The organism is Pseudoalteromonas sp. NEC-BIFX-2020_002, from assembly GCF_013002825.1.
GTDB lineage: Bacteria > Pseudomonadota > Gammaproteobacteria > Enterobacterales > Alteromonadaceae > Pseudoalteromonas > Pseudoalteromonas neustonica.
Genome location: NZ_JABEPJ010000002.1, coordinates 288,358 through 346,028, shown reverse-complemented (window position 1 = coordinate 346,028; position 57,671 = coordinate 288,358). Strand labels below are relative to the sequence as shown.

Here is a 57,671-nt window from a genome sequence, read left to right as displayed (position 1 = left end):
TGAATCTGTTTTTTGCTTAGTGAATGCGACGCGTACTGCATGGTCATCCGCTAAGGCTGTTGAAGCATCAAGCTCAAAACGTTTGTTATTCCACGAACCATAAGAAGCTGAAGCGCTAACTTTTGTTTGATAAGTCGGCTTTTTAAGCACCATATTAACAGTTGCTGATGGATTACCAGCACCGGTCATTAAACCGTTGGCACCGCGAACAACCTCAATACTTTCAAAAATTGATGTATCAAGCGTACCTTGAATAGAACCTAAATCTTGAGGCAAGCCCATACCATTTATTTGAAAATTCGTAATTTCAAAACCACGGGCTTTAAAATACGTACGATCTGTCTCTATTTGTTCAACGGTTACGCCTGGTGTGCTCTCTAACACTGCGTTTAAATTATCAAGCGAGAAGTCATCCATGAGTGCGCGCGAGATCACTGAAATAGACTGCGGCGTTTCTTTTATTGTTAAGCCAAGTTTGGTCGCTGATTGTGCATCTTCCGTTATATAGTTTTTGTGGTGTTGTCCATACACCGCGATTTTTTCAATATTCTCATCATTGTCTTTATTTTCAGTGGCTTGGCTGTAACTGCTGAGGGCTAAAGAGGTTAGTACGGCTAACTTAGATAAACGTAAAAATTGCGGGGCAGACATGTAAAGTTCCAAATAGTTCAAAGAAGCGAGTAATTTAATCTAAATGATAGTTATTTGCAATACTTGTTCTATTTAAGTGGATAGTTAGAGTGGTATGGTTGGCAATAAAAAAGCGGCTAAAGCCGCTTAAAAGGAAGTAACAGGAAATAAATAATATTAAAATGCATATTTAACAGAAAATTGTAAGCGTTCCATATCACCATCAGAGCCGCTTTCTAGTTCGCGTTCGGCAACTTTTAACTCAGCACCAAATGTTAGCTTTTTAACTGGAGAATAAAGAATATTAGCGCTATAGCTTTGACTTGTTTTTGTTGGATCGCCAGTTATCGCTAGTAAATCTGAGTTATTATCGGCTGAGAAGAATGAGTATAAGAATGTTGAACGCCATTGGTTATTCCATTGCTGTTGATAAGCAATAAAACCAGATGTTGAATCAATCTCATCGAGATCATCGCCATTAAGTACCGCACTATTAGCAACATTTAAACCAATATAGCGCCCTAAACCTTGGCCTTGGGTAAGCATAAATTTAAGATTGTTTTTACCAAAATTAACTTTACCAGAGGCGCTTACACCAAATGATGTTTCGTCTGCGTCAATGCCGTTTTGTTTGTAGCTAAGTTGACGTGCAAGCCCCGCAACCACAATCTCACCCCATTTTGCCTTGTGCGCATAGCGAGCTGTAAAATCAGGTAAAGATGCATCATCAATTGACGCTCTTGAACCACCTTGCATTGTTACTGTGGTTTCAGGGTTTTCTATAGAGAAAGACCAGCTACCCGTTGTGTATTTAACTTGAGCTTGACGAACAAATACAGTGCCCTCTGCTGGGCCTACAAAATCGAGTGTTTCAGGTAATGCCCCTACGTTCTGGAAGTTTGACCATGTTTGGCCAAATAACCAACCATCATAAGTAATAAATGCTTGGCGAACACGCGGGGCGTATGAGTTACTCACGCGTTCATTTCCGCCGACAGCTGATGCAATAAAATCGATTTCAATTTTAGTTTTTATTTCTTTACCGTCATCTAGCGTTGTTGCAGTACCAAAGAAAAAGCGTGATTGGCGAGCATGCATATCAAATACTGGATCACTATCTACATCAGCACCCACAGGTGTCGTGCCTGGTACGTAAAAGTCACGACCAATGCTTCCGCCAGCTTGTACACCTGATGAGTAGTCACTCCACATAGCATCTAGCTTTACATAACCACCGTAAGTTACATCAGTATTACCAATGGTTGCAGCATGCGCGCTTGCTGATAGTGCGCATAGAACGGCTGTCGCGGTGAGGGTTTTTAATGCTGTTGTTTTTGTTGTCATAGTCAATGTCCTATTCGAGGCTGCTTGTTGCATTTTTGTAATACCACTTTTGATTAAGTACGCTTTTTACTCAATTACCTATTGGTCTATTAGACTAAGGTGGCATTATTACAGAGCATAAAAAGTACAAATTATTAACACACTGTATTAATGGTGTAAAAAGTGCGATAGTTTAGTATCTTTTTAGGTACATATAAACAATTAAAAGGCTCTACAACTAAGGTCTAATACTTTCACCTACGATGCTGGGTGATCCTTGGGGTAGGCCGATGGCAAGTAATTAAAAATGGAGACGACTATGTCACAAAGTATCTATCCAGTTCCTGCACATATCAAGAATGCAGCATTAGTTGATAACGATAAATATAATACACTTTACAAGCAATCTATTGATGACCCAGAAAGCTTCTGGGGTGAACACGGCAAACGCCTTGATTGGTCTACACCTTTCACTAAAGTAAAAAATACTTCTTTTGATAAAGGCCATATCAGTATTAAATGGTATGAAGATGGCGAACTAAATGCGTCATATAATTGTATAGATCGCCATTTGGCGACTAAAGCAGATAAAACAGCACTCATTTGGGAAGGTGATGACCCTTCACAAAGCGAACATATTTCTTATCAGCAACTGCATGATGAAGTTGCTAAGTTTGCCAATGGCTTAAAAAAATTAGGTGTACAAAAAGGCGATCGAATCGCTATATATATGCCAATGTCACCGCAAGCGGTTTACGCAATGCAAGCATGTGCGCGCTTAGGTGCAATTCATTCAGTGGTATTTGGTGGCTTTTCACCTTCAGCCATCGCTGATCGCATTAAAGATTCTGGCGCTAAAATAGTTATTACATCTGATGAAGGCCGCCGAGCAGGTAACACCGTACCGCTTAAAGCAAACGTAGATGAAGCCGTTTCACAACCATCAGTGACGACAATCGAGCACGTCGTCGTGCATCAGCTTACTGGTGGGGAAGTGCAGTGGAATGAACATGATGTTTGGTGGCATGACTTAGTTGCTGATGTACCTGCAGTGTGCGCGCCAGAGCCTATGAACGCAGAAGACCCGCTCTTTATTCTTTACACGTCGGGTTCTACAGGGCAACCAAAAGGCGTGGTTCATACCACCGGTGGTTACTTAGTTTATTCATCGATGACCCACGAATACGTATTTGATTTAAAAGAAGATGATGTTTTTTGGTGTAGCGCTGATGTAGGCTGGATCACCGGCCATAGCTATATTGCTTACGGGCCATTAGTAAACGGTTGTACGCAAGTATTGTTTGAAGGTGTGCCTACTTACCCAACAGCTGGCCGTATGGGTGAAGTCGTTGATAAGCATGGTGTAACAATTTTATATACTGCACCTACGGCAATTCGTGCATTGATGGCTAAAGGCGATGAACCTACAGCCACATCAAATCGCGATACTTTACGTATTCTTGGTTCTGTTGGTGAGCCAATTAACCCAGAAGCATGGACATGGTATTACGAAAGTATTGGTAAGAGTAATTGTCCGATTGTTGACACTTGGTGGCAAACTGAAACCGGCGGCATCATGATCACACCATTACCAGGTGCGATTGACATGAAACCGGGTTCTGCAACGCGTCCATTCTTTGGTATCGCCCCAGCATTATTTGATGCCGAAGGTAATACACTTGAGGGCGCTACTGATGGCAATTTAGTTATTCTTGATAGCTGGCCATCACAGGCTCGTACAGTTTATGGCGACCATGAGCGCTTTGAACAAACGTATTTCTCAGCGTATCCGGGTGTGTACTTTACCGGTGACGGTTGTCGTCGTGATGAAGACGGTTACTACTGGATCACAGGTCGCGTTGATGACGTGCTAAATGTATCAGGACATCGCCTAGGTACAGCAGAGATAGAAAGCGCGTTAGTTGCCCATGCCGCAGTCGCAGAGGCTGCTGTTGTTGGTTACCCGCATGATATTAAAGGCCAAGGTATTTATGTATATCTTACGCCAAACGAAGGCGTTACTGTTAGCGATGAACTGACCAAAGAGGTGCGTAACTGGGTGCGTAAAGAGCTAAGCCCAATTGCATCGCCAGATATGATTCAATGGTCACCTGGTCTACCTAAAACACGCTCAGGCAAGATTATGCGTCGTATTTTACGTAAGATCGCTGCAAATGAGCATCAACAACTTGGTGATACCTCAACACTTGCAGATCCGGGCGTTGTTGATGAATTAATCGAGAACCGATTAAATCGTTAAATTTGCGTTAAAAACTTGATTAGAAGTTGATTCTAAACGTAGTATATCGGCTGTTGTCTACTTGATAGATAGCAGCCGAATTTATTAGGAGTGAACCATGAGTCAGTTTTTAATAGCGGATGACCACCCGTTATTTCGTGAAGCACTAAAAGGAGCATTAAGTTCAAAGTTTGATGATTTAGACGTTTTTGAATCAGATAGTTTTGATAGCACTTTGCAGGTACTTAGCGAACAAGAAGATTTAGACATCTTACTACTTGACCTACATATGCCAGGAAGCGGCGATTTATACGGCTTAATTCGCATTCGTGAAGACTACCCAAGCTTACCAATTGCAGTTGTATCAGGCAGTGAAGATATACATATTGTTTCAAAAGTCATGAGTTATGGTGCAATGGGATTTATTCCTAAATCATCATCATCGGATGATATTGCCAGTGCAATTAACCAAATTTTGGATGGTGACGTGTGGTTACCGCTCGAACTAAAAGACAAAGTTGCAACCGTTGAAGGCGAAGATAAAGAGATCGCAGCGCAAGTTGCGTCGTTAACGCCCCAGCAGTACAAAGTATTACAATATCTACACGAAGGTTTACTGAATAAGCAAATTGCCTACGAACTTCATATTTCAGAAGCGACAGTAAAAGCCCACATTACTGCAATTTTCAGAAAACTAGGCGTTTATAACCGTACGCAAGCGGTATTGATTGCAGCAAAATTACAACTAGAACCGATTGAACCTGCACAATAAGTACACATTAATAATAACAAAAATAAAGAGGCGAACAGCCTCTTCATTTTCATTGGCATGCTATTTCCACAAACCAAGAGCTTAACTAAACACCACAGTACGATTACCATTAATAAACAGCTTGTGCTCAGACGCTAATTGTAGTGCCTTACAAAACACGGTTTTCTCAACATCTTTACCCATTTTAGCCATCATTTCAGCGGTATTCGCATGATTTACATGAGTCACGTCTTGCATGATGATTGGCCCTTCATCAAGCTCATTATTAACAAAATGCGCGGTAGCTCCAATAATTTTAACGCCACGTTCAAATGCTTGATGATACGGTTTTGCACCAATAAATGCAGGCAAAAATGAATGGTGAATATTAATGATTTTACCGTCAAAACGACCAACAAACTCAGGGCTTAAGATTCGCATATATTTGGCAAGGCCAATAATGTCAGGGTTATAGCTGGCAATGAGATCACCCACTTGTTGGTCGTGCTCTAAGCGGCTTAATCCTTCATGGGACACAACATGAAAAGGGACATCAAAGCCCTTAGCCAGTGGTGCTAAATCCGGGTAGTTTGCAATCACAGCAAGTACCTCTATATTTAGCGCTTGCTCAAATTGCTTAAGTAAAACGCCACCTAAGCAATGCGCCTCTTTCGTAGCGAGTAAAACAACTTTGGTTTTTTCATTTGTATGTAGAGCAAGCTGCGCACCATCAGGAAGCACCCCTTGTAGCTGCGCCAAAAAATCATCATTTGGTTGCCCAGTTAACTCCGTACGCATAAAAAATCGTTTAGCATCTTTATCTACAAATTCATTATTACGTGTAATATTTAAATTATGCTCGTGACAAAGCCCTGTAATTTTGGCAATTAAGCCCACATCATCCGCACATTGCGTTGTAAGTATTGTGTTCATTTCCTTCATTCCAATCCCATGATTAGTCGTTTTATTATTTGTTAATTTATCACGAAAACAAAAGGGGTTATAGCTTGTAAATTTTAGAGTAAATACAATAAGTACGCGGGATTGACGTGGTAGCTGCAATTTTATATCGGGTTAAATGCACCGGGGTTTCGTAAATATGCGAATATTTGGATTGGTACGGGGTAACCCTCTTAAAAACGCGGGGTAAACTCGCTGCTACTTTATATAAATACAACCCCCAATGGAGTAGTCGACGATGTGGCTCACTATGTTTGATCTTAATGGATTTACGACGATATAAGGGACATTGTTTATTAAATCGTTTTCATCACTAATTAGATTATAAACCTTACGCTGCGATTAAATTGCCCCTAAATTGAACGAATTTTAATCCGCAAAGTTCAACAAGCCCTAGTTAGATTTACTTTGCAGTTCTCACTTAAGTGCTTTTTATAATTATTCACAATGACTTAAGCTGGCAACGTAAGTTACTTGGTGTCATGCCTGTCCAGCGTTTAAATGCGCGCCTAAAGTTGGTCAGATCATTAAAGTTAAGCTCTATGGCGAGCGCTTCATTGCTTTGTGCAAGAGTTATGATATTAAACACTGCGGTTTGCCGCTTGATGCAATCTTGTAAAGCGATAAAACGCGTATGATGTTGTTTAAGCTTACGTTTGAAAGTTGCGGGACTCATAGCAAAATAATGCGCTACGGCCTCGAGGTTTTGCTGTGGCTGGGCTGAAATATAGTTACGAACCAATTGCAACCAAGGTGTGGCTGGTGATGTGTGCTGCATTAAGTTTGCTAATGATTGCTGGAGTAAGCTTGGGCAACTATCAATTAAATATTTGTTATAAAGCTCGTCACTTATACTGATCATAAATAATTGCTGCGAGAACTTACACTTTGCTTGCAAATTAACTTGGTATTGCTCTATATATTTGGGCTCAGGGTAAGGGAATGAGAAGCATAAGTCACTGTTATTACCAATGCGTGATTTGCACGTTGTTGCGATAAAGCTGGCAAATAGTTCACAGCAAAATTGTTCTACGGCGGTGTTAATAGCACCAAAGCTGAGGTTAATAATGAAGTGATGACGTCTGTGATGATGTCTATGCTGCGCATTAAATAAATTTAAGCCATGCAATGGAAATTGCAGTAATAATTTTTGTAGGCATTTTAAGCTCGAAGCTTGAGAGAATGCACTGTGTAAAGGGTTGTGGTTAAGTAGCTTACGGCCAAGTAAAAAACTAAGCTCGTGTTGCCAATCTAATTGCTGACAGTTTTCTTGTAAACGATAAAATTGAGCAACACTTACATTACTTTTACCTAGCTCAAAATCTTGATAAAAAAGCTTGGTCCCTTTTAATAATTTGTCTGGATGGATCCCACGGTGTTTGGCCAAGTCGACTAATTGAGCCGCCCAAGATTGTAATCCAGTACATGGTGTATCTATGTCGATTACTTTTTTAAAATTCACGCAGTTTGCTCAAATAAGCGTTTGTTATTTAATAAGCCTTTATGCAGCTTACTGAGTAAGGCAGATGTTGAATCATCGTGTTGCGCTGTAATTAAGCTTCGGTGCACTTTTTGTTTTATGTTGGTTTTTTTTGTACTTCCTTGAAACGAAAATGACTCTAGTGCATTAATAATTGAGCGACTTAATTCATCTGCCATATTTAAAGGCGTGTCAGGCAGTAATACAATAAAGCAGTCACTGGCATAACGACAAACTAAATCATTCTTGCGTACATTTAGGGTTAATACTTGGGCAAATTCATGAAGTAATTTGTCGCCAGCTTTGGCGCCAAATTGACGGTTGAAACAGTCAAACTGAGCTATATCAAGCATCAATAATGAAAAACCATGCTCGTTATGATGCAGTAAATTGAGCTCTCTATTTATTTGACTTTTCATATAATCGGCGCTGGCTAAACCACTGATTGCATCGCTGAGCTGGTGTTCTCGGTAAAAGCGCTCTCGGTTTCGTAGTTGCAGGTTTATGCTCATTTGTTCTTGATGCCAATGATATAGAGCAATGCTCATTAAAATCATGCCAAATGGCGCAGGAATAGATTCAATGGTACTCAACCATGCTTGATTTTTATCGTAGTTGACAAATTCATCAATAAAATCAAGAGTCATTGATAGATTCATAATAGCCAAACCTGCAAATAATAGGTTGGTTACTCGCCCTTTCGGTCTACTGAGTAAAATAAAGAAAATCCATAGCAAGGTCATGATTGTAATTCCCCCTTCACCAGCAACATCAAACCAATCAATATTATTATGCCCTTTGTAGTGCCCATAACTGAGGGTGAGTGTCAGTACGCAAATCAACATGGTCGCTAAAATAAATAACAGTGAACGGTGTAATTTTAAAAAGGTTAAATTCATGATGCGCTCATTAGGTTGGGTTTGGACGACAGAGTTTAAATACCACTAGGGTCATATTAGCTCACAGTGATGACATATTTTTTACTGACAGGGTGGGTTTATGCGGTTTTTATTGCAGTTACTGCGATTACCCCACGTGGTTTGGGGGTCAAATTAGCTCATTTAACAAAAGTAACGGCGTTAAATACATCAAATAATCGCATTTAAAAGTAGTGTAACTAGCACTGACATATTTAGTTCATCTTTTACTTTTAGGGTGTTGCCGGTAGGCCACGTTGTGGCCGCTAACAACATTAAATTATAAGTCGCAATTAAGAGATCAACTATGAACCCCTTTAAATCGTCACCATTTATTAAATCGAGTATCGCTATTGCATGTTGTAGCATTTTATACGCAACACCAGTACTAGCTGATGGCAAAGTACAAGGGCGCATAACGGATGCTAGCCATAGTGTTTATTTTGGCGGGGCAAAAGTTACTGTTAAAGAGCTAAGCCTAAAAACAGTAAGTAGCCGCGATGGTACGTTTTCATTTAATAAACTCCCCGCTGGTAATTACACCTTGGTTATAAATTACATTGGAGCGGAGCGAGTTGAGCAGGCTATTACGGTTGTTAATAACAAAGTATTTGAAAAGCTGTTTGTTATCGGTGAGCAACAAGACGCGATGGATAACATTATTGTTTATGGGCAAAGCGCAGGGCAAGCGGGGGCGATTAACCGTCAAAAAAATGCAAATAATTTAAAGTCGGTGGTGAGTGCTGATTCAATTGGCCAATTTCCAGATCAAAATGCAGCAGAGTCATTACAGCGACTACCCGGTATTTTTATTGCCCGAGATCAAGGTGAAGGCCGCTTTGTTGGGATCCGTGGTATTGATCCTAATTTAAATAATGTCACAGTGAATGGTTTGAATGTCCCTTCGCCTGAGGCGGGTGTGCGTTCTGTAGCAATGGATGTGATCCCAAGTGAGCTCATTCAAAGTTTAGAAGTAAGCAAAACAGTTACGCCAGACATGGACGCCAGTGCCATTGGCGGCTCTATTGAAGTGAAAAGTTTAAGTGCTTTTGATAAAGCAAAGCAGAGCTATAGCTTTACAGCGCATGGGTCATATAACGAGTTAGAATCAAAAGCTAGCCCCAAGCTCTCCGGTAGTTATACCAATATATATGAGCTTGATGGCGGTGTTGATTTAGGTATAGCGACAGCGGTATCTTGGTTTAAACGTGATTTTGGATCACGAAATATAGAAACCGATGGCGGCTGGAGTGAATTTAAAGTTGAAGACGCAGCAACAGGAAATGATCTAACAATTATGGGTGCTGAAGAAATTGAGCAGCGCCATTATCAAATAACTCGAGAGCGTTTAGGCGCTGCGCTTAATGTTGATTTACATACGAGCGCGACGGATAAATATTACTTACGTACTTTGTACAGTGATTTTTCAGATGACGAATACCGCCAGCGAAACGAATATAAATTCAGTGATGGAAAATTACTGCAAAGTAGCGATACCACGGGGAGTTTTACTGGCGCAGAAATGGACCGCGACACGAAAGACAGATACGAAGAGCAAAGCATTTTATCAATGGTGGTAGGGGGTGAAAACCAGCTAAATAATTGGTTTGTTGAATACAATGTAGGTTATTCAAAATCTCAAGAAAAAGAACCAAACCGTCTTGATGTTACCTTTGCAGCAGAAAATATTGATATGGGTTACACCGCGCGTACTGATACGCCAATGCTAACTCAATCAGCTAATGCGCATGATTTAGCGCTGTTTGAAATGGACAAAGTTGAGGTTATTAATAATACTAGCGACGATGAAGAACTGAGCTTTAAGCTTGATTTTACGCGTGATTTTGTTTGGAAAAATAACAATGGCGAGTTTAAGTTTGGCTTTAAACAGCAGCGCCGTGAAAAACGTAACGATGTAAATGTAGCGATTTACGATGGCGATTTTTTAGATGCGATGGGCAATGATTTTGCAACTTTAGCGCCAGACTATGACTTAGGTAAGTTTGGCCCAGGGTTAAGTCGACATGCGATAGCTCAGTTTGTTAGTACAAATAAAGCGACGTTTGATTTTAACAGCAATGAATCTCGAGTTGAATCTGATGGTGAGAGCTATATAAGTAATGAAGATATTACAGCCGCCTATGCAATGATTAGCATAGATATAGATAAGTTACATATAGTGGCTGGTGTACGCTATGAAGCAACTGATTTTGATACTCAAGGTAATCAAGTGGAGTTAATTACCGATGAAATTAATGACACGGAAAGCGTCACCACAACACCGTGGCAGGTTAGCAAAGATTATGATTATTTTTTACCAAGCTTAAATTTACGTTACAACATTAATGATAAATTGGTTACTCGGTTTGCCTATACCAATACCATTGCACGGCCTACATTTAGCGACTCCGCTGCTTATCAACTTATCGAGAGCGAAACCACCGAAGACGATGGCGTTATTGAAACGCAACGTAAAGCACAAGTTGGGAACCCCGATTTAAACCCATACGAATCAATGAATTTAGATGCATCAATAGAATACTATCCGGGCACGATTGGCGTGCTATCTGCTGGGGTGTTTTATAAAGATATTGATAACTTTATTGTGCAACAAGAAGTACAAGGAAATGTCGGCTGGGATGGTTTTGATGAAGTAGTCCAAATGGTCAATGGTGGCAAAGCCTCGTTAACTGGGGTTGAACTAAACTGGAATAAAACCTTTAAATCAGGCTTTTTATTAGGGGCCAACGGCACATTTATTAATGCTGATGACAAACTACCTAACCAAGCTGATACCGTCGCAAATGTGCTCATCGGTTTTGAGAACAATACAATCAGCACTCGTTTAAGTGCATCTTATAAAAGTAAGAGCTTTCAATTTGATGATGCAGATATGGCTGTATACGAAGACAGTCATATGCAGTTAGATTTAAGTAGCAAGTATTACTTTAGCGATAATATTAATGTGTACTTTAACGCGACAAACTTAACTGATGAACCATTGTATTTATATCATTCTGATAAGCGTTATAACTATCAGTATGAGTCATACGGGCGCACCTTTGAGTTGGGCTTTACGTTTTCTTCTTTATAAAAATATTGATGAGCTTGCAATTATGCAAGCTCGCTATTGAGAATGTTATGAATAAATTAAATACAGTATGGTTGGTATTAAGTGTGTGCTTAGCCGTATCAGGTTGCACATATCAAAATGTAGATAAGCCAAAAAAGAGAAATATAGGCACCGCCGATATTGCATTCTTAGCGTTTGGTGATGGCGGGTACCATGTTGATTACCCAAAAATAAAGCACCTTAAAAATCCAAAGAACAAGCAGCAATTTATTGCAGCTGAGCTTAACGATTGGCTTGAAGATTACCGCCCCAGAGCTGAGTTTGATCATGCGCCTATTTATGTTTATCCCGGAACTGATATTGCAACAGAGCAAGGTGGGGCACAAGCGGTTGGCTTAGCTATGGCTCAGCTATGTAAAACCAAAGCGTGCCAGTTTGCTATTCAATTGGGAGATAACGTATACCCAGATGGCGCCGATGCCGATGACGGTAAAGACGATCAAAAGCGTCTGCACGATTTAGTGTATGCACCACTTAAACCGTTGTTTGATGTTGACCCCAATTTAGTTGTGTATTCAGCATTGGGTAATCATGACTGGAAAAGCTCGCGTAAAGGTGTTGCTTTACAAACACAGTGGATGGCAAAACAGGCCAATTTTTATATGGAAGAGCAAGGTTATTACAGTTATAAAAAAGGGGGTCCAGGTAATGATGTAGAGTTTTTTGTACTGGATACCAATATGCTGTTAGCAGGGCAGACATTCTATGAAGTACCACTGAATTCAGATGGCAGTGAAGGCGATGAGGGCCAAGCAATAGCAAATGGCACCGCCGAGCTTGAAGTTCATGAGCAGCATGAAGGCCCAAAAAATGGTGAAGACCTTAAACAACTCGCATGGCTAAAGCAAGGTATTGCCAACTCAACGGCGAAGTGGAAGTTAGTGTATGGCCACCATATTTTATGGTCAATAGGTGGTACAAAATACAGTGAAGGGCATGTATTAAGGCGTTTACTAATGCCTACACTATGTAAATATGCAGACGGTTATATTGCAGGACATGAGCACGATTTAGAGTTATTAACGGATGATTGTACACAGTACGACTCAGGCAATAGTCAAGGTAAGTTACCGTTGATCATCTCAGGAGCGGCTTCAAAAATGCGTGGTAAGCATACGCCGTTTGCGCAGTATCAAGCGCGTCAGTATCCTCAGTATGATTTAGTGTGGTCAAAGAGTTTTGTGTGGGGCTTTAGTCACATAAACCTTGATAATGAAGACGATCAACTTGATGTGAGTTTTTATACAACTGCGCGAGATTTAAGTGGTGAATTACAGTCAGAAGCTCAGTTTAGTTTTAATAAGCGCACGCAATAATTAAGCAATATCACTATGAGTAAATGTGCGATTTGTTTGCACATTTACACAGTTTTTAACAAGTATGTAAAGCTATGTAAGCGGGAGTAATGCTTTGTAAATCATGAGATTATTAACTTTATTAGGAGTCTAAAGCCGACTATAAACAATAAGGAATTGATTCCATGAATACCCCACTATTTAAAATTGCTTTAACAACAACGCTAATAACAACATTAACAGCTTGCTCGGGAGGAGATTCATCCACCAGCAAAAGTGGTTACATTCAACTTTACAATGGCTCATATAATAGCCCATACACACGCTTATTTATTGATGATGCTGAGCGTTCAGGTACAGACTTTGGCAATGTAACTACGCGCCATAATTACAGCACAAATAGTTATGATATTAGCCTACAGTATTTAGATGCAAACGACAGTTACATTACGATCAAAGAGCAAACCGTCGACGTAAAAGATAGCGTAACCCAATTATTAGTGATGAACAGCGACTTTGCTGAGCCAGCGATTAATGAACTCAGCGTACCCACCACAAGCGATGATGGTAAGTTAAATTTAGGTTTTTATAATATTGCAGGAGAGAACATCAGCTTTGATGTTTACTTAGCTAATGATGATGGACTGTTTGATACCGCAGAGTTAATAACGTCACCTACTTATTTAAATGAGCTAGATTTAAAAAGTATTGATGAAGGCTATTACACTTTATATCTCACGCAAAGTGGCGACACCAATGTTATTTTTGAGTCAGCTACGGTGTATTTAAACGACAATGCCAGCTATGTAATGATGATACGCCCAAGTTATGCTACGCAAGATGACGGTATCGCACTTGATATTGTGACCTCAAGTAATAGCGTGACACAGTTAAAGCATCAGGCAGCACAAGGGCAAGTTCGTTTTATTAATACCATAGATGATTATTCCCAAACTCGCTTTACTGTAACCAGAGGCGCGCAAAGTTACCCATCTGAGTTGACTGCAAACGACACCTATTCTAACTACCTTGAGCTTGCACCTAATAGCTACAGTATTGCGATGACGAATGATACAGGTGATAACATTGTTGATAATTTTTTACTCACCCTTGAACGTGAGCAAAGTAACGTTGGACTTTTTTATACCGATAAAGAGTTTGGCCCACGAATGATGACATTAAAAGAAGATTTAACGCCAAGCAGTTATAGCCATAAAGTGACTGTTGTTAACTTATTAGATAGTTATGCAGGGCAAAATATTGTTGATGTCGATGTGGTCTTTACCTTAAACGGCGAAACGGTTGATGATGCAAAAAATAGAGTGACGGGTATTGATCAATACAGCCAAGAAAGCGTCGTTGTTGATAATGAAACATACACCACCTATGTATTGTATGAAGATAACGGGCAGCAAATAGTGTTGATGCAGCAAGGTGATATGGATTTTAGCCAAGAGGGTAACTATATTTTAATACTTGAGCATGACGAAGCCAGTAGTACGGGCTATAAGATGACGTTAGAGCGCACTATTACGCAATCTGTCGAATAATTTAACGCAAATGAATTTCAGCGCTATAAAAAGTAGCGCTGATTTTTGTGTTTATATTAAATACACTTTACGTTATAACGGAGGTATTAAAGATATCCAAGGATTGAAAAATGGACGATGGTATAGCGCTAATTGTATTAGCGATACTAATTATATTGGCAGGTTCAATAGCAGGCTTAGTTGCTTTTTTTCAGCTCGGTGGGCTGAAAAATGAAATTACGGTATTAAAAAAGCAACTGGCTTATGTATTAAATCAGCAGAAAGATAGCGCGTTAGGTTCTAAAGATCAGAGTTTACAGCAGGATTCATCGCAGCTTAATAAGCAAAACACGGATATGCAAAGCGCTTATGCACACAGTATTTACCCGCATGATCCTGAGACAGACAATCCGGATATAACCAACACAGATGCAGCAGCCCATCAAACTCGCTCAGTGCAATCATTTGCAGTAGAGCCGCCGCAGAGTCCAGATACCTTCAAGCCAGTATCGCATGAACAAGCGTCTCCCTCATGCGTTAAAAAACAACCGTCTTTTTTCAACACCTTTTTAAGTCAATTTAAAACTCAGCTACAAGAAAATTGGATGACTTGGATAGGGGGGGTTGCGTTAGCCTTCGGTGGAATATTTTTAGCTAAATACAGTTTAGAAGCGGGCTTATTGTCGCCTTCATTACGCATTACATTTGGCGCTTTATTTGGCGTGACACTCATTGGCCTTGCTGAATATTTACATAGGAAAGGCATTGTCTTTGAAGGGTTTAATAACTACGTGCCTGCGGCGCTAGCGGGAGGCGGTTTTATTAGCTGCTTTGCGTTAACTCTACTTGCGTATTCAAGTTACGCAATGTTAAGCCCTACTGCAGCCTTTGTTATGTTAGCAGTTATAGCATTAGCGGCAAGTGTAATGGCGTTGCGTTTAGGGCCGTTATTAGCCGTGCTTGGCATTGTTGGCGCTTACAGTGTACCAATATGGGTTAATACAGGCAGTGGCAACCTTATAGCACTGCTTATGTATATTGGTTTTGTTACTTTATCGGCGGTACTGGTTGCGCAAAAAGTAAAACGCAATTGGTTGTGGTATTTACTTTGGACATGCCACATTGGTTGGTATTGGGTCGCATTGAGCATAATGAATACTCAGCAATATTACCTTGTAGGTGGGTTTGCGTTGTTATCTATTATTGGCCTGATTGCGATGGCGCGCTTAGGGTTAATGCTACGCTTACTCGAATACCGCCCGCATAGCCTTAAGCGATTACTTAAGTTATTGCCTGACAACCCATTATTATTGGCAATTGTAGTGCCGTTACTGCTTGCAATCGTGATGTCATTGGCCAGCATGCAGTGGCAAATTATAGGGCTGTGTACAATTGTTATGTTACTGTTTTTGGTTTTGCAAAATAGCCGATGGGATCTCTGGCAGGGGCTTGCATTAGTGGTTGCTGTGGTTTTAGTGATCACCCAACAGAGGCACTTTAATGGTGATGATCACTTATTTATATTTAAAGGTATTTATGGCTTAGGATTAATACTGGGCATTGGTTTTTGCTGCTATGGGCTTTATTTTGGTGCTCGTTATAGAAAACGCCTAACCTTTCATTTGCTGGCATCGTTTGGTGTGTTTGTTATGTTAGCAACTCTTTACACGATTACCCCTGAGCAGGATTTAAATGTTGCATACCCAGTGTGGACAGTTATTTTATTACTGACCAGTGGCGTGCTAATTAAGCGCTCACAAGCCGCCAGTACTCAATGGCAACAATTTAGCTATTGGATTGGCGCGAATGCCAATATAACACTGTGTTTAACCATGCTATTAGCTGATAGTGGATTAACACTTGCTCTAGCCATTCAAGTGCTCGTTATTAGTTATTTAGTAAAACGCCATAATGTGCCAATGCCGCATTGGCCAATTAAAGCGCTGGTGGCTGTGTTGCTTGCCCGTTTAACCTTTGCACCATGGATTGCAAGTTACTCTGACTTAACCTTGTTATCGTTACATTGGAGCGCGGTGGTTTATCCGTTATGCGTTGGGCTATTTTGGTTTGCGGCAAAACAGTGGCAACAAACCGATATGAAAATCTGGCTCGAAGGCGCAACACTGCATTGTTTAGCACTGTTTATTACAACAGAGACCAGCTATCAGCTTGTTGGCCACTACCCACAGTTATCTTCATTAAGTTTTTATGAGCAAGTATTACTAAGCTGTAATTGGCTCGCTTTAGGTTGTGTTTATTTATATCGTTCACAAAGCGCAGGGCAGTTAGGGAAGCTTTATAAAGTGGCAGGCTTATCGCTTGCGGGATTAGCGGCTTTGTTGTTATTAAATACATCACTTGATAACAACCCTTTATTTGAGCGCCTATATATTGGCGAAACCCCAGTGTTTAACTGGGTGTTATTAACTTGGTTTGTACCAGGCTTACTTGCACTTTGGCTGGCTAAATTAGTTAAACCACTTAATACAACACTCAGTGCTATAGTCGTAGGTGTATCGGGGCTACTCGCGTTTTTAGCAATTAATGCGCTTATTCGTCAGTATTGGCAAGGTGCGTTTATTCACCTAGGAAAAGGTGCTAGTGATGCCGAGCTATACAGCTATTCTGTGATTTGGTTAGCCCTTGGCGCGCTAGTCGTTATTAGTGGTCATTTAAAACACCAATTGTTACTGCAAAAACTGGGATTGGGTATTCTAGGTGCAGTCATTGTTAAAGTATTCTTAATTGATATGGCAAACCTAACGGGTTTACTAAAAGCAATTTCATTTATTGGTTTAGGGCTGTCTCTGGTGGCGTTGAGCTGGCTGTTTCAAAAGCTCAGAAGTAAAGCAGAAGTACATTAGCATGTACTTCTGCTACCACAACATAGAGACTTCAGCGTTTCACAGGGGGTTAATATCAAGGCGTTACTTTACAATAATGCCTTGCCTAAATAGCTTTTAACGTCAACTGAAATAGCATCTTGAACTGGCTTGGGTATACATGACGGATTATCGCTCAGCATCATTACTGAGCGATAAGTTTCAACAATAGAACTCGTTTTAAGGGTTTGCTTTTAATCGCTGTTCAAAACGCCTATATCTTTTCAGAGTGACTCGATTTATAGCGTGTAAATAAATATAAAACACAGCAAAATCGAATAAAAAATAGAATACAGCAATCCCCGTTGGTGGGTTACCGCTACTAGGTAAGCTTGCAATACTTGATAGGTTATTAGGCCACCACCAAGTACCCGTATATGTACCGACTAACTCTATATACAGCACCACATAAAACATCAGTAAGAAAAACAGTTGTGATTTTTTAGCCACTATTAAAAAGGCTAAAAATACCAAAGTGCATATAAATCCAAATGCATCATTCTCAGCAAAAAACCAAAAAGTAGAGAATAGTATGATGCCAATTAACAAAATGATTTTTAGTTTTTTCGTATTTCTTAATATTAACGGTTTTCTAGAAGCGCGATACACAAGACCAAATATCATCCCATGACCAAATGCGACCCACAGTGGTATATTATCAAACCGATAGTGATACATATTTAAAACTAACGAAAATAAGCACTCCCCTAAAAACCCAACTAAAATTCCAATTAACATGGCAGTACGAGTTCGGCTATTACAATGCAAAACCCCCACCATAAAAATAGTGAATACGGCTATGTTTGCTGTTAATTGACCATTACCAAACGTTACATCGCCAGCAGGGCTATCCATCCAAAGAAATAACGGTATAGCCAGTAAAGCAGCAATTAATATTCTTAATTGTTGTAGTTGAACCATAATAATTGGCCGATTTAATAGATTACTTGGCATTAATAGAGCTTCTCATATGTTTTGCTTAGCGAATTAGAGGTGTCAGTGTTCGATAATTAAGAGTGCCTTAAGTTCTATTGTAAAGGCTGGGCTACTCTACCTGAGACTATGACTTTCTTATAGTGTTGCACTTAAAATAATCAGTATTACTCATATTTAACTGAAGTAATAACCGTTGATATTACTTATCGCTACAAACTGCTAAGCTCTAAAAAGGATTTAAAATCACCGTTAAGGGTACGTGAGTGAAACTCCCATTAAATTGCGATGCACATTACTATTCACAGTTTATGCCTCGTTCGCAAAGTCGTGCAATATTTGACTGGTTAAGCGTACGCTTTGATCTGAATGAGCCAGAATTCATTGAAATGCCAGATGGTAGCGAAGTAAATATTTTTCCTTGGCGAATGATTTTTTTAGAGCCAAAATTAGAAAAATCTGGGCTTTTTTCTTCACACCATGGGCGTCATGCTGCTTGGTTTCCCCTTCTAAGTCGATTGCAACAGCAAATTGCTGAGCTTACGGGTGTCGAGTTTAGTGTTGCTGTGTGCCTTTATTATCCTGATGGAAAAGAGAGTTTGAGCTTTCACAGTGATTTACCTGCTTTTGGCCCCACAGATATTATTGCTTCAATAAGTTTAGGAGCTGAGCGTGAATTTTTAATTCGAAGCCAAAATAATGACGAAGAGCAGCACTGTGTCACGCTCGAAGATGGCTCGCTATTAATAATGGGGGAAGATTTTCAAGATATGTATCAACACGCCTTGGCAAGCACGCCAAAAGCAATCGGTCCAAGGTTTAATATCTCATTTCGGCAATTTGCTTGGCCCAATGAAGTGAGCGTTTAATTTATACAAATTCTTATTAAAAACGTGATCGCTCTAGGGTATTAAACAATAGGGTTTAGGAAGACTGATGCAAGCTATCCTGATTTATATGTTTAGATGGCGCCAACTATACCCAAAACGCCAATAGGTAAAAGTAGTAACCACTGAGGTAATTTTATAAACGTATTAAGTTTGAAAAAGTACCAACCGACAGTAAAAAACACAAATGAAAAAATGATAAATGTTACAGATATTCCGATAACTACATTTTGAAATGAGTTCAAGTTAAACCAACCAACAAAAGTTAATACAAGCCCACAAATAACAAGAGTGGCAGATACCATATGCCAACAGGCCAGTAATGTTGCTTTAGGTATGTCGGGAAGATCTGATTTAAGAAAAGGTCTAATAGGATCCACTTGTCCAGCAAAAATATGCACGCAAGATGTAAATAAACCGATTATCCCTGCAATGAAAACCCAAGTATTCATACAAACTCCTTGTAATATAACAAAGTTAAAATAGCGCTAGCTTATGAGTGTGGCTCAAATAATGTACAGCCAAATAATAGACAATCAATTAAATGACAAACAATGATAAATCGCAAGGACAAAAATCAGGCAGAGCCTGATCTTTTTCCTAAAACCTTTTACATCAAGCACTGTGGTTAAGCAGTGCTTTTAACTTCCCTGGCTTGATTGGTTTAGATAAGTAATGGATGTTTGCAGCTTTAGTTGCTTGTTTTAGCTCGTCGTCGCGTACTGCGGTTATTAAAATTGCAGGTACGGGGCTTTGCCAAATCTCCCGTAAGGTTTTGATTAATGTAATGCCATCGCAGTCATGACCGAGTTGATAATCCATTAGAATGACATCGGGTGCACTATGCTGTTTGGCATACTCCAGCACGGTTTCTACTTGCTCAAATAACTGATAATTTGCCTGCCACTTTTGCAATAAACTGGCCATTGCAGTTAAGTTTTCAGGATCGTCATCAACGGCAATAATGTTCATTGCGGAGCGGTTTTCAAACAAGCTATTAGTGATGTTTTTTTGCTGTACAAATTGGCTATCACCATAGGGCACTTCAATGCTAAAGCGGCTGCCTTTATTTACGTTAGAATCCACTTCAAGGCGCAGGCTAAGTAAATCAACCATGCGTTTGACTACACCAAGCCCTAAACCAACGCCTTTGTTATCACCTGATTCAATACGGTAAAAGTCATTAAAAATCTTAGCTTGTTCTACTTTACTAATGCCGGGACCCGTGTCCCATACTTCGATGCGTAAATGGTGTTTTCGTTTACGGCACGCCACTAATACTTTACCTTTTTCGGTATATTTAACTGCGTTAGATACTAAATTTTGAATAATTCGGCGCAGATAGGTGATATCACTATGCACAATTAACTGGCCTGAACGTACATGGAGTTGTAGGCCTTTTTCACTTGCTAATATTGCGTATTCATTATGCAGCGGCGCTAAAATATCATCAATACTAAAATGACGTGGTGTGGGGGTCATGGCGCCTTGCTCTAGTTTAGCAATTTCAAGTAAAGCTGACATTAAATGCACAGTTGAATCTAAGCTAGCGCCAAGTTTTTCAAAGTTGTTGATATTGCTATCAGCAAGTGATTTTTCATCAATTGCGGCAAGGTAGAGTCGGGCGGCATTGAGTGGCTGTAAAATATCGTGACTTGCTAAGGCTAAAAAACGGGTTTTACTGTCATTAGCTTGCTCTGCTTCACGCTTTGCTAAAGTGAGTGCTTGCTCTGTTTGTACACGGCTTTCTATTTGTGCTTCTAGATCTTTGTTGATGGTGCGAATTTCTTGTGTGCGCGCTTCAATGCGGTTCTCTAAGTCCATATTGACTTCTTCGAGCGCATTTTGAGTGGCAATGTGGGTAGTGATATCTGAAAAGCTAGTAACAAAGCCGCCATCGGGCAGTGGGTTGCCAATCATCTCAAACACTTGGCCATTGCGACGGTGGCGAATAAAGTGATGTGAGCTGCCATTTTTTAAATGCTGCACGCGTTTATCAACTTGGCGGTCAATTTCGCCGGGACCACATTCACCGCGTTGCGCGTTATAGCGAATAATATCTTCAATTGGTTGGCCTACCTCTAAAAAACCATCGGGGTAGTCAAACATTTCTGCGTAGCGTTTGTTCCATGCCACTAAATTAAGTTCTTTATCAACAACTGAAATACCATGGCTAAGGTTTTCAAGCGAGGTAAACAGTAAGTTTTGATTAAATTGCAGTGCTTGTGTGGTTTCATCAAAAAAGTTAACGACTTCTTCAAACGCCATGCGTTTACCTGATGCAACAGTATGGATCAATGCTTGCGCAGAAGATGCACCTAATACACCCGTGAGGGCGCGTTCGCAGTAAGCTATAAACTCAGAGGTGGGGTGAGTATTATTTTCGCCAAGCTGGTGATTAAGTGAAAACTGAGCCAATACTTGTTGACTGCGTTGAATACCTAAAAATGTTTGTAGCAGTATTTTAAAATCGTATACGGTGGCTTTTACGTTTTTGTTTAAGCGCCTTGCAAGCACCGCTTGCTCTTTGGGGTTAACAAAAGCAGCCGCTTGAATTTTGTCAATTAAGCGCTCATCAGCACCTAATGAAAAGCTAATATAGCAACCTATGTTGGCAAATAAAGCGATTAGAGTGCCACGGGTGATCAGGGTTTGCTGTAGTTCAGAATCCAAGGTATTACCAGCGTCTAATATCGGTAACATTAAAAAAAGTATCCAGCAAATAAAGCCTGCAAGCAATCCTGCATATACGCCATAAGCATGGCCTTTGCGCCAATATAAACCGCCAACAATAGCGGGCAGTAATTGGGTTACTAATGAAAAGGCGACTAACCCCATGCTGGCAAGTGCTTTGCCGTGGCCAAACCATTGCTGATAAAAGTACGATAAGATCAAAATACCGGCAATAGTAAAGCGCCGTACGAGCAGTATTTGTGGCTTATAGCTGCTGGTAATTAGGTTGCGTTTAAATTTACGACGTAGCATTAGCGGCAATACGACGTCATTAGAGATCATGGTGCTTAGCGTTAATGTGGCAACCACTATCATGGCTGTCGCGGCGGAGATCCCTCCAATAAATACAAACGTTGTGAGCAGTACATTGTTGTGCATCAATGGCAGGGCTAGTACAAAGCTATCGGGTGAAAAGCCATTACCAATACCAGGGTGAATTGCAGCGGTGGCAATAGGTAAAATCATTGCTGCGGTGAGCAATAAATACAGTGGAAATGCCCAGCGGGCGGTAAATAAATGGCGTTTGTCTTGGTTATCAACCACGGTAACGTGAAATTGTCGTGGCAGGCATATAATTGCAGCAGCTGCCATGAGCGATTGGCCAATAAAGTTAAAACTAAAAAAGTTAAAGTTGTTCCAGTGCTGCCAAATCGATTCTTGCAGTTGCGCTTGTCTGCCTGTGGGCAAATTATACAAGGTGTAAAGTGCTAAACCTGCCACAGCTACTAATGCGAGTAGTTTTATCAATGATTCAAAGGCTACAGCTAACATTAACCCTGAGCGATATTCGGTTACATCAACTTTACGAGTGCCAAAAAAGATCGCGAACATGGCCATGATCAAAGTGGCCGACAGTGCCACCATCGAACCTGATATTTTATTGTCGCTTTGCAGTAGTAAAAAGCTGTTACTTAGGGCTTTAAGCTGCAAAGCGATATATGGAATAGTGGCCAATAAGGCAATTACAGTGACCATAATAGCCGTGGTTTGGCGTTTACCGTAACGGGCTGAGATAAAATCAGCGATGGTGGTAATATTTTGCTTTTTACTCACCAGTACCAATTTACGTAAAAACCCTTGCCCAAAAAAGAACAGCAACGCGGGGCCAAGTAAAATAGGTAAGTAACTCCAACTGCTTGTTGCAGCAGTGCCCACTGAGCCGTAATACGTCCACGAGGTACAATAAATACCCAATGAAAACGAGTAAACAAAGGGATGGTGGCTAATACGTTTTGCAAGCGGCGTGGTTTTATCACCCCAGTTAGCCAGCCAAAACAACACGCCAATGTATGCCAAAGCAACAAAAATAAGTGCAGCAGTCATGTTTTTATTCAATTTTTATTATGTTACTGCACACCATACCAGAAGTTTTTGAAGTTTTGAGCTGTCAATTCCACGCTTTAAAAAGTGATTTATTTAAGGTGTTGATATTTATAGTTAATTTCAATACTTGTAATTACATTAGACTAATGTCGCAGATCTGCCATATAGCGCTTGTGAATAATTAAAATCATTCCATAAAATAGTTAATGCTTTGATAAAAAAGCGCTTTTACTTATTTTTAACAATTGGGTATTTACAGTTTACGTAAACGTTAACTTATTGTTACGACTATGGTCTCAATTCAATGTTAAGGCTGCGTTGCTAAATTGGTTAGCGAAGAAAACAAAATACACACATCACTTTTTACAGATGTTAAAGAGGAAATAAAAATGGCTTTTAAAGATGAAGAACAAGCAAAAGCTTACTGGGCGGAAAACATTTCACTGCTGTTTAAATTATTAGCGGTTTGGTTTGTCGTGTCATTCGGGTTTGGCATATTACTGGTTGATGTACTTAATGAAGTACGCTTTTTTGGGTTTAAATTAGGCTTCTGGTTCTCCCAGCAAGGCGCGATTTACACCTTTGTGGCTTTGATTTTTGTGTACGTTTTCAAAATGAATACGTTAGATAAAAAATATGGCGTAGACGAATAGGAGCTAAGTAATGGATGTTCAAACACTCACGTTTATAATTGTCGGTTTAAGCTTCGCGCTTTATATCGGCATTGCAATTTGGGCCCGCGCAGGGTCAACAAAAGAATTTTATGTAGCAGGCGGCGGCGTACCACCACTTGCTAATGGTATGGCAACAGCGGCGGATTGGATGAGTGCTGCGTCATTTATCTCAATGGCCGGTATTATTTCTTTCGCCGGTTACGATGGCGGCGTTTACTTAATGGGTTGGACGGGTGGTTATGTACTACTTGCCATGTGTTTAGCACCTTATTTACGTAAATTCGGCAAATTTACTGTGCCAGACTTTATCGGTGACCGTTACTACTCACGCACAGCGCGCTTAGTGGCTATTTTGTGTGCCATCTTTATTTGTTTTACCTATATAGCAGGCCAAATGCGCGGTGTAGGCGTGGTGTTCTCTCGCTTCTTAGAAGTTGAAATTGAAACGGGCGTATACATTGGTATGGTTATCGTATTCTTCTATGCTGTACTTGGCGGCATGAAAGGCATTACGTATACGCAAGTAGCACAGTATTGTGTATTGGTATTTGCTTACTTAGTACCAGCCATCTTTATCTCTATGATGATGACAGGTCACTTCTTCCCACAAACAGGGTTTGGTGCAACGCTAATTGGTAGTGATGGTGTTTACGTACTTGATAAACTTGACGGCTTAAGTGCTGAGTTAGGTTTTGCACAGTATACTGAAGGCTCTAAGAGCATGATTGATGTATTTGCTATCACAGGTGCCTTAATGGTGGGTACTGCGGGTCTTCCACATGTCATTGTACGTTTTTTCACTGTGCCTCGTGTTAAAGATACGCGTATCTCTGCAGCATGGACTTTAGTATTCATTGCAATTGTTTATACAACAGCGCCAGCGGTTGCAGCATTTGCCCGCGTTAATATGGTTGATACGATTAACGGTAAAGACGGTGGCGGTACTGAATACGCAGAAGCACCGGCGTGGATCAAAAACTGGGAAAGAACAGGCCTAATTACCTTTAACGATAAAAATGGTGATGGCAAAATGTTCTACACAGCTGGTAAAATTGATGATCCAAACAGCGCTAACGAAGTTAATGTTGACCGCGACATCATGGTACTTGCTAACCCTGAAATTGCTAATTTACCAGCATGGGTTGTTGCGTTAGTGGCTGCCGGTGGTATTGCTGCTGCATTATCGACAACAGCAGGCTTACTATTGGTTATTTCGACCTCCGTATCGCATGATTTGCTCAAGCGAACTTTAAAACCAGACATCAGCGATAAACAAGAGTTACTCGCAGCGAGGTTGGCGGCTATGATCGCGATTGTAATATCCGCTTACTTTGGTATTAATCCGCCTGGATTTGTGGCGTCGGTGGTCGCATTTGCATTCGGCTTAGCTGCAGCAAGTTTCTTCCCGGCAATCATCATGGGTATTTTCTCTAAGAAGATGAATAAAGAAGGCGCTGTATTAGGCATGATCACAGGTATTACCTTTACCGCTGCTTATATAATCTTCTTTAAGTTCATCAGCCCAGAGCTTAATAGCCCAGAGCATTGGTTCTTAGGTATTTCACCGGAAGGTATTGGTTTAGTCGGTATGATCATTAACTTCGCAGTTGCTGCAATCGTTCTTAAATTTACAGCACAGACGCCGCTTGAAATTCAAGAAATGGTTGAAAGTATTCGTAACCCGAAAGGCTCTAGTGAAGCACACGATCACTAATAATTTACTTTATTAATGAGTATATTGATATACCCAAAAGCCCGACTTAAATCGGGCTTTTTATATTAAAGGGAATGCATGTGTTTACAATATACGTGTACCTGTTAATATCATATTTACATTTCACTGTTGGTACTGTTACCGGGACGTAAAGTCAGATAAATATTAAATTTATTATTTTCAGTACCGCATTCGTTAATTAATACTCAGGATATTGGGTAAAAAACGATATACAGCGTCAATTTTATTAATCAAATATAAAGGAATACAGCATGTCTAGCTCAACAACTGGGGTAGTAAAGTGGTTTAATGAAGAGAAAGGTTTTGGTTTTATTACTCAGGATAATGGCGGCGCTGATGTGTTTGTTCATTTTCGTGCTATTGCATCTGAAGGTTTCAAAACCTTAGCTGAAGGCCAAAAAGTGTCTTACGAAGTTGAGCAAGGTCAAAAAGGCCCGCAGGCATCTAACGTTTGTGCAATATAATCTTAATGCCTTTATTTGTTAGATGAAAAAGCCCGACTTAAGTCGGGCTTTTTATTTACTTCTGATAGCAGTACAGTAGTTATACGATTGTTTTTTGCGAGTACGGCTATGAATCATGAGCAACAGGAAGTCGCCCAATTTGTAATGGCGCAAACACCCTTTAATCATCTAGATGCATCGGTAACAGAATATTTTGTAAAGCACCTTGATGTGATTTACCTGACCCGTGAAAACCAATCGCAATGGTTACAGTCAGCGTCCCCTAAGTTATTTTTAATTCGTTCGGGCTTATATGATTTAGTTGATGCTAAAGGAGATGTGATCACTCGCTTAGCACAAGGCGATTATTTTGGTTTTCCTTCACTATTAACAGGGGAGGAGATTAAAAATCGCTTGGCAGTGCAAAAAGAGGGCATTGTTTATATGCTCAACCAAGACGCCTTTGATTACCTACGCCGCGAATATAAACCCTTTGAGCAGTATTTTGTGCGCGCACATGCGAACCGTTTGTTGTCATCGCATTATAAAAGTCAAAATGAGAGTTGGTCTGAGCGTAAAATTTCTGAACTAATGTCGCGCAAGGCGGTTACTTTAGCGCCTGATGCGAGCATTCGCCAAACAGCTAAAAAAATGAAAAAACATGGTGTGTCATCAATCATGATCACTGAGTTTGAACGCTTAGTTGGCGTGGTAACGGATCGTGATTTGCGTAATCGTGTGCTAGCTGATGAGGTTGATCCAAAAGATGCCGTTAGCTCAATTATGAGCGCCAAACCGAAGTTTATTTTTGAGAATAATCGGGTGTTTTCGGCACTGCATTTAATGCTTAAACATAATATTCACCATTTACCAGTACTTGATGAACATCATAAAGCATTGGGGATGATCACCAGCACCGATTTATTACGTCAGCAAAAAAGTGATCCAGTACAACTGATTGGCCGCATTTATAAAGCGCACAGTGTGGCAGATCTAAAGCGCTACGCCGCTGAAGTACCAGAGTTGCTGCGTGGATTTTCTAATAACATTGACGACATCTCATTGATTGGCAAATTACTAAGTGGTTTAACTGACGCACTCACTTCTCGTTTAATTCACTTATTTCAAGAAGACAATGGTGCAGCACCAACCAGTTTTAGTTTTATTTGTTTTGGCTCCCAAGCACGCGAAGAGCAAACGTTGCATTCAGATCAAGACAACGGCTTATTATTACCCAATGATTTAAGTGCCCAGCATCAAGATTACTTTCGCCGTATGGGGGAGTTTGTGTGCGAGCAATTAGTGGAGTGCGGTATTAAACGTTGCCCAGGAAATATTATGGCTAGCAATGAATTATGCCGTATGAGTATTTCTAATTGGTGTGAGCGTTTTTTCAAGTGGATTAAAACCCCAACACCTGAGGCGATGCTTAACTGTAAAATATTTTTTGATTTACGCTTTATTGAAGGCTCAACGGCGCTTTATGCCTCGTTTTGCGAGCAGCTTACGCGCATATCACGCAATGAATTGTTTTATGCCGCGATGGCGACGGATATCAAATCTAATTCAGTACCAATCGGTTTGTTTAATCAATTTAAACTCGAAAAAGACGCTAAACAACATAAGTACATTGATTTGAAAAAACGCGGCGTGGTGATTATTAATGACATAGTGCGTTTATATTCATTAAAAGCGGGTATTCGCCGTGCAAATACCCAAGAGCGTCTAGATGCGTTACTTAAACATACATTATTGAGTAATCACGATGTGTATAACCTTAAAGATTGCTGGCGATTTTTAACGCAACTTCGCTTACGCACACAAATTAATGAAGAGGGTTTGCCGAGTAATTGTATTAACCCAGATAAGCTAAATTCGTTGGAGCGTCACCAACTCAAAGAGGCGTTTTACTTGGTGAAGCAGGCGCAGCAAGCGGCGGCATTTAAATTTGCGCGAGGAAGTTTATAAATGCAATTTATAATAAGTAGGATCAAAAGCTAAGTGGTTAAACGTTGGTTAAATCGCTATTTGAAACGTAAACAGTTGCTTGCACAGGCTGCACTTGAGCAACGTTTTATTGTAATTGATTTAGAGTTAACGGGGCTTGATCCTAAACAACATGAAATCGTCTCGGTTGCGTGGGTAATGCTCGAGCAGCAATGTATTAAGCTAAGTCAAGCAGAGCATCATATTAATAAAGGTGTAAAGCAATTAGATCAAAGTCCTGTTTATCACGGTATTGCACAGCAAGATATCGCTAAAGGACTGAGCTTAAAAATGATTTTGACTCAGTTAAGTGCACATTTTGAAGATGCTATTTTAGTGTTTCATAATTCCACGCTCGATTGGGGGTTTTTAAAGCTCGCATATGCTGAGTTGGGTATAACGGTGCAGCCAAAGTTAATTTTAGACACTTTTCAGATCGAAAAAAAACGCTTACATCAACAAGGTCACGATATTGCTTTGGATGAATTAACCTTAAGTGCCTGTAGGGAGCGTTATGAGTTACCCCATTACACCTGTCATCATGCATTGACTGACGCTATGGCAACCGCCGAATTATTGTTAGCGCAGTGTCATCAGATTAGTCGTGGGCAGGTATTAAAATTAAGAGAATTGTTATAAATTAATCCCTTAGTCAGCAAGCATACAGTTTACTGGATTAGGTATGTTTACATTAGATGAATAGCTGGTAAATATGTGTTCAAACAAGGCTTTAAGTACTAATTTAAAAGTGTAAAAATCAGGCTTTGTTAGTGCGGTTATTCGGTTTTAAGTTTGCTATTGTAGCGCGCTGTAATTCAATCTGTTGTTAGGTTTATCCTATGAAAAATAATTTAGTGCCCTCTTTAGTTGGTGTGTTAGTCAGTTTATTTGCCGTTTGGTGGTTACACGGTTTTTTGTTGGTGGATCGTTGTTTAGACAGCGGTGGCGCGATTGATCATAAAACCAACTTATGTATGGGTGAAAATGAGCAAGTAATAGAGTTGGCAACGTCATCAGGTATGTTAGTGATTTATTGTATTGTGATTATGTTTGTTTCTTTATTAACAGGTAGTTTGGTACGCAAGCTATTTAAGCGTTAAATAATTTAGCTTTCCTAGAAAATCGGGCTAGCCATAGCAGGTTAATTTTAAATTTCTGCTGTTAGCCTCTTATATTCAAAGTCTAGGTCGATTACAATACCGCCATCAAAAAGGCAGGTTGCCTTTATCTGCACGCAACTAGAGTGGATTTTCTATCTAATGGCAATCAAACTTGCAATAAATGGTTTTGGTCGGATTGGACGAAATATTGTCCGTGCCCTTTATGAATTAGGGCTTAGCGATGAGATCAAAATTGTTGCAATCAATGAGCTCGCAGATCCCCACGGGATTGCTCATCTTCTTAAATATGATACATCGCACGGGCGTTTTACGTTTCCTGTTATTTTAGGGGAAGATTCGCTGACGGTTGCTGGCGATACCATATCGTTATTTGCTGAGCAAAACCCAAGTGAATTACCTTGGCAATTACTTGATGTTGACGTTGTACTTGAATGTACTGGGGTTTATCACTCTCGAGAGCATGCGCAATTGCACTTAAATGCAGGTGCAAAAAAAGTATTATTTTCACAGCCTGCAGACGCAGACGTTGATGCAACTATTGTTTATGGCATTAATGATGATGAACTTAAAGCTGAGCATACAATTGTCTCAAATGGTTCATGTACCACAAATTGTATTGTACCCGTTATTAAGGTACTTGATGATGCGTTTGGTATAGAGTCAGGCGCTATCACGACTATTCATGCATCGATGAACGACCAACAAGTGATTGATGCGTACCATCACGATTTACGCCGTACTCGCGCTGCGAGCCAGTCAATTATTCCAGTTGATACTAAACTTGCCCGTGGTATTGAACGCATATTACCTAAATTTCATGGCCGCTTTGAAGCCATTGCAGTGCGCGTTCCTACAATTAATGTAACGGCGATGGATTTAAGTGTAACGGTCAACGCAGATGTCGACTTACAAGCTGTAAATAAAGCATTAAAAGCAGCGGCAAAGGATCGACTCGAGGGGATTTTAAGTTATACCGAAGAGCCATTGGTATCGGTGGATTTTAATCATGATCCGCATTCTTGTATTATAGATGGCACACAGACACGCGTTAGTCATAAACGCCTGATAAAATTATTAGTCTGGTGTGACAATGAGTGGGGGTTTGCCAATCGTATGCTCGACACTGCGCGTACAATGATGGCAATAAGTAACTAATTTATAATTATAAATCGTATTTTTTCAGCCAGTATCGTTAACTAAGGAGAAGTCCATGTCGGTCATAAATATGGCGGATTTAGATTTACACGGCAAACGTGTGTTAATTCGTGAAGATTTAAATGTACCAGTAAAAGCAGGTAAAGTGACCTCAGATGCGCGTATTCGTGCAGCACTACCGAGCATTAAATTAGCCCTTGAAAAAGGCGCTAAAGTGATGGTTATGTCACACCTAGGCCGCCCTACGGAAGGGGAACATGATGAAGCGTTTTCATTAGCACCAGTTGTTGATTATCTTAATGAAGCACTAGAGCAAAACGTGCGTCTTGAAAAAGATTATTTAAACGGTGTTGAAATTGCTGATAACGAAGTCATCGTTTTTGAAAATGTACGCTTTAATAAAGGCGAAGGCAAAAACGACGAAGTACTTTCTAAAAAGTTAGCGGCGTTATGTGATGTATATGTTATGGATGCATTTGGTACGGCTCACCGTGCTCAAGCGTCTACCCATGGCGTTGGTTTATTCGCAGATGTGGCCTGTGCAGGTCCATTATTAGCGGCTGAATTAGATGCATTAGGCAAAGCGCTTGATAATCCAGCTCGTCCACTTGTAGCAATTGTTGGTGGATCTAAAGTATCAACTAAATTAACGGTACTTGATTCACTGTCCACCATTGTTGACCAATTGGTTACTGGTGGTGGTATTGCTAATACTTTTATTGCAGCAGCAGGTTATCCAGTTGGTAAATCATTATATGAAGCTGACTTAATTGACGAAGCGAATAAATTAAGTGCAGCAGCAAAAAGTAATAATGGTGAAATACCGGTACCTACTGATGTCGTTGTTGGTAATGAATTTTCAGAGTCTGCGGTTGCAACATTAAAAGATGTTAGCGAAGTAACTGACACCGATATGATTTTTGATATTGGCCCTGATACGGCTAATAAACTTGCAAAAATTATTGCTAATGCAGGTACCGTGGTGTGGAATGGCCCAGTTGGTGTATTTGAATTTGATCAATTTGGTAACGGTACACGTGCAATTGCTCAAGCGATTGCTAACTCAAATGCATTTTCTATTGCTGGTGGCGGTGATACGTTAGCGGCGATTGATAAATATGGTATTGGCGATAAGATTTCGTATATTTCAACCGGTGGCGGTGCTTTCCTTGAGTTTTTAGAAGGGAAAAAATTACCAGCAGTTGCTATGCTAGAAGAGCGTGCTAAGTAAAATTAGTCACGGGCCAGTGTATTAACTTAGGTTTGTACGCTGGCGATGATCAGATATTAAATACCTCTCACCCTAATTTAATAGCTGATTTGTATAACGGTAATTTTGGCTAAGCCTTGCTTATCGTGATGTATTGATTGCATCAAATTAAACTATCCCGTTCGAACTAGGTAGTAGTGTATGCACTGCTATCGACAATTTGGAGAATACCCAATGGCTTTAATCAGTATGCGACAACTTCTTGACCATGCAGCTGAACACGGTTACGGCGTGCCTGCTTTTAACGTTAATAACCAAGAGCAAATCCGCGCAATTATGATGGCGGCTGATAAAACAAACAGCCCTGTAATTGTTCAAGGTTCAGCAGGCGCACGTGCCTATGCTGGGGCACCTTTTATTCGTCATATGATTTTAGCTGCCATTGAAGAGTGGCCACATATCCCAGTCGTCATGCACCAAGATCACGGTACTTCACCAGGCGTTTGCCAACGTTCAATTCAATTAGGTTTTTCATCAGTAATGATGGATGGCTCATTAATGAGTGATGGCAAAACACCATCATCATATGAGTACAATGTTGATGTAACACGTAAAACAGTTGAACTAGCGCATTCATGTGGTGTGTCAGTTGAAGGCGAGCTAGGTGTATTAGGTTCACTTGAAACAGGTGAAGCGGGCGAAGAAGACGGTGTTGGCGCTGAAGGTAAACTGACCACAGAGCAAATGCTAACAGATCCTGAAGAAGCTGCTGATTTTGTAAGTAAAACGCACGTCGATGCACTTGCAATTGCTTGCGGTACATCGCATGGTGCATACAAATTCACTCGCCCACCAACGGATGATATTTTAGCGATTGATCGTATTAAAGCGATCCACGCACGTATCCCTAATACTCACTTGGTTATGCATGGTTCGTCGTCTGTTCCACAAGAATGGCTTGAGATCATCAACCAGTACGGTGGCGAAATCCCTGAAACATATGGTGTGCCAGTTGAGCAAATCATTGAAGGTATTAAGTTTGGTGTTCGTAAAGTGAATATTGATACCGATTTACGTTTAGCATCAACAGGTGCGATTCGTCGCCACCTTGCACTTAATCCAGCCAATTTTGATCCTCGCAAATATTTAGCTGAAGCGACCAAAGCAATGACAGATATTTGTATTGCACGTTATGAGTCGTTTGGCACTGCAGGGCAAGCTGATAAGATCAAACCAATTTCACTTGATGAAATGCACCTTAAGTATTTAGCGGGTGAGTTAGATCCACAAATAAAGTAATGTAATTATTAAGTTAAAATTACATTAGCCAGTGAGGGAAGCCTCACTGGCTTTTTTGTGGCTGATCATTGGGAATCGATTTTTTACTAACTAATAAAGTAGGGATCATTCATTTACTAACTTTAGTTGTTTGGGATCAGATCTTTACTAAGGAGTTAAAGAATAATGGGCGTTTTCGCTTATAAAACAATCTAATTGAAGATGTGTAGTACTAATTATCAACAACTTATGAAATGTCATTGGTAAAAATACGATCTCAGATCGTAATGTGTAGGTAAAATAATGATCCCAACCTATTTATTACAGATCTAGTTGGGTGTAAATGATCCATTCATTTGACCAATAAGCATTTATAGACGACTTTTACATAAGTGAATTTAAAGGGATCCAATTATGGCTCTGTGCTTTTTACGACTTTTTTGTATTATTACGGTGATATTTTCATCATGCATATTGGCAGAGCCAATTAAAATCTATGGTCGAGCTCATTTAGGTTTATTAAATAGCGATATAGGGCAAGGTAATGAAACCTCTATAGAAAATTATTCATCCCGACTTGGTGTAAAAGGCTATACACAAATAGGCAAAAGTTTAGAGGCCGTTTATAAATTTGAGTTTGCTGTAAATATTGATAATAACGCGGATACCCTAACGTCTCGAAATCAATATGTGGGGCTTAAAGGTAACTTTGGACAAGTTGTAATAGGTCGTCATGATACTGCACTAAAAGTATCACAGGGTAAATTAGATGTAATGAATGATTTTAGCGGTGATCTAAAGTCATTCTTTAATGGCGATAACCGCCTAGGTGATGTGATGCATTATAGTTCACCGAAGTTAGGTGAATTGCAGTTGATTGTTACCTATGTTGCAGATAAAAACGAAAAGCAAAATGATGAGACTGGGATATCAATGGCTGCTGTTTATGGCGACAGTAAGCTCAAGAAAACAACATATTATGTAAGTGTCGCGCATGACAGTAAAGTCGCAGGGTATGACATTAGCAGAGCAACAGTGCAGGGAAAAGTAGGCCCATTAGTGCTTGGTGCTATGTATCAAGAGGCTAAAAATATTGATACAGATATTAGTGCAGAAGGTTACCTAGTCAGTGCCTCTTATAAAATAGATAAATATAAATTATTAGCTCAGTATCAAGATAATGACGGTATATTTGGAAAATTAAAAGATTCGGGTACTGGTGCTTCCGTTGGGATCGAACGTAGTGTGTCTAAGAAAATACGTATGTATATGTGGTATACGCAGTTTTCGTTAGATGGCAAAAATAACCAAGATCACTTAGCGCTAACATTAAGGTATGATTTTTAAATTTATAGTTTTGCTGTGATTTAACAATAAAATTAGACCAATTATGGCCGACTAAAAAGCGATTTTACAGTAGTCGGTCCATATAATAAAAATAAGAATATAGTTACGGGCTTTATAATTTTTTAGGAAATATAAGAATATCCAATTAATTTGGACCTAATATAGGGTAAATAGTATTTTTTTTGCCCCCATTTCGATTTACACGTTACACTTTCATAAAAATGTCATACTTAGTCATAATAATGAAAACTAGTTCGATAACGAAAGAGATAAATTGGAATGTCACGTAAAGTACTTGTCGTCGATGACGAAGCACCCATCAGAGAGATGTTGGTTTTTGTATTAGAACAAAATGGTTTTCAAGCAATTGAAGCAGAAGATTATGATTCGGCTATTGCAGCTATGGTTGAACCTTATCCAGATATGGTATTACTGGATTGGATGTTACCAGGCGGAAGTGGAATTCAAATTGCTAAAAAATTCAAACAAAGCGAATATACCCGCCAAATCCCGATCATTATGCTCACAGCGCGCGGTGAAGAAGAAGACAAAGTACGCGGTCTTGAAGTGGGGGCAGATGATTATGTTACCAAACCATTTTCGCCAAAAGAGTTAATGGCACGTATTAAAGCGGTTATTCGTCGTGTATCGCCTACCTCATTAGAAGAGGCCATAGAAGTGCATGGTTTACGTCTAGACCCTATCTCGCATCGTGTAACCTCAGAAGGTAGTGAACTTGACATGGGACCAACCGAGTTCCGTTTACTACATTTTTTTATGACTCATCCAGAGCGTGTCTATAGCCGAGAGCAATTATTAGATAATGTATGGGGGACTAATGTCTATGTTGAAGATAGAACGGTAGACGTGCATATTCGTCGCCTGCGCAAAGCTATCGCACCGCTTGGACATGATCGTTTAGTACAAACTGTACGTGGTGCAGGTTATCGTTTTTCTAGTAAATTGTAAGTGTCACACAGATGACCTAGCGAATGTTAACATTGGCTTAAATTTACTTACTCTAAGGTAAAGTGAGTGTATGTATCGAGTTGTCAATAAACAGGCGTTAGCTAAACGTCTGTTTATCTATTTTCTACCTTTATTATTAATTGGCGTGCTTATTGGTGCGCCATTTTTGCTTTTATTTTTAGGCTCTTTTTCATTACTGATTTGGCATTATCATCAATTATATCGACTGAGTGATTGGCTATTGAATCAACGAAGTTTTAATCCGCCAGAGGGGGAAGGTGCATGGGAGCAAGTATTTGAAGGGATTTACCATCTTCAACATCGTAATCGTAAAAAACGAAATGAGTTGGCTGATTTAATTCGTCGTTTTCGTGATGGTGCAGAAGCAGTCCCCGATGCTGTAATCGTATTACAACGTGACCTAAGCATTGTGTGGTGTAATCAATTAGCACTTAAAGTACTTGGTTTACAGTGGCCGACAGATCATGGTCAGCGATTAGATAACCTTGTTCGCGATCCTAAGTTTGTAAAATATATGCATGCTGAGTCGTTTGATGAAGCGTTGGAATTAGAAAGTGGTCACAGTGTTGAGCAAGTCTTAGAATTTAGGGTGATGCCTTACGCCAGCTCGCAGTTAATGGTTGTTGTGCGTGACGTTACTCGCTTGAAGCAACTTGAGCAAATGCGCAAAGATTTTGTCGCGAATGTATCCCACGAACTGAGAACGCCTTTAACCGTTGTATCTGGTTATTTAGAAATGTTTGATGGCGATATGATGCCGCCGCCGGCAATGTGGTGTAAAGCACAAAATACCATGCTTGAACAATGTAAGCGCATGGATAGTTTAGTCAATCAGCTATTGTCTTTATCACGAATTGAAGGCGCCAGACGCCAAGATAACGATAAGCCAATTAATGTGCCACAGTTACTCACTTATATCCAAACAGAGGCACAGTCACTTAATCAAGATAAAGGGCATGAATTAATTTTTGATATAGACACTAACCTTGATATTAAAGGTTCAGAAGAAGAGCTTCGCAGCGCGTTCTCAAATTTGGTATTTAATGCTATTCATTACACTAAAGCTGGCGGGAAAGTTACAGTTAGTTGGCAGTACACAGAAAACCAAGCCCATTTTTCTGTAATTGATAACGGTGATGGTATTGCCCCAGAGCATATTAACCGTTTAACCGAGCGTTTTTACCGGGTTGATAAAGCACGTAGCCGCACTACCGGAGGATCTGGTTTAGGTTTAGCGATCACTAAACATGTATTAACACGTCATGATAGCCAATTGAAAATTAAGAGTAAATTAGGCGAGGGCTCGTGCTTTTCATTTTCCTTTAATAAGGATAAAACGGTTTTATTAGCCAATTTAGATGAGTCATAAAATTGTCATTTTAGAGTAATCTAACTGTCATGTGATGTCTTTACAGTAGAGCACAGTTAGAAAATGGGACGAACAAATCGGAGTAACCCCTATGAAATTTAAAAATTTAGTTGCCGCAATGGGTGTGGCTGTAACAACTTTTGTATCTGCACAAGCTATGGCTGTAGATTCAAGTATTCCTGAGTATCAAAAAACCAGTGGTATTTCAGGTAACTTTTCATCTGTGGGCTCTGATACACTTGCCAACATGATGACTTTTTGGGCAGAAGAATACAAACGTATCTACCCAAATGTAAACATTCAGATTCAAGCTGCGGGTTCTTCAACTGCGCCACCAGCCTTGACTGAAGGGACTGCAAACTTTGGCCCAATGAGCCGAAAAATGAAGTCAAAAGAAATCGAAGCGTTTGAAAAACGCTACGGTTATAAACCAACAGAAGTACGCGTTGCTATCGACGCATTGGCAGTCTTTGTTCATAAAGATAATCCAATTGAAGGTTTACGTATTGATCAAGTAGATGCAATCTTCTCTTCAACACGTAAATGTGGCGCAAGTTCACAAGTAAATCGTTGGAGTGACGTGGGTCTTGTTGGTGATTGGGCTGCTAAAGATATCCAACTTTACGGACGTAATTCAGTATCGGGTACTTACGGTTACTTTAAAAAGAAAGCATTGTGTAAAGGCGATTTCCGCAACAATGTAAATGAGCAACCAGGTTCTGCATCTGTTGTACAGTCAATTTCGTCATCAGTAAATGCAATTGGTTACTCAGGTATCGGTTATAAAACATCTGGTGTACGTACTGTACCACTGGCGAAGAAAGGCGATAACTTTGTTGATGCAACACTTGAGAATGTAGCAACAGGTAAGTATCCGCTGTCTCGTTTCTTATATGTTTATGTGAACAAGCATCCGAATAAGCCACTTGCTCCTATTGAAGCTGAGTTCTTAAAAATGGTGTTATCACAAGATGGTCAAAAAATTGTAGAGAAAGATGGTTATGTGCCACTTTCTGGAAAAATGGCGATGAGCGAGCTTAAAAAGCTAGGTCTTCTTTAAGCCCTAAAACATAAAAGTTAATAAAAAACCGCGTAATGTACATTGCGCGGTTTTTTATATTGAAAAATAGATAATACCAATCGTGTTAAGTTACAGACTACTTATAGCGACAGGTAAATACAGTGATAACAAGTCAGAAATTTTGACATGTAGTTGTTACTACTTGAAAAATTACTAACGCTGTTAGCGCTTTATTTAGCCCGCTAGAATGGTTAAATATTTAAGTCGATTGGTATAATTGGTTATCTAACATTTCCTAACGCTTCTGCGTTTGTCTTGCATTGGTTATACGCTTCAATGCATTTTGTGCTGCAGACTTTATGAACTAAGCCTTCGCCTGTACTTTGTTGCTCACAATTGACTTCGCATTGATAGTTTTGCTGGGCACATTGTTGCATTTCGGGATTCTCAATTTGGTTTTGGCAACCAGAAAAAAGAGTAACGAACACAGCAACGCTTGATAACTTTATTAATGAATTCATTCTTATCCCTAATTATTGTTATGTAATATCAACTTGCAGGTTATCGATTAACCTAACGCTACCTAAATAAGCCGCAGTTAAAATCACTAGATTATTATCGTTAAGTGTAGCTTTTATTAAGGTGTCTCGCTGTGCTATTTCAAAGTAATCTGGTTTTAGTCCGCCATCTTGCAATTGTTGCTTTGCTTGCTCACAAACGCTAATAAAATCACGTTCACCATTGGTAAGCTGTTCTGCACACCAGTTAAGTGTTTTAAATAATATGGTCGCAGTTTCTTTTTGTTCAGCAGACAAATAACCGTTACGCGAGCTCATGGCAAGCCCTGATACTTCACGACTTGTTGCGACACCAATTACTTCAACAGGAATTGATAAATCACGAGTCATGGTCTTAATAACTTGCAATTGTTGGAAGTCTTTTTCACCAAAACAGGCAAAGTCAGGCTGCACTAAGTTAAATAGCTTAGTGACAACCGTTGCCACACCGCGAAAGTGACCCGGGCGAGAACCCCCGCAATAACCCATAGATATGTCAGGTACATCAACAAAGCTTTGTGCGCCTAAGCCGTTTGGATAAATTGCCTCAACACTCGGTGTAAATACGATGTCGGTTCCAAGCTCTGCAAGTCCCTGTTTATCTGCTGTAAGTGTGCGAGGGTAATTATCTAAATCTTCATTTACACCAAACTGCATAGGATTAACAAAAATGCTCACGACCACTTTATCGGCCATATTTTTGGCTTTTTCAACGAGTGAAAAATGACCTTGGTGCAAATTGCCCATCGTTGGCACTAATGCAACGCTTAACCCGGCCTGTCGCCATGCTTTAATTTGACTACGTAGTGATTTTATTTCAGTGATTGCCTGCATTATTTAAACTCGTGTTCTGTACTTGGAAATGCACCGTTTTTAACATCGGCACAATACTTTTTAACGGCATCTGGCATATTGCCAGTTTCGAGTAAAAAGTTTTTAGAAAATTTTGGAATGTAACCCGCTGATATGCCTACTAAGTCATGCATAACTAAAATTTGACCGTCAGTTAATTTACCTGCACCAATACCAATCGTCGGGATAGATAGTGCGTCAGTAATCAATTTTGCAAGTTCAGAAGGGATGCACTCAAGTACAACCATTTGCGCACCAGCTGCTTCAAGCGCTTTAGCATCATGAATCATTTTTTGTGCTTGTTCATCGCTACGGCCTTGAATTTTAAAGCCACCAAAAACATGGACTGATTGTGGTGTTAAACCTAAATGCCCACACACAGGAATACCTTGTTGAGTAAGAGCAACAATTGAGTCGTATAACCACTCACCGCCTTCTAGCTTTACCATATTTGCACCAGCACGCATTAACTCAGCTGCATTTTTACAGCTCTGTTCAGGGTTTGAGTAGGTCATAAATGGCATATCAGCAATAACAAATAAATCTCGGCTACCAGCGCGTACACTGCGAGTATGATAAGCAATATCCTGGTTAGTAACACCTAGCGTATCGTCACCGCCTTGCAAAACCATCCCTAATGAATCACCTACTAGAATAACGTCAACGCCGTTATCGTGAAATAACTTAGCAAAGCTGGCGTCATAGGCTGTTAATGCGGTGATTTTTTGTTGCTCTGCTTTCATTTTATTGAGAGTAGAAACGGTTATTTTAGACATAGTATCCTCGTTGGCGACGGCCTGTAATTAATTACAGAGGTAATTGTTGTAATTCGTTTAATGCCAAAGTAGCAGTAATACTTTTTAGTTTAGTACCATCTGGCAAAATAAGATCAGGGGCAACTTCTAATAGTGGGTAAACCACAAACTCGCGCTCGGTTAAACCATAATGAGGTATGGTTAAACGTTCAGAGTTTATGTGTTGATCACCAAATAATAAAATATCAATATCTAAGGTGCGAGCGCCCCAACGCTGTGCTTTACGTACACGCCCGTGCTCAAGCTCTATTTGTTGGGTTAAATCAAGTAACTGCTTTGGCATCAGCGACGTTTTAATTGTCGCAACAGCATTAACATAGTCAGGTTGATCTTGTGGGCCCATAGGTTTACTGGCGTAATAATGCGACACGTTGATAAAGTTACTCTGTGGCAACACTTTAAGTGCTGCTACTGCGTTATCAAGCTGGCTGCGAGGGGCATTTAAATTAGCCCCTAAACCGAGATAAACAATTTCCATTTAGTTACTCAGCAGGTTTTGGGCTACGACGGCGAGTACGACGACGGCCTTTAGGCGCGCCTTGGCTACCAAGTGCTTTGACTAGTTCTTTTTGGCCGTTAATATCTTTAGCTAAATACTCCGTCCACCATTGCACAAGCTCAGTATGTTCTTGCTCACCGGCTTCAACACGTAATAATAAAAAGTCGTACGCAGCTTTAAAGCGAGGCTGTTGAGTTAGACGATATGCTCGTTGGCCAGCGCGTTTGTCCAAACGATGCTGAATATGCCAAATATCTCTGGCGCCTAAAGTAAAGCGTTTAGGTACGGCAACATGTTGTGCGCTTTCGCTTAAGACTTTATTCATGCCTTGTTGAAAAGCATCGTACTCTGATAATTGTTCTTGCTGCTGTAATTGTTTGGTAATTTTTAAAAGTGGGAACCACAGCAAAGCAGCAAATACAAAAGCAGGTGTCACTTTTTTCTCTGCGTTGATACGTTCATCAGTATTACGGAACATTTGCTTAATAAATGCATGTTCAAAGCCATCTGGATTTTGTTCTAAAATACCATCTAAGGCAGGGAATAATGCATTGAATAACCCATATTTACGTAGCATTAAAAAGTTTGCTTCGGCTTTGCCGTTCAAAAATAGCTTTAATGTTTCTTCGTATAAACGCGCAGATGGGATGTTATCCAGTAAGCTGGCTAATTCGGTTAATGGTTTTTCGGTGTCTGGTGCAATACTCATATCAAGTTTTGTGGCAAAACGTACTGCACGTAACATACGCACAGGATCTTCTCGATAACGAGTTTGCGGATCACCAATAAGCTCTATTTGTTTTGCTTTAATAGCCGCAAGGCCATTGGCATAGTCGTGAATTGAAAAATCATTAATAGAGTAATATAAAGCGTTGATTGAAAAATCGCGACGCTCAGCATCTTCTTCAATGTTTCCAAAAACGTTATCACGTAGTAACTGACCTTCGCCACTGGATTGACTGGTTTGATTTTTATCAACAGGCGCTTCGTGGTGACCACGCATAGTGGCGACTTCAATAATTTCACGGCCAAAAACAATGTGTGCTAAACGAAAGCGACGACCAATTAAGCGGCAGTTGCGAAATAGCTTTTTCACTTGTTCTGGGGTCGCGTTAGTGACTACGTCGAAGTCTTTAGGTTGTTGCCCTAACAAAATATCACGAATACAACCACCAACGAGGTAAGCGTCAAAGCCACCGTCTTTTAAACGATATAATACCTTGATTGCATTTGGGCTAAATTGTTTGCGGGAAATGCCATGCTCATTGCGTCCAATAATTAAAGGCTGCGCAGAGACTTGGGGCTGTTCGGTGTTTACTGTGGCTGATGGGCCCATAATTTGCCGACAAAATTGAAAAAGCTTGGAAATAATAGTCTGTCTCCTACAGAATTCGGTTGTTTGATGGGGATAACCATCAAAAATCAGATCAAGTATAGCTGTATTTAGTTATTAACTGCACGAGTAATGTGCATACTTGGCGATAAAACGCATTGGGCTTAAGGATGGCTATAATATACCAGTACAGCTCAAAAATTAAGTTGAAGGTTTTAAAATTAACGCTTAAAAGTGATTTTTATCGCTATAAATGAGTAAACTGGGGCGCTTTACTCTGTAACTGTTGCGAAATTTGAATCTGCTGGACTTTTGGAATGTTTTGCAGGGTGTAATTGTTGATTGCCCAAGTCATCATTTCATCGATATTTAGTGAGAGTAGCTCAGTGCTAGGCGCTAAACCTAAAAACTCGAATGCATTTAATAGCGCCGGTTTTGGATTTTTTTTATCAATTGCTGGCGCATAGTTTTGCTTTGATAATTTAAAGCCTGGTTTGGCGACAGCTAAAGGTAAATGTGCATAACGAGGAGCGGGTTTATCGAGTTGCTTAAACAGGCTTAATTGGCGTGCTGTGGGCTCAAGTAAATCTGCGCCACGCACCACGTTGGTGATCCCTTGCTCAATATCGTCTACAACCACAACTAATTGATAAGCATATAAGCCATCACTGCGCTTTATTAAATAGTCTTCATGCGCGAGGGCGTGATCAACGTTAATGTCACCTTGAATCAAATCATTATAGTGGCAGGTGGCGTGGCGTTGTATTAATCGTAATGCGCTATTTTGTTGTGAGTGCTGTAAACTTTGGCAATGGCCTTGATAAATACCACCTAAGGCTTTAATTTCTTTACGTGAGCAGTGGCATGCATAAACGCCTTGTTGGCTATTTAAATATTCAATGGTGTGAGCGTATAAGTGATGGCGCTTTGTTTGATAGGCAACGTCTTCATCCCACTGTAAGCCATAGGCCTCCAGTGTGGTGAGAATATCTGTATCTGCACCCTCTATAACGCGAGTCGTGTCGATATCTTCAATACGCACTAACCAAGCACCTTGGTTACTTTTAGCGTCAAGGTAACTGCCCACAGCCGCCACAAGTGAGCCAAAATGAAGTGGCCCAGAAGGTGACGGTGCAAAACGACCGCGATAATTGCGCATTGGCGCAGTAACGGCTGTGGTAGACATTGATTTAATTACAGGTAATTAACCACGTCCAGATTGTTTTTCTTTGATTTCTGCAAGCGTTTTACAGTCTACGCATAAATCAGCAGTAGGACGTGCTTCTAAACGGCGAATACCAATTTCAATCCCGCATGAATCACAATATCCAAAATCATCTTCTTTGATAAGAATTATTGTTTTTTCAATTTTTTTGATCAGTTTACGTTCACGGTCACGAGTACGAAGCTCTAATGAGAACTCTTCTTCTTGTGCTGCGCGATCAACTGGATCAGGAAAGTTAGCTGCTTCATCTTGCATGTGCGATTTAGTACGGTCTACTTCGTTACGTAAATCGTTGCGCCATGCTTCCAAAATAGTTTTAAAATGAGCGCGTTGTGCGTCATTCATATACTCTTCGCCCGGCTTTTCCTGGTATGGTTCTAATCCGGCCTGAGCCAACAACCCTAATTTTTTTTGGTCTGGCATAACTTTCTCCTAAATCCTTAATATAATACCCAGCTTTAGCCGGCGGCTATAAATAACAGAATCCTATGGCCTAGGCAAATTTATTTTTAAATTAATTGGCTGTACGTAAATCATATCGGTTGATTAAAAAGGGTACAAAGAGAGTGTAGGCTACTTTTTAACTTCAAACGTGATTTTTAACTTGCCTATTAATATGGGCAAAAGTGCAAATTACAAGGCTTGTTTTAAATAAAAGGGATTTTATGTGTAATGTGGATCTCATTAGGCGAAATGCTCGCTTTATAAGCAAGTACTTCAACTCCTTTACTCATTGCTTCAGTTAATAGCTGCGCATATGTTTCATCAACATGCGCAGCAGCGCTTACTTGCTCTATACCTTGGTGTAAAACAGCAAAGAGTAATACAGCGCGATGGCCTTGCTCGACCATTTCAATTAACTCGCGTAAGTGTTTTTGCCCACGCAGCGTTTGTGCATCAGGGAAATAGCCCTGGCCGCTATTAGGTTCAGATTGACTTAGCAATGTGACCGACTTGACTTCTACATAGCACGGTGGCAATTGTTCATTGCGCAGCAAAAAATCAATGCGGCTATTTTCTTGCCCATATTTAACTTCCGCTTGTATGTTTGTGTAGTTGCACAATTCACCAATGAGTTGGGCTTGCAGCGCTTCTTCAACTACTTTATTCGCTATAGCGGTGTTGACGCATATAAAATGGTCGAATTGATTTTTAGTCAGCTCTAAAGAATGTGGATATTTTCGCTTAAGGTTACTACTGGTAGAATAGAAGGCTGTAAAACCAGGTTCAGCACAGCCTGTCATTTTACCTGTATTTGCACAGTGAGCTGTAAACTCTGTACTATCGTGAAGGCGTAAATCAGCTAAAAAGCGTTTATAGCGTTTAATTAATGTGGCGTGTTGCAGTGGCGTTGAATATTTCATTATTTTGGTTATTTAGTCTCAAGCAGTTGGGAAGTTGTTGTGGCTATAGTAAACTCAAAGTCACTATTATAAGCGCAAGAGTATTCTAACATGACTGAAAAATTTGTTGTTCAATTAAGCGAGCAGGGTGCTGCAGTGCATTGGGGCGAAACCGCTACATTATCTTTTAATGAGCAAGGTGCAAGCGTTCACTTAACAGAGCAAGACACATTAAAAAATGTTCAAAAAGCGGCGCGTAGCATTGCTAATCAAGGCATTAAAAATGTTGTTTTAGCTGGCGATACTTGGTGTACTGAGACGCAATGGGCGTTTTACCAAGGGTTTGTGTCACCTAAAACATTACACGGAGTTGAGTTTGCACAAACAACAAAGACCGACAGTAAAGAGTTAGAGTCGCTAAAACGCTCAGCAACATGGGCACGTGAAATGATCAACGGCACTGCTGATGACATCTTCCCAGAAAGCTTAGCTGGAAAAGCGGCTGAATTTATTCAGTCACTAGCACCAGAGCATGTTAGCTATCAAATTATTAAAGGTGATGCATTGCTTGAGCAGCAGTGGATTGGTATTCATGCTGTTGGTCGTGGAAGTGAGCGTCCTCCGGTTTTATTAGCACTAGATTACAATCCAACAGGCGATGAAAACGCACCTGTTGACGCAGCGTTAGTTGGTAAAGGTATTACATTCGACTCAGGTGGTTATTCTATTAAGTCGAGCGAAGGCATGCTAGGCATGAAATGCGATATGGGCGGTGCAGCAACGGTAACAGCTGGTTTAGCATTGGCAATTAGTCGTGGTATTGAAAAGCGCATTAAGTTGTTTTTATGTTGCGCTGAGAACATGATCTCTGGTCATGCTTATAAACTTGGCGATATTCTTACGTATAAAAATGGCACAACAGTGGAAATTGTTAATACTGATGCTGAAGGTCGCTTAGTGTTAGCTGACGGTTTAATGGCCGCAGGTGAAACAGGTGCACCATTGATCATCGATGCTGCCACGCTAACAGGCGCAGCCTTGGTTGCGGTAGGCCAAGAGTACAATGCGCTGTTTGGTCTAGATAAAGAGTTTGTACGTGAAGTAGAAGGCTTTGCAGATCAAGAAATGGAAGCAGGCTGGCCATTACCACTTGAAAAGTGGCATCAACAAAACTGCCCATCACCTTATGCTGATACTGCAAATAGTCGAGCACAAAAAGGTGGCGGTTATGGTGGTGCATCAAACGCGGCTGGTTTCTTATCACGTTTTGTGCCAAATGATGGTAAAGGCTGGGTGCATATTGATTTAGCTGCAGCATTTAATATGGGCAGCACGAGTCAATGGGCTGCGGGCGCTACAACTGTTGGTATGCGAACAGTTGCACGTACGTTATTAGAAAAAGCGTAAATTATAGATAGTTGATTGAATCAACCGCATTCAGTCCCGTTAATTAATAAATGGCATTCAGCGAAAGTTGAATGCCATTTTTATAAAGCGTTACAAAAACCTTCAGAAACACTTCACTTATTACCCTAGTACAAAAGCAGTTGATCAAGTAGCTGTGTTTCATTCTGTTGATAGCGGGCAGCCTGTTTTAGAGTAAAAACGTTAATGTCGAAAGTGAAACAAGCTTTTTCACGTTATTTACGATAAAATTCACCGCTACTAGCAGTTTAAGTACGCCATTATCTTTTTAAGAGCGGCTACACTTAAATGATCTACTCACACTGGGAATTCTAATTATGTCAGATAAGTGCTACATCACAGCGCAACAATTACTTGAAGATTCATTTCGCGTAGCAGCGCAAGTTTACCAGGATGGCTTTCGTCCTGATTTTATTATCGGTATTTGGCGTGGTGGTGCACCTATTGGTATCGCAGTGCAAGAATATTACGATTATAAAGGCATAGAGACAGATCATATTGCGGTACGTACTTCGTCATATTACGGTATTAATAAACAATCGAAAGAAATCAAAGTGCATGGTTTACACTACATCATTGAAAACGCCAATGCGGGTGATTCATTGCTAATTGTTGATGATGTATTTGATTCTGGACGCAGTATTTTTGCTCTTAAAGAAAAGCTATCAGAGCTAATGCGCTTAAACTTGCCGAAAGATATTCGTATTGCCTGTCCGTATTACAAGCCAAAAAACTCAAAAGTAGATATGAAACCAGATTACTACATTCACGAATCAGAAGAGTGGTTGGTATTCCCGCATGAACTATCAGGTTTAACACCGGATGAAATTATTGCAGGGAAAACGGATTTGGTGAAAATCCACGATATTCTACTAGAAAAATAATCGCGTTAACTATTTTACGTGGAATTAAAAAAGGCCTTTTAAAAGGCCTTTTTGTTCTAGAACTCAGATTATTTATAAGTTATTTAAACGTTTCAAAAGCTTCTTTTAATCTTGCTAGATGAGCATAAACATAGCTGCTCGATAAGCGATCTTGATTCAAGAAGTTTTTATCTATATCAATGCTTGAGCGAAGCGTCGTCGCACTACCAAAGTCAAGTTGGTTATGTGATTCGCCAATTCGGGTTTGAACGCTATGGTTCCAGCTATTGGTACCTTTTACTTGCCAGTTACCAGCATCCATATCTTTACGCGATGTTAATGGGATACTAAACCCGATACCCACTTTTTCTATCGTTGTATTACTGTATGTAAGTGCAACATTGGCATCACCAAACCAGAATTTAGTCTCTAGTTTAAAGCCACTATCTTCGTTCCAAAATTGCCCGCCTGAAACATGGAATGACACATCTTTTTCTGCCCAAAAATAACGGTATGAATACACTGAGTAATCACGTTTATCTGTGTTGTAATCTTTATACTCAAAGTAGCCTAGTTTAGCTTTTAACTTATGGCGGCCTTCAGGGCTTTGCCATACTGTTTCATTGGTAATACCCATGTAATCAAAGTAATCTTGGTAAAGACCAAATTGAGTTTGATTATAAATATTAAATGGTAGCGCGAAAGTCTGATACACGATGGCGCGTTTTATGCCAGTTTCTTGGCGAGAGTTTTGAAAGATTTTACCCTTTTCAAAATGGTCAGTGTCATGGACGTTTACCTGACCTGTCACGTTTATACCTGCCCCATACCAAAGTGGCATATGCAAATCTGCTTGCAATGCTAATGAGTAATCATATACGCCTAGCTCAGTTGCATACGTTGTTGCCAATGATGGTGTAAATGAAAGCCTTGGGACAAAATAAGGGCTTGTGCTTGGCGCATTGCCAGCCCATTTTACTGTAGGTAAATCTTGATCAGTAAACTCATTACTAATCAATAAATCTGGTGTGATGTTATCGTTTACAAAACGGCGATAATTATCTAATCGGCCTTTTATTTGTAGTTGAGGGATATCTTGTTTTGATAAACGCACTACAAATTCATTATCACTGTGATTAAAATGCTCTGTAATACGTCCTAGTACTAAACCTAGTGCGTCAATTTCATTGCGGTTAAACACAGAGTTTTCAAATTCGACAATGAGAAGTTGCGCGCTAGAAAGACCAACCCGAATATTTTCAAACCCATCATTTACGAGTGCGCTTTTTAAACTGTGTAATTGCTGATTTGTCGCTGACTCAGTTTGAATGCTCTCTGTCGTTGAGCTGACTGTTGCTGGCTGTTTATTAATATTAGGTTGATTGTCAGAGTAAGCCGTCACACTAGCAGGTTGTGGCTCCTGCGCTTTGTTTCTTAGTGTTTCTGTCGGTTGTACTTTTACTGGAGCTAGTTGTACTGGCGCTGGTTGTACAGGCGTATAGCTCGCTTGTGCTTCATCACTAAGAGGCATGCTAATGTTAACCCCCCAGTAAACATCATCATCGGCCAGTTCAGTGTTTGAATATAAACGGGTGTTAAATGAAACAGTCGCTAAATCGTATAACCATTCTTTTGGAACTGTTACACGTGCACCTACATTAAATGCCTCAGCATCATGCTCAGCAAGTACCGACAACCAAGTGAAAGGTTGATATTCAATGCCGGCAAATGCACCATCAAGCTGACCTGTTAGTGCGTCAGAGGTGCCAACACCAGCACTAAAACGAAAATCCCACCACTGTTTAGAGGCAACAGCATAAAATGCTTCATAATTATTTGCCGCACCACCAAAATCTTTAGCACCTACTGCAAGGCTAAACCAGTCTTTAGGGATGAAAGGAATTTGGTATTTAGCATTAAATGATAAATCGCGAATTTGCCCACGGCTACTCGAGCTAAATAAATTATCATGCATGCTTGATGAGGTTATACGACCACTGGCCTCAAGTCCATCAAATAACCCTGCAGAAAAAGTGAAATTGTGGCCATCAGTGTATTTACCACGAAGTTCTAGTTGGTTACTGTAACCTATATCAACAACTCCCTTATCCATAACGGACGCGGATGGTGTATGAAAAATACCAGTAAAACCGTTATATGCAATACCGTGATTGATAGGTTGTTCAGCAAAAGCTGAAGTACTTGCACTGAGTGCACAAAATGCTGCGAGGGCTGTTTTATTATAAGTCACGTGATTAACCAAAGTTGATTAAAATTAGGTTTTAAATCCTTAAAACCAGTTTATTCTAGTACTTTAACAATAAATGCTCTAAACAAAAAGTAACTAATTGAGCAGATAAACAAAAGCCGCGCTAATGCGCGGCTTTAAAAAGTTTACTTAAGACTTTAGCTATTAGCTTCCGCCAGTAGTACCAGTACCAGTACCAGTAACTACACGGTCTTCAAGAGTACAGTTATCACGAACGATATTGAATGCAGAATCAGTACCGTTAGCTGTCACTGTAGTGCTTTGTAAGCCAACATTGATGCCAGTAGGAATTACTTTAACATCGTAAGTAACACCACTTTCAAGGCCTGTTAACGCGTAAGAGCCTGCTGTTTCAACAGCTGTTGAAATAGTTCTCTTAGTTTGAGAATATAAAACTACCGCACCAGTAAGTGGGAATGTTTTATCTTTATCAACTTCAGCGTTAGAACAGGTATATGTAACGTTTAAGTTCTGAGCCACGATAGTAACAGGGCTATCTAAAGCAACTGTAATTGCGCCACATAGGTTTGCATTAGCTACAGTGCCCCATACGTTACCATTTTTATCTTTAACAGATACGTTAGCAACAGCATTATCAGCTACAACACCTGCACCATAAAGGTTGCCTTGAACTTTCTTAACTAGCTTCTTTTTAGAAACAGTTGAAGAATTAAGGTGTACATACAAGCCAGAAGCTGGAACAGCATCGCCTGTGAAGGTATAAGAAATAGGAGTGCTACATGCTGTTTGAGCTTCGCTTAGTGCAAAACCAGTTAAGTGGTCAGTAGCAAATTTAGCAGGTAAAGTTAATGCACCTGCAGCGCCTACAGTTGCCTGCTCTTCTTCATTAGCCCAAACGCCAGTTTCTTCATTGTATGAAGATACGTCAAATTTGTCACCCGCTTCAACCATTGAACCATCAATAGTTTTAAACGTAGCTGGTAAGTTAGCTGTCAAAGAAATGTTTTCTGAGAAACTTTTGATCTTAGTATCGCCAGCAAGCATTTCAACGCTCATATAAGCAGCTGGAACAACTACTTTAGTTGCGTCTGCATTAGTTAAGCCTTCAGGGATTAAGTCAACAGCAGCAGTTTTACCTGCAGCAGCGTTAATATCAGCAGTTACAACGTTAAGTGTAACTTCAGTACCCGTTACAGCATTACCTTCAGCGTCTTGAAGTTCTACGTCTGTGCTGATTTCAATTGTAGCAGCGCCAGCTGTTTCAGCTAAAGGAGCAGCAAGTTTACCGTCAGCAGCAGCAACTTTCTTATCTTTGATAAGTGTTACTTTATTTTCATCTAATTTAACTAGAGATACAATCGTATCAACTACTTCAGATTTGTCGCTTAAATCAACAACAACACTGTTTGAAGCATAACCTTCAGCTGTCACTAGTGCAGTTAGTTGAGTTAACTCTGCGCCTTCAACAAGGTTGAAAGTGAAAGAACCGTCAGTTGTAGCAACTTCAGTAATTGCGTCGCCATTAAGGGCAACAACATTAGCTGAAGCTACGCCTGCTTCTAAAAACTTTACAGTAGAAGCAACTACTTCACCAGTTTCAGAATCAACAACGTTACCAGCAACATAAAATGTAAGAGCAGCAGGTGTATCAGCAACAGGCGCTTTTACCGTTGGTACCGGTGGCTCTGGTGGTTTAACGTAATCATTATCGTCATTATCGCTAAAACAACCACTTAGAGTAGCTGTAAGGCCAATTGCTAGAGCTAGCTTGGTGAGTTTAAATGTATTATTTCCCATAATAGTTACCTTTCTTTCCTTTCTCTTTGTAAAGTAAACAGACTTAATTGCAGTGCTATACATGTAGTAAAGTATCTGTCAATTATGACCTATAGCTCTAATACAATAATAAGTTAGTGAAGGATAAGCGCACATTATATATACGTCAAGTGAACGTTATATATACTTTTACTCATCACAAGAGAAAATCATTACCGCTTATATAGGCGAGTAAATCTTTTTTCTTATAATTGATATTTTGCGTCGATCCTTTAATTGGTGTACATGCTAAGGCAGAGCTGTGCATTTGTAAATGAAAAGCATCTATTTCATGATGACTATTTTACATTCTACAAGATAAATAATCAGTATAGGTACAAATTGCTTTCGCCTTAGCAGGCAATATTGTTTGGTCGTATTCTACATTAATAGATATGACGCTAAAATGAACGTTTGGTACTCATAAGTTCATCTTAGCTATATTTTTATCCCCGTGTTACTACAATTGTGAAAAGCTATCTACGTAGTCGCTTAACTTTTCTAAATCCACCGCTTTTAGACCATCGCTAGAGCGTTCCACTAACCCTTTTTCTACTAACTCTGAAACAACTCTGCGATAAGCGCGCTCTGTAGTGGCAAACCGCTCAGCTTCAGCATTTACAGTGGGGTAAGCGCGTAGTAGGGTAGGGTTGTTGTTTTTGGCACGTAATAAACAATCTTTCGCTATGTTGTAGCCCAGTGGTAATAGCAGCTTATCTAGATTAATTTTTTGATTTTCTTGAAATTTAGCTGCAATGGTCTGCGCTGTATATAAACTTAACTCAGGTTTATCTAATAGTAATGCGCGCCAATGTTTTAGTTCAATTAAGTTATAACTAACGTCACTAAAACAGGTAACAGTATAAATGCAGGGATTGTTATTCAGTGCTTCTATTTCACCTATCAACGTATTATTGCAATCGAGCTGCCCTAACAGCAGGCGACGACCATTACCAACATCGTAACTAAACGAAATTGTGCCGCTTCTTACTAACACTAATTTAGTAAGTGGTTGATCTTGGTGGATCAGCACTTCTTTTTTAGACTGCTGGTAGCGACTACCTGCAAAGGTGAGTAACTGGTCGACCAAATAACTAGAAAAATGATATTGAAACATCGATTGTGCTCTTCGGACAATTGTCCTATTTATTACACCTTAATGACGTTAGCATTAAGATTCTAAGAATTTACGCTAACTTACTAGCTGAGTTAACTACGGTTAATTGAGTTGAAACCTGATATCCCGTGTAATGATTATTAAAAGTATGCCCTCGAGCAACTTTTGGTTTTATGTAAGTTAGCTTTTTTATACTGTTGTGGCAATGTGTGGCCACTATAAAAACCACACAGCCTGCAATGCTAACCTAAACGAGTGGAGAGAACAAATGAGTTGGGAATATTTAGGCTATATAGCTTCCGCTTTACTTGTTGCCTCTTTGATGATGAGTGACGTAACCAAATTACGGTGGCTTAATCTAGTCGGTTGCATTGCTTTTACACTTTATGGTGTTGCTATTACTGCATGGCCTGTGGCTATAACAAATGGTTTACTCGCATTTGTAAATATCTATCACCTCATTAAGTTATCTCGCGAGCCAAAAAGCAGTATTACTGTAAAAGACTAATCGATTTTATTCTTCTTTTTGAAGCGGTGTTCTTTGAAAGCGTAGCTTACCGGCAATCCACGTTTGCTCGACATTAATAGTAAAAATTTCTTGCACTGGCATTGTGAAGTAATCTTTATCAATTAAAATAAAATCAGCCCATTTACCTTGCTCTAAACTTCCCAATTTAAACTCTTGATGCGCAGCATAAGCACCGCCAAGCGTAAACGCGTGAAGCGCGTCTTCTCTGTTGAGCGCTTCGCTTACTCGCCAGCCTTGTGCGGGTAATTGATTGTGATCTTGGCGTGTTATGGCTGAATAAAGGCCATCAAAAGGGTTGGCAAGCTCGACCGGATAATCAGAACCAGCTGCAACTACAGATCCTTGTTTTAAAAACGTTTGCCATGCGTATGCGCCTATTAATTGCTGCTCAGATAGGCGTTGCTGCGCCATATGCATGTCAGAGGTAGCATGAACAGGTTGCATCGACGGAATTATTTTTAATGTTTTAAATCGAGCAATATCCTCTGGGGCAACAATTTGAGCATGCTCTATGCGGTTACGCAGTAAAATCCCCCCCGTTTTTTTAAATACATTTTGATATGCATCTAATACTATCCGGTTTGCCTTATCACCAATTGCATGTGTATTGGCACTAAAGCCACTACGAAAGCTTAATGTTAGTAGTTCTTCTAATCGCTGTTGAGTTTCGAGCATTAACCCTTGATGGTCAGTTCGATCAGCGTAATCAGCTAATAAAGCAGCACCGCGGCTACCTAAAGCGCCATCTGCGTATATTTTAACACTACGAATTGACATAAAATCATTTAGATCTTTGTAGCGGCCAGCTTTGAGCATCGTTTTAAAGTCAGGATCTGCTGCGCTGAGCATAGCAACAATTCGCAGAGGCAAAGTGCCAGCAGCAGCTCTGCTTTTATAAATTAGCCATGTTTGCTTATCAATCCCTGCATCATGGGTTGAGGTGATCCCTAAACTTAATAAATGTTGGCCTGCTTGATCTAAAGCCAAATTAACACTGTGATCTGATGGGGCAGGAATATGTGAAGTGATCAAGCTTTGTGCTTTATCAATAAAAATACCGCTTGGTTGAGCACTATGATCGCGAATTATCTCACCTCCATCGGGAGTAGGGGTTTTAATCGTGATATTAGCAAGTTCAATCGCCTTACTGTTAGCCCAAATTGCATGCCCATCAACCCGAGATAGTACAACTGGGGTATCTTTAATTATTTTATCTAAGTCGCCAGCGGTGGGAAATTGCTTATCGGGCCATAATTCTTGATCCCAACCACGGCCAATGATCCAACTTTCTTTATTGCTTTTTGCAAATTCAGCAAGCGTGGTTTGTACTTGAACTATTGATTGACTACCTCGTAAATCTAATTGCGTTAAATTATTGCCTAAACCTATGACATGGCCGTGTGCATCAATGAGTCCAGGTAGTAAGGTTTGCTTTTTTGCATCAATACTTTGTGAGCCTGGGAAATTATTTTTGAGTTCATCGTCTCCGATTTTAACTACTTTGCCATCTTTTATTACTAACGTTGAAAACTGCTTTAATTCACCTTTGTAAGTAGGAGTGTAACCATTGGCGTTGTATATTACAGTGGTTGATGCGAGGCTGGGAAAGGTAAGTGTTAAAAATAAAAGCAGTAAGCGTTTCATAGATTGTTCTTATTATTGTGTTTATTCAACATTAACAGAGAATCTCATCGCCGCAAGTTATTTTCAAAACACAGGATGCAATTTGGGTAAGAAAAAAGGAGCAGAATATGATCCTTTATTTACTAGCATATAGGGTAAATTCGCTTAGCGATAACTTATTATCTTTATCGGTATCATAACTTTTAAAACGTGACCAAAGAGCGGGATCTTTGGCTGATTCCGATCGCGTAAGCAGACCATCTTTATTTCGGTCTAAATTGTTGAAGATATCTTTGATTTTATCAGTTGTTGCAAAACTGCCACAACTAATGGTTAGTAGGGCTATTAACCCTAATTGTGTCTTGTACTTCATAGGCACTCACTAATAGAGATTGTTAGTTAAAAAATCTTTAAATTCCACAAGTGAAATCCTATTATCCTGATCTTTATCCCAGCGTTGGTAGTTACTAAGTAATTGTGGCTGAGGCTCTAATTCGTCGTGGGTTAAATAACCATCTTTGTTGTAATCTAGGTGATTAAAACGCTGCTTTACATCAAGTGCAGCAACGCCAAAGCTACTTATTAATAACACCGAGCATATCAATGTTACGCTTTTCATTTTTAATATCCTTTAAAAGAAGAAAGAGTAAAGTATTTGCCATAATTTAAATCCCAACAATAAATCCGTTTACACACTCCCTCCGGGATTATGGCAAATACTTTAACGTCTTTTTAAATTTTAAATTTTAAATTTAGAGAATTCTTGCTCAGATAAGTGTTCGTCTTGATTATCATCAAGATCACTAAACTGTTTAAACAGCGCCATGTTTTTTTTCGCTTCAAGCAGTGATATTTGCCCGTCAGAGTCAATATCTAATTTTGCAAATTTAACATTCAGTTGCGCTGCTAAAACGGTGGCGCTTATCATTAAAAAAAGCAGTGAAAATGCGGCGATAAGTTGTTTCATATCAGTTTTCCTAGTTAAAGTTATTGGAGAAATAGTTTAAATTCAGCAAGGGAAATTTGACCATCTTGGTCTTTATCAATTTGCTCAAAGCTTTCATGTAATAAGGCATCCTCAGATGCTTCGGCTGAACTTAAGCTGCCATTACCGTCTTTGTCTAATTCAGAAAACGTAATTTTCGCATCCATTGCAAAAGCGGCGCTACTGAGTAAGGTACTTATGCATACGCACAATACAGTTAATTGTTTCATGTGATGTCCTTATAATCTGAACCCAAACTTCATAATTACAAGTAGTACTACAAAAACGATGCCAACTATTTTTAATGTTTATTATCAGTAGTTTAAGGTTTTTCATTGGTGTTAAACTGAAATAATTACCCAGAACTGTGTCTTTTTTGCAACATAACGCGAGGGGAAATAATAAATACTACTAAAAACATGCAATTAGCTTGTCTCAATTTTGCGTCAAGAAGCTAAGTGAGAAGAATTGATTTACCTCATTCATTATTTTTATTGATTCAGCTCGTGTATAAGTAGCAGATCAGATAATAAAACATTTAAATGAAGGGAATAGCTATGTTGGTGCCGTTTGGTAAAAAGTACTCTGCAATACTTGCTTGGCGACCTAACTTAATCGGACAATTTTTATTTAGTACATTGCTATCTTTACTACCATTGTCATTAGTTGTGATTGTATTTTTAAACGCTTTAAATAAACAACTGGCTGTAACTCAGCAAATCGTAAGTGATAACTACCAAGTTACTAAATCGTTTAATAACCTAAAGCAAGAGCTTAACAGTCTTGAGCGTGCAACGCGGCAAAATTGGGTGTTAAAAAGTGACTCGTTAGATAAGTTGATAATAGATAAATGGCAATCATCTTTGGGCAATATCGATGAGCTTATGTTTATAAGTCCCGCATCTGAGTATATTAATCAGTGGCAGCAATTGTCGCAGGCATTGCAGCTGGCACATGAGCAGTTAGTTATTCAGCAACGACAAGATGCCCAGTTATTTATTCCAATGAGTGAATTAATTACCAGCCAAGCCTTATGGCTAAAAGATCAAAATGAATTACAAATTACAAAAAACCAATTAGAACTAAAAGCATTACAAAACTCTTTTATTAACTGGCTAATAGCGTTAATTCCTTTGACGCTATTAGTTGGCGGTGGTTTTTTATGGCGTATTAGCGGAAGGTTAAAAGGGCTAACGTCAGTAATTGATAAGCTAGGGCAAGGACATTGGCAACAACAAATATCTGTACAAGGCTCAGCTGAACTAGTTGAGCTGGGAAACAAGTTGCAATGGGTGCAAGAACAGCTACATATTCTAGAGCAACAAAAAGATACTTTTTTACGTCACGTTACTCATGAGTTAAAAACACCGCTGGCGTCTATGGTTGAGGGCACTGATTTATTGGCGGATGAAATTGTTGGTCCTATGAATACAGAGCAACAAGCGGTGCTTGAACTAATTACCCAAAGCACAGTGCGTTTGCGAGCAATGATTGACAGCTTGCTTAGCTACAATGCAATCAGAACAAGCAAAGAAAGTATTAATGAGATTGACTTTAAGCATCTCATTAATAAAATAAACAGTCATTTTGAGCATCGTTTATTAGCGCGAAATCAAACGATTAGTTGGCAATCGAGTTTACCTGAGCAGCCCATAGCAGTGGCTGCTGAACTCATTGAAATGATGTTGATTCAACTCATTTCAAATGGCTTGAAGTTCTCACCTACAGGCAGTGTTGTTAATATTACTCTTGGGTTGTCACAAAGTAACTTAACAATGGTTGTGAGCGACACCGGCTGTGGCATTAAAGACCAAGATAAAACACATATATTTAGCGCTTTTTATCAAGGTAAGCACGCTAAAGATATTAGTGCACAAGGCAGTGGTTTGGGACTTACCATAGTGAAAGAGTCCGTTGAGCAGTTAATGGGCAGATTAGAACTTGAAAGCAATGAGCCACACGGTTGTCGTTTTGTGATCCACATACCAATTAATGAAAAGCAGGGAGTTAAGTAGCATGGGCGTGCGCTTTAAAACCATTTTAATGGTTTATATTACAGTCTTAGGGCTTGCAGGATGCGAGTTGATTAAACCATCAGTTAATAACAACGAGCAAGCGATTAAAGTTGTAGAACCCAACCCTAAGCCGCGACCAAAAAGTGAGCCCATGTATCCGCCTGCTGAGGTTGTAATTGGCTGGCATGCAAAAGCGTGTGGTGGTTTTAAGGCCACAGATACTAAGGCTGTTTATATTGGTGCGGCTGCAATTGAGCGTTACTTTGATTTTAGTTGTAAGAATAATTCGTTGGAGCCCACTAAAGTTTTAGCTAAATTACTGCAGTTGGATCAGGCTTTTTACTGGCCTGATGATATTAAACAGTACCTTTGGCTGCAAAAACAACAAATTAAGCAACAGATCAGTGCTCAAGAAGCACAGCAAGCACTGAATGATAAAATGCAAAAAACCATGTCATCACTGGCAACCATTGAGCAACAACTATTACTACGCGAAGAGACAAAGGAGCACTAATTATGTCAACAGAGCAAAACCAAGGTGCGCGCATATTATTGGTTGATGATGATACAAGCTTATTAAAGTTATTAGCTATTCGTATTGAATCCAAAGGCTACCAAGTAACGACCTGTGAAAGTGGCATGGCAGCGTTACAATTATTAAAAAACAACGTGTTTGATGCTGTTGTCACCGATTTAAGAATGGACGAAATGGATGGCATGGCACTTCACCGCCAATTGCAAAGTCGTTATCCCGCATTGCCAGTAATAATGATGACAGCTCACGGCTCGATACCCGATGCAGTGGAAGCAACTAAACAAGGGATTTTTGCTTTTCTTACAAAACCAGTCGATAAGGATGAGTTATTTGATAGCTTAGCAAAAGCTATTGAAATTCATGGTTTAGGTGCAGACGAAAACTCTAAAAGCAGCAATATAGTGACTCGTAGTGGTGCGATGCTACATTTGCTTGAGCAAGTTAAATTACTAGGCCCCACCCATGTAAATGTGCTGATTTCCGGTGCCAGTGGAACAGGTAAAGAGTTACTTGCCAACGCCATTCATCAATATAGCCACGCAAGTGAAGGCCCATTTGTAGCAATT

The 57,671-nt window shown here is 39.9% G+C and carries 50 protein-coding genes (2 of these 50 only partly in view); 26 read left to right on the top strand and 24 right to left on the bottom strand.

The window, feature by feature from the left end:
* Together HJP15_RS03765 and HJP15_RS03760 are read right to left on the bottom strand one after the other, a co-directional pair.
* On the bottom strand, nucleotides 1–651 hold the beginning of the coding sequence (locus HJP15_RS03765; protein WP_054454921.1) for a TonB-dependent siderophore receptor. It extends 1,479 nt beyond the left edge of the window; 651 of the gene's 2,130 nt are visible here — the first part of the coding sequence; it begins with the start codon at nucleotides 649–651; its stop codon lies beyond the left edge, outside the window.
* A 156-nt stretch (nucleotides 652–807) separates the two neighbouring features.
* Nucleotides 808–1,974 carry a DcaP family trimeric outer membrane transporter gene (locus HJP15_RS03760; protein WP_170173097.1) on the bottom strand — a complete coding sequence of 389 codons (1,167 nt, stop codon included), beginning with the start codon at nucleotides 1,972–1,974 and terminating at the stop codon, nucleotides 808–810.
* A gap of 298 nt (nucleotides 1,975–2,272) precedes the next feature.
* Between HJP15_RS03760 and acs the strand changes: the two genes are divergently transcribed.
* Nucleotides 2,273–4,213: an acetate--CoA ligase gene (gene acs / locus HJP15_RS03755; RefSeq protein ID WP_054204276.1), complete on the top strand. Its 1,941-nt coding sequence runs from the start codon at nucleotides 2,273–2,275 to the stop codon at nucleotides 4,211–4,213.
* Between the two features lie 97 nt (nucleotides 4,214–4,310).
* The gene (locus tag HJP15_RS03750) at nucleotides 4,311–4,964 is read left to right on the top strand and encodes a response regulator transcription factor (RefSeq protein ID WP_054204275.1); all 654 of its coding nucleotides are present in this window, start codon (nucleotides 4,311–4,313) and stop codon (nucleotides 4,962–4,964) included.
* An 81-nt stretch (nucleotides 4,965–5,045) separates the two neighbouring features.
* Here HJP15_RS03750 and purU read toward each other — a convergent pair whose 3' ends face one another.
* The 3 genes from purU to HJP15_RS03735 form a co-directional block, all read right to left on the bottom strand.
* On the bottom strand, nucleotides 5,046–5,876 hold the full coding sequence (gene purU / locus HJP15_RS03745) for a formyltetrahydrofolate deformylase (RefSeq protein ID WP_170173096.1): 831 nt from the start codon (nucleotides 5,874–5,876) through the stop codon (nucleotides 5,046–5,048).
* Between the two features lie 469 nt (nucleotides 5,877–6,345).
* Nucleotides 6,346–7,365 (bottom strand): helix-turn-helix domain-containing protein, encoded by a 1,020-nt coding sequence (locus HJP15_RS22275; protein WP_054204273.1) that lies wholly within the window; start codon nucleotides 7,363–7,365, stop codon nucleotides 6,346–6,348.
* A complete protein-coding gene (locus tag HJP15_RS03735) occupies nucleotides 7,362–8,282 on the bottom strand; it encodes a GGDEF domain-containing protein (RefSeq protein WP_054204272.1) in 921 nt (306 codons plus the stop codon). Before HJP15_RS03735 ends, HJP15_RS22275 begins: the two co-directional genes overlap by 4 nt.
* A gap of 325 nt (nucleotides 8,283–8,607) precedes the next feature.
* Here HJP15_RS03735 and HJP15_RS03730 point away from each other — a divergent pair, with 325 nt between their 5' ends.
* The 4 genes from HJP15_RS03730 (at nucleotide 8,608) to HJP15_RS03715 (ending at nucleotide 17,121) form a co-directional block, all read left to right on the top strand.
* On the top strand, nucleotides 8,608–11,394 hold the full coding sequence (locus tag HJP15_RS03730) for a TonB-dependent receptor (RefSeq protein ID WP_170173095.1): 2,787 nt from the start codon (nucleotides 8,608–8,610) through the stop codon (nucleotides 11,392–11,394).
* A gap of 47 nt (nucleotides 11,395–11,441) precedes the next feature.
* The gene (locus tag HJP15_RS03725) at nucleotides 11,442–12,749 is read left to right on the top strand and encodes a metallophosphoesterase (protein ID WP_170173094.1); all 1,308 of its coding nucleotides are present in this window, start codon (nucleotides 11,442–11,444) and stop codon (nucleotides 12,747–12,749) included.
* 164 nt (nucleotides 12,750–12,913) lie between these two features.
* Nucleotides 12,914–14,278 carry a hypothetical protein gene (locus HJP15_RS03720; protein ID WP_054204269.1) on the top strand — a complete coding sequence of 455 codons (1,365 nt, stop codon included), beginning with the start codon at nucleotides 12,914–12,916 and terminating at the stop codon, nucleotides 14,276–14,278.
* A gap of 110 nt (nucleotides 14,279–14,388) precedes the next feature.
* Nucleotides 14,389–17,121, top strand: coding sequence for a DUF2339 domain-containing protein (locus HJP15_RS03715; RefSeq protein WP_170173093.1), 2,733 nt, complete (start codon nucleotides 14,389–14,391; stop codon nucleotides 17,119–17,121).
* A gap of 198 nt (nucleotides 17,122–17,319) precedes the next feature.
* Here the strand turns inward: HJP15_RS03715 and HJP15_RS03710 are convergent, their stop codons facing one another.
* The gene (locus HJP15_RS03710) at nucleotides 17,320–18,093 is read right to left on the bottom strand and encodes a hypothetical protein (RefSeq protein ID WP_170173092.1); all 774 of its coding nucleotides are present in this window, start codon (nucleotides 18,091–18,093) and stop codon (nucleotides 17,320–17,322) included.
* A 245-nt stretch (nucleotides 18,094–18,338) separates the two neighbouring features.
* On the opposite strand from HJP15_RS03710, the gene HJP15_RS03705 reads away from it, so the two are divergent.
* The gene (locus tag HJP15_RS03705) at nucleotides 18,339–18,941 is read left to right on the top strand and encodes an alpha-ketoglutarate-dependent dioxygenase AlkB (RefSeq protein ID WP_054454910.1); all 603 of its coding nucleotides are present in this window, start codon (nucleotides 18,339–18,341) and stop codon (nucleotides 18,939–18,941) included.
* 92 nt (nucleotides 18,942–19,033) lie between these two features.
* Here the strand turns inward: HJP15_RS03705 and HJP15_RS03700 are convergent, their stop codons facing one another.
* Together HJP15_RS03700 and HJP15_RS03695 are read right to left on the bottom strand one after the other, a co-directional pair.
* Complete coding sequence (locus tag HJP15_RS03700; protein WP_054204265.1) at nucleotides 19,034–19,411, bottom strand: hypothetical protein; 378 nt, start codon at nucleotides 19,409–19,411, stop codon at nucleotides 19,034–19,036.
* Between the two features lie 163 nt (nucleotides 19,412–19,574).
* Nucleotides 19,575–23,015 (bottom strand): PAS domain-containing hybrid sensor histidine kinase/response regulator, encoded by a 3,441-nt coding sequence (locus HJP15_RS03695; protein ID WP_170173091.1) that lies wholly within the window; start codon nucleotides 23,013–23,015, stop codon nucleotides 19,575–19,577.
* 389 nt (nucleotides 23,016–23,404) lie between these two features.
* On the opposite strand from HJP15_RS03695, the gene HJP15_RS03690 reads away from it, so the two are divergent.
* The 13 genes from HJP15_RS03690 to HJP15_RS03630 all read left to right on the top strand — a co-directional run bounded on the left by HJP15_RS03690 (nucleotide 23,405) and on the right by HJP15_RS03630 (nucleotide 37,383).
* Nucleotides 23,405–23,668: a DUF4212 domain-containing protein gene (locus HJP15_RS03690; protein ID WP_004586074.1), complete on the top strand. Its 264-nt coding sequence runs from the start codon at nucleotides 23,405–23,407 to the stop codon at nucleotides 23,666–23,668.
* Between the two features lie 10 nt (nucleotides 23,669–23,678).
* Nucleotides 23,679–25,403, top strand: a complete 1,725-nt coding sequence (locus tag HJP15_RS03685; RefSeq protein ID WP_054204263.1) for a sodium:solute symporter family protein — start codon at nucleotides 23,679–23,681, stop codon at nucleotides 25,401–25,403.
* Between the two features lie 272 nt (nucleotides 25,404–25,675).
* Entirely contained in the window at nucleotides 25,676–25,888 is a 213-nt protein-coding gene (gene cspE, locus HJP15_RS03680; RefSeq protein ID WP_054204262.1) for a transcription antiterminator/RNA stability regulator CspE, read from the top strand.
* A 108-nt stretch (nucleotides 25,889–25,996) separates the two neighbouring features.
* Nucleotides 25,997–27,835: a DUF294 nucleotidyltransferase-like domain-containing protein gene (locus HJP15_RS03675; RefSeq protein WP_054204377.1), complete on the top strand. Its 1,839-nt coding sequence runs from the start codon at nucleotides 25,997–25,999 to the stop codon at nucleotides 27,833–27,835.
* A 33-nt stretch (nucleotides 27,836–27,868) separates the two neighbouring features.
* Nucleotides 27,869–28,492: a 3'-5' exonuclease gene (locus HJP15_RS03670; RefSeq protein ID WP_054204261.1), complete on the top strand. Its 624-nt coding sequence runs from the start codon at nucleotides 27,869–27,871 to the stop codon at nucleotides 28,490–28,492.
* A 200-nt stretch (nucleotides 28,493–28,692) separates the two neighbouring features.
* A complete protein-coding gene (locus HJP15_RS03665) occupies nucleotides 28,693–28,953 on the top strand; it encodes a hypothetical protein (protein WP_054204260.1) in 261 nt (86 codons plus the stop codon).
* 159 nt (nucleotides 28,954–29,112) lie between these two features.
* Nucleotides 29,113–30,129, top strand: coding sequence for an erythrose-4-phosphate dehydrogenase (epd, locus tag HJP15_RS03660; protein ID WP_054204259.1), 1,017 nt, complete (start codon nucleotides 29,113–29,115; stop codon nucleotides 30,127–30,129).
* Nucleotides 30,130–30,184: 55 nt separating this feature from the next.
* A complete protein-coding gene (locus tag HJP15_RS03655) occupies nucleotides 30,185–31,360 on the top strand; it encodes a phosphoglycerate kinase (protein ID WP_054204258.1) in 1,176 nt (391 codons plus the stop codon).
* Between the two features lie 213 nt (nucleotides 31,361–31,573).
* Nucleotides 31,574–32,638 (top strand): class II fructose-bisphosphate aldolase, encoded by a 1,065-nt coding sequence (gene fba, locus HJP15_RS03650; RefSeq protein ID WP_170173090.1) that lies wholly within the window; start codon nucleotides 31,574–31,576, stop codon nucleotides 32,636–32,638.
* A 393-nt stretch (nucleotides 32,639–33,031) separates the two neighbouring features.
* Nucleotides 33,032–33,964: a porin gene (locus HJP15_RS03645; protein ID WP_170173089.1), complete on the top strand. Its 933-nt coding sequence runs from the start codon at nucleotides 33,032–33,034 to the stop codon at nucleotides 33,962–33,964.
* A 279-nt stretch (nucleotides 33,965–34,243) separates the two neighbouring features.
* Nucleotides 34,244–34,933 carry a phosphate regulon transcriptional regulator PhoB gene (gene phoB / locus HJP15_RS03640; protein ID WP_054204255.1) on the top strand — a complete coding sequence of 230 codons (690 nt, stop codon included), beginning with the start codon at nucleotides 34,244–34,246 and terminating at the stop codon, nucleotides 34,931–34,933.
* A 70-nt stretch (nucleotides 34,934–35,003) separates the two neighbouring features.
* Nucleotides 35,004–36,323 carry a phosphate regulon sensor histidine kinase PhoR gene (gene phoR, locus HJP15_RS03635; protein WP_170173088.1) on the top strand — a complete coding sequence of 440 codons (1,320 nt, stop codon included), beginning with the start codon at nucleotides 35,004–35,006 and terminating at the stop codon, nucleotides 36,321–36,323.
* A gap of 91 nt (nucleotides 36,324–36,414) precedes the next feature.
* Nucleotides 36,415–37,383 (top strand): PstS family phosphate ABC transporter substrate-binding protein, encoded by a 969-nt coding sequence (locus HJP15_RS03630; RefSeq protein WP_054204253.1) that lies wholly within the window; start codon nucleotides 36,415–36,417, stop codon nucleotides 37,381–37,383.
* A gap of 242 nt (nucleotides 37,384–37,625) precedes the next feature.
* On the opposite strand, the gene HJP15_RS03625 is transcribed toward HJP15_RS03630, so the two are convergent.
* From HJP15_RS03625 to sfsA, 8 genes are all read right to left on the bottom strand, one after another.
* Entirely contained in the window at nucleotides 37,626–37,865 is a 240-nt protein-coding gene (locus HJP15_RS03625; protein ID WP_054204252.1) for a hypothetical protein, read from the bottom strand.
* Between the two features lie 18 nt (nucleotides 37,866–37,883).
* Nucleotides 37,884–38,735 (bottom strand): pantoate--beta-alanine ligase, encoded by an 852-nt coding sequence (gene panC / locus HJP15_RS03620; protein ID WP_054454896.1) that lies wholly within the window; start codon nucleotides 38,733–38,735, stop codon nucleotides 37,884–37,886.
* Nucleotides 38,735–39,529, bottom strand: a complete 795-nt coding sequence (panB, locus tag HJP15_RS03615) for a 3-methyl-2-oxobutanoate hydroxymethyltransferase (protein ID WP_054204250.1) — start codon at nucleotides 39,527–39,529, stop codon at nucleotides 38,735–38,737. Before panB ends, panC begins: the two co-directional genes overlap by 1 nt.
* Nucleotides 39,530–39,560: 31 nt before the next feature.
* Entirely contained in the window at nucleotides 39,561–40,046 is a 486-nt protein-coding gene (gene folK / locus HJP15_RS03610) for a 2-amino-4-hydroxy-6-hydroxymethyldihydropteridine diphosphokinase (RefSeq protein WP_169326506.1), read from the bottom strand.
* Nucleotides 40,047–40,050: 4 nt separating this feature from the next.
* The gene (gene pcnB, locus HJP15_RS03605; protein WP_054204248.1) at nucleotides 40,051–41,403 is read right to left on the bottom strand and encodes a polynucleotide adenylyltransferase PcnB; all 1,353 of its coding nucleotides are present in this window, start codon (nucleotides 41,401–41,403) and stop codon (nucleotides 40,051–40,053) included.
* Nucleotides 41,404–41,647: 244 nt separating this feature from the next.
* Entirely contained in the window at nucleotides 41,648–42,586 is a 939-nt protein-coding gene (gene gluQRS / locus HJP15_RS03600) for a tRNA glutamyl-Q(34) synthetase GluQRS (RefSeq protein ID WP_054204247.1), read from the bottom strand.
* 18 nt (nucleotides 42,587–42,604) lie between these two features.
* Entirely contained in the window at nucleotides 42,605–43,048 is a 444-nt protein-coding gene (dksA, locus tag HJP15_RS03595; protein ID WP_054204246.1) for an RNA polymerase-binding protein DksA, read from the bottom strand.
* Nucleotides 43,049–43,272: 224 nt separating this feature from the next.
* Nucleotides 43,273–43,989 carry a DNA/RNA nuclease SfsA gene (gene sfsA / locus HJP15_RS03590; RefSeq protein ID WP_054454894.1) on the bottom strand — a complete coding sequence of 239 codons (717 nt, stop codon included), beginning with the start codon at nucleotides 43,987–43,989 and terminating at the stop codon, nucleotides 43,273–43,275.
* Between the two features lie 90 nt (nucleotides 43,990–44,079).
* Between sfsA and pepB the strand changes: the two genes are divergently transcribed.
* Both pepB and HJP15_RS03580 read left to right on the top strand, forming a co-directional pair.
* On the top strand, nucleotides 44,080–45,375 hold the full coding sequence (gene pepB / locus HJP15_RS03585; RefSeq protein ID WP_170173087.1) for an aminopeptidase PepB: 1,296 nt from the start codon (nucleotides 44,080–44,082) through the stop codon (nucleotides 45,373–45,375).
* A 335-nt stretch (nucleotides 45,376–45,710) separates the two neighbouring features.
* Nucleotides 45,711–46,277 (top strand): phosphoribosyltransferase, encoded by a 567-nt coding sequence (locus HJP15_RS03580; RefSeq protein WP_054204243.1) that lies wholly within the window; start codon nucleotides 45,711–45,713, stop codon nucleotides 46,275–46,277.
* A gap of 79 nt (nucleotides 46,278–46,356) precedes the next feature.
* Here HJP15_RS03580 and HJP15_RS03575 read toward each other — a convergent pair whose 3' ends face one another.
* From HJP15_RS03575 to HJP15_RS03565, 3 genes are all read right to left on the bottom strand, one after another.
* Nucleotides 46,357–48,507, bottom strand: a complete 2,151-nt coding sequence (locus HJP15_RS03575) for a YjbH domain-containing protein (protein ID WP_170173086.1) — start codon at nucleotides 48,505–48,507, stop codon at nucleotides 46,357–46,359.
* 162 nt (nucleotides 48,508–48,669) lie between these two features.
* Nucleotides 48,670–50,283, bottom strand: a complete 1,614-nt coding sequence (locus HJP15_RS03570) for a hypothetical protein (RefSeq protein ID WP_170173085.1) — start codon at nucleotides 50,281–50,283, stop codon at nucleotides 48,670–48,672.
* Nucleotides 50,284–50,761: 478 nt separating this feature from the next.
* The gene (locus HJP15_RS03565; protein ID WP_054204241.1) at nucleotides 50,762–51,418 is read right to left on the bottom strand and encodes a Crp/Fnr family transcriptional regulator; all 657 of its coding nucleotides are present in this window, start codon (nucleotides 51,416–51,418) and stop codon (nucleotides 50,762–50,764) included.
* Nucleotides 51,419–51,686: 268 nt separating this feature from the next.
* Here HJP15_RS03565 and HJP15_RS03560 point away from each other — a divergent pair, with 268 nt between their 5' ends.
* Nucleotides 51,687–51,926: a YgjV family protein gene (locus HJP15_RS03560; RefSeq protein ID WP_054204240.1), complete on the top strand. Its 240-nt coding sequence runs from the start codon at nucleotides 51,687–51,689 to the stop codon at nucleotides 51,924–51,926.
* 6 nt (nucleotides 51,927–51,932) lie between these two features.
* On the opposite strand, the gene HJP15_RS03555 is transcribed toward HJP15_RS03560, so the two are convergent.
* From HJP15_RS03555 to HJP15_RS03535, 5 genes are all read right to left on the bottom strand, one after another.
* Nucleotides 51,933–53,591 (bottom strand): amidohydrolase, encoded by a 1,659-nt coding sequence (locus HJP15_RS03555; RefSeq protein ID WP_170173084.1) that lies wholly within the window; start codon nucleotides 53,589–53,591, stop codon nucleotides 51,933–51,935.
* A 115-nt stretch (nucleotides 53,592–53,706) separates the two neighbouring features.
* A complete protein-coding gene (locus tag HJP15_RS03550) occupies nucleotides 53,707–53,943 on the bottom strand; it encodes an EF-hand domain-containing protein (protein WP_054454883.1) in 237 nt (78 codons plus the stop codon).
* A 9-nt stretch (nucleotides 53,944–53,952) separates the two neighbouring features.
* Nucleotides 53,953–54,189 (bottom strand): EF-hand domain-containing protein, encoded by a 237-nt coding sequence (locus HJP15_RS03545; RefSeq protein ID WP_054204237.1) that lies wholly within the window; start codon nucleotides 54,187–54,189, stop codon nucleotides 53,953–53,955.
* 120 nt (nucleotides 54,190–54,309) lie between these two features.
* Nucleotides 54,310–54,537: a hypothetical protein gene (locus tag HJP15_RS03540; protein ID WP_054204236.1), complete on the bottom strand. Its 228-nt coding sequence runs from the start codon at nucleotides 54,535–54,537 to the stop codon at nucleotides 54,310–54,312.
* Between the two features lie 20 nt (nucleotides 54,538–54,557).
* Nucleotides 54,558–54,785 carry an EF-hand domain-containing protein gene (locus tag HJP15_RS03535; protein ID WP_170173083.1) on the bottom strand — a complete coding sequence of 76 codons (228 nt, stop codon included), beginning with the start codon at nucleotides 54,783–54,785 and terminating at the stop codon, nucleotides 54,558–54,560.
* Between the two features lie 327 nt (nucleotides 54,786–55,112).
* On the opposite strand from HJP15_RS03535, the gene HJP15_RS03530 reads away from it, so the two are divergent.
* The 3 genes in view from HJP15_RS03530 to HJP15_RS03520 are tightly spaced (at most 2 nt apart) and all read left to right on the top strand, a layout consistent with a single transcriptional unit that may run on beyond the window.
* A complete protein-coding gene (locus HJP15_RS03530; RefSeq protein WP_054204234.1) occupies nucleotides 55,113–56,570 on the top strand; it encodes a sensor histidine kinase in 1,458 nt (485 codons plus the stop codon).
* A 1-nt stretch (nucleotide 56,571) separates the two neighbouring features.
* Complete coding sequence (locus tag HJP15_RS03525) at nucleotides 56,572–57,084, top strand: hypothetical protein (protein WP_054454878.1); 513 nt, start codon at nucleotides 56,572–56,574, stop codon at nucleotides 57,082–57,084.
* A 2-nt stretch (nucleotides 57,085–57,086) separates the two neighbouring features.
* Nucleotides 57,087–57,671, top strand: the start of a protein-coding gene (locus tag HJP15_RS03520) for a sigma 54-interacting transcriptional regulator (RefSeq protein WP_054204232.1). It continues 765 nt past the right edge of the window; 585 of the gene's 1,350 nt are visible here — the first part of the coding sequence; its start codon is at nucleotides 57,087–57,089; the stop codon falls past the right edge of the window.

What these genes read in the sequence shown, in the direction of transcription:
- HJP15_RS03760 (WP_170173097.1), bottom strand. Translation starts at nt 1,974, where the DNA reads ATGACAACAAAAACAACAGCATTAAAAACCCTCACCGCGACAGCCGTT.
- acs (WP_054204276.1), top strand. Translation starts at nt 2,273, where the DNA reads ATGTCACAAAGTATCTATCCAGTTCCTGCACATATCAAGAATGCAGCA.
- HJP15_RS03750 (WP_054204275.1), top strand. Translation starts at nt 4,311, where the DNA reads ATGAGTCAGTTTTTAATAGCGGATGACCACCCGTTATTTCGTGAAGCA.
- purU (WP_170173096.1), bottom strand. Translation starts at nt 5,876, where the DNA reads ATGAACACAATACTTACAACGCAATGTGCGGATGATGTGGGCTTAATT.
- HJP15_RS03735 (WP_054204272.1), bottom strand. Translation starts at nt 8,282, where the DNA reads ATGAATTTAACCTTTTTAAAATTACACCGTTCACTGTTATTTATTTTA.
- HJP15_RS03730 (WP_170173095.1), top strand. Translation starts at nt 8,608, where the DNA reads ATGAACCCCTTTAAATCGTCACCATTTATTAAATCGAGTATCGCTATT.
- HJP15_RS03725 (WP_170173094.1), top strand. Translation starts at nt 11,442, where the DNA reads ATGAATAAATTAAATACAGTATGGTTGGTATTAAGTGTGTGCTTAGCC.
- HJP15_RS03720 (WP_054204269.1), top strand. Translation starts at nt 12,914, where the DNA reads ATGAATACCCCACTATTTAAAATTGCTTTAACAACAACGCTAATAACA.
- HJP15_RS03715 (WP_170173093.1), top strand. Translation starts at nt 14,389, where the DNA reads ATGGACGATGGTATAGCGCTAATTGTATTAGCGATACTAATTATATTG.
- HJP15_RS03710 (WP_170173092.1), bottom strand. Translation starts at nt 18,093, where the DNA reads ATGCCAAGTAATCTATTAAATCGGCCAATTATTATGGTTCAACTACAA.
- HJP15_RS03700 (WP_054204265.1), bottom strand. Translation starts at nt 19,411, where the DNA reads ATGAATACTTGGGTTTTCATTGCAGGGATAATCGGTTTATTTACATCT.
- HJP15_RS03695 (WP_170173091.1), bottom strand. Translation starts at nt 23,015, where the DNA reads ATGACTGCTGCACTTATTTTTGTTGCTTTGGCATACATTGGCGTGTTG.
- HJP15_RS03690 (WP_004586074.1), top strand. Translation starts at nt 23,405, where the DNA reads ATGGCTTTTAAAGATGAAGAACAAGCAAAAGCTTACTGGGCGGAAAAC.
- HJP15_RS03685 (WP_054204263.1), top strand. Translation starts at nt 23,679, where the DNA reads ATGGATGTTCAAACACTCACGTTTATAATTGTCGGTTTAAGCTTCGCG.
- cspE (WP_054204262.1), top strand. Translation starts at nt 25,676, where the DNA reads ATGTCTAGCTCAACAACTGGGGTAGTAAAGTGGTTTAATGAAGAGAAA.
- HJP15_RS03675 (WP_054204377.1), top strand. Translation starts at nt 25,997, where the DNA reads ATGAATCATGAGCAACAGGAAGTCGCCCAATTTGTAATGGCGCAAACA.
- HJP15_RS03665 (WP_054204260.1), top strand. Translation starts at nt 28,693, where the DNA reads ATGAAAAATAATTTAGTGCCCTCTTTAGTTGGTGTGTTAGTCAGTTTA.
- epd (WP_054204259.1), top strand. Translation starts at nt 29,113, where the DNA reads ATGGCAATCAAACTTGCAATAAATGGTTTTGGTCGGATTGGACGAAAT.
- HJP15_RS03655 (WP_054204258.1), top strand. Translation starts at nt 30,185, where the DNA reads ATGTCGGTCATAAATATGGCGGATTTAGATTTACACGGCAAACGTGTG.
- fba (WP_170173090.1), top strand. Translation starts at nt 31,574, where the DNA reads ATGGCTTTAATCAGTATGCGACAACTTCTTGACCATGCAGCTGAACAC.
- HJP15_RS03645 (WP_170173089.1), top strand. Translation starts at nt 33,032, where the DNA reads ATGGCTCTGTGCTTTTTACGACTTTTTTGTATTATTACGGTGATATTT.
- phoB (WP_054204255.1), top strand. Translation starts at nt 34,244, where the DNA reads ATGTCACGTAAAGTACTTGTCGTCGATGACGAAGCACCCATCAGAGAG.
- phoR (WP_170173088.1), top strand. Translation starts at nt 35,004, where the DNA reads ATGTATCGAGTTGTCAATAAACAGGCGTTAGCTAAACGTCTGTTTATC.
- HJP15_RS03630 (WP_054204253.1), top strand. Translation starts at nt 36,415, where the DNA reads ATGAAATTTAAAAATTTAGTTGCCGCAATGGGTGTGGCTGTAACAACT.
- HJP15_RS03625 (WP_054204252.1), bottom strand. Translation starts at nt 37,865, where the DNA reads ATGAATTCATTAATAAAGTTATCAAGCGTTGCTGTGTTCGTTACTCTT.
- panC (WP_054454896.1), bottom strand. Translation starts at nt 38,735, where the DNA reads ATGCAGGCAATCACTGAAATAAAATCACTACGTAGTCAAATTAAAGCA.
- panB (WP_054204250.1), bottom strand. Translation starts at nt 39,529, where the DNA reads ATGTCTAAAATAACCGTTTCTACTCTCAATAAAATGAAAGCAGAGCAA.
- folK (WP_169326506.1), bottom strand. Translation starts at nt 40,046, where the DNA reads ATGGAAATTGTTTATCTCGGTTTAGGGGCTAATTTAAATGCCCCTCGC.
- pcnB (WP_054204248.1), bottom strand. Translation starts at nt 41,403, where the DNA reads ATGGGCCCATCAGCCACAGTAAACACCGAACAGCCCCAAGTCTCTGCG.
- gluQRS (WP_054204247.1), bottom strand. Translation starts at nt 42,586, where the DNA reads ATGTCTACCACAGCCGTTACTGCGCCAATGCGCAATTATCGCGGTCGT.
- dksA (WP_054204246.1), bottom strand. Translation starts at nt 43,048, where the DNA reads ATGCCAGACCAAAAAAAATTAGGGTTGTTGGCTCAGGCCGGATTAGAA.
- sfsA (WP_054454894.1), bottom strand. Translation starts at nt 43,989, where the DNA reads ATGAAATATTCAACGCCACTGCAACACGCCACATTAATTAAACGCTAT.
- pepB (WP_170173087.1), top strand. Translation starts at nt 44,080, where the DNA reads ATGACTGAAAAATTTGTTGTTCAATTAAGCGAGCAGGGTGCTGCAGTG.
- HJP15_RS03580 (WP_054204243.1), top strand. Translation starts at nt 45,711, where the DNA reads ATGTCAGATAAGTGCTACATCACAGCGCAACAATTACTTGAAGATTCA.
- HJP15_RS03570 (WP_170173085.1), bottom strand. Translation starts at nt 50,283, where the DNA reads ATGGGAAATAATACATTTAAACTCACCAAGCTAGCTCTAGCAATTGGC.
- HJP15_RS03565 (WP_054204241.1), bottom strand. Translation starts at nt 51,418, where the DNA reads ATGTTTCAATATCATTTTTCTAGTTATTTGGTCGACCAGTTACTCACC.
- HJP15_RS03560 (WP_054204240.1), top strand. Translation starts at nt 51,687, where the DNA reads ATGAGTTGGGAATATTTAGGCTATATAGCTTCCGCTTTACTTGTTGCC.
- HJP15_RS03555 (WP_170173084.1), bottom strand. Translation starts at nt 53,591, where the DNA reads ATGAAACGCTTACTGCTTTTATTTTTAACACTTACCTTTCCCAGCCTC.
- HJP15_RS03550 (WP_054454883.1), bottom strand. Translation starts at nt 53,943, where the DNA reads ATGAAGTACAAGACACAATTAGGGTTAATAGCCCTACTAACCATTAGT.
- HJP15_RS03545 (WP_054204237.1), bottom strand. Translation starts at nt 54,189, where the DNA reads ATGAAAAGCGTAACATTGATATGCTCGGTGTTATTAATAAGTAGCTTT.
- HJP15_RS03540 (WP_054204236.1), bottom strand. Translation starts at nt 54,537, where the DNA reads ATGAAACAACTTATCGCCGCATTTTCACTGCTTTTTTTAATGATAAGC.
- HJP15_RS03535 (WP_170173083.1), bottom strand. Translation starts at nt 54,785, where the DNA reads ATGAAACAATTAACTGTATTGTGCGTATGCATAAGTACCTTACTCAGT.
- HJP15_RS03530 (WP_054204234.1), top strand. Translation starts at nt 55,113, where the DNA reads ATGTTGGTGCCGTTTGGTAAAAAGTACTCTGCAATACTTGCTTGGCGA.
- HJP15_RS03525 (WP_054454878.1), top strand. Translation starts at nt 56,572, where the DNA reads ATGGGCGTGCGCTTTAAAACCATTTTAATGGTTTATATTACAGTCTTA.